The organism is Variovorax atrisoli 110B, from assembly GCF_000382045.1.
GTDB classification, from domain to species: domain Bacteria; phylum Pseudomonadota; class Gammaproteobacteria; order Burkholderiales; family Burkholderiaceae_C; genus Variovorax; species Variovorax atrisoli.
Map to the genome: position 1 here is coordinate 278,056 of NZ_KB907456.1, position 57,671 is coordinate 335,726.

General features: G+C 66.7%; 41 protein-coding genes (2 of these 41 only partly in view). 31 read left to right on the top strand and 10 right to left on the bottom strand.

Annotated elements, in window-relative coordinates; genetic code table 11:
* Positions 1-525 carry the 3' portion of a 2-hydroxyacid dehydrogenase gene (locus tag G369_RS0121025; protein ID WP_019656009.1) on the top strand. Its footprint begins 465 nt before the window's first position, so the window shows 525 of its 990 coding nt (coding positions 466-990); the start codon falls outside the window, past its left edge; the stop codon is at positions 523-525.
* A gap of 124 nt (positions 526-649) precedes the next feature.
* On the top strand, positions 650-1,702 hold the full coding sequence (locus tag G369_RS0121030) for a LacI family DNA-binding transcriptional regulator (RefSeq protein WP_019656010.1): 1,053 nt from the start codon (positions 650-652) through the stop codon (positions 1,700-1,702).
* 279 nt (positions 1,703-1,981) lie between these two features.
* On the opposite strand, the gene G369_RS36090 is transcribed toward G369_RS0121030, so the two are convergent.
* Entirely contained in the window at positions 1,982-3,721 is a 1,740-nt protein-coding gene (locus tag G369_RS36090) for a methyl-accepting chemotaxis protein (RefSeq protein WP_080647874.1), read from the bottom strand.
* A gap of 216 nt (positions 3,722-3,937) precedes the next feature.
* Here G369_RS36090 and G369_RS0121040 point away from each other — a divergent pair, with 216 nt between their 5' ends.
* The 10 genes from G369_RS0121040 to G369_RS0121085 all read left to right on the top strand — a co-directional run bounded on the left by G369_RS0121040 (position 3,938) and on the right by G369_RS0121085 (position 15,079).
* The gene (locus G369_RS0121040) at positions 3,938-4,642 is read left to right on the top strand and encodes a response regulator transcription factor (RefSeq protein ID WP_026346528.1); all 705 of its coding nucleotides are present in this window, start codon (positions 3,938-3,940) and stop codon (positions 4,640-4,642) included.
* Entirely contained in the window at positions 4,639-7,194 is a 2,556-nt protein-coding gene (locus G369_RS0121045) for a hybrid sensor histidine kinase/response regulator (protein ID WP_020723195.1), read from the top strand. The genes G369_RS0121040 and G369_RS0121045 overlap by 4 nt, the downstream gene beginning before the upstream one ends.
* Before the next feature lie 440 nt (positions 7,195-7,634).
* Positions 7,635-8,666, top strand: coding sequence for an ABC transporter substrate-binding protein (locus G369_RS0121050; protein ID WP_019656014.1), 1,032 nt, complete (start codon positions 7,635-7,637; stop codon positions 8,664-8,666).
* Positions 8,667-8,672: 6 nt separating this feature from the next.
* A complete protein-coding gene (locus tag G369_RS0121055; RefSeq protein ID WP_019656015.1) occupies positions 8,673-9,455 on the top strand; it encodes an ABC transporter ATP-binding protein in 783 nt (260 codons plus the stop codon).
* Positions 9,456-9,465: 10 nt separating this feature from the next.
* Positions 9,466-10,335: an ABC transporter permease gene (locus G369_RS0121060; protein WP_051127613.1), complete on the top strand. Its 870-nt coding sequence runs from the start codon at positions 9,466-9,468 to the stop codon at positions 10,333-10,335.
* A 90-nt stretch (positions 10,336-10,425) separates the two neighbouring features.
* Entirely contained in the window at positions 10,426-11,808 is a 1,383-nt protein-coding gene (locus G369_RS0121065) for an FAD-dependent oxidoreductase (RefSeq protein WP_026346529.1), read from the top strand.
* A complete protein-coding gene (locus G369_RS0121070; RefSeq protein ID WP_019656018.1) occupies positions 11,805-12,974 on the top strand; it encodes a CaiB/BaiF CoA transferase family protein in 1,170 nt (389 codons plus the stop codon). The genes G369_RS0121065 and G369_RS0121070 overlap by 4 nt, the downstream gene beginning before the upstream one ends.
* Positions 12,971-13,747 carry an enoyl-CoA hydratase-related protein gene (locus G369_RS0121075; protein WP_019656019.1) on the top strand — a complete coding sequence of 259 codons (777 nt, stop codon included), beginning with the start codon at positions 12,971-12,973 and terminating at the stop codon, positions 13,745-13,747. The genes G369_RS0121070 and G369_RS0121075 overlap by 4 nt, the downstream gene beginning before the upstream one ends.
* Positions 13,748-13,774: 27 nt before the next feature.
* Positions 13,775-14,110 (top strand): ferredoxin, encoded by a 336-nt coding sequence (gene fdxA / locus G369_RS0121080; protein ID WP_019656020.1) that lies wholly within the window; start codon positions 13,775-13,777, stop codon positions 14,108-14,110.
* Positions 14,111-14,164: 54 nt separating this feature from the next.
* The gene (locus G369_RS0121085; RefSeq protein WP_019656021.1) at positions 14,165-15,079 is read left to right on the top strand and encodes a LysR family transcriptional regulator; all 915 of its coding nucleotides are present in this window, start codon (positions 14,165-14,167) and stop codon (positions 15,077-15,079) included.
* 165 nt (positions 15,080-15,244) lie between these two features.
* Here the strand turns inward: G369_RS0121085 and G369_RS37705 are convergent, their stop codons facing one another.
* The 6 genes from G369_RS37705 to G369_RS0121120 all read right to left on the bottom strand — a co-directional run bounded on the left by G369_RS37705 (position 15,245) and on the right by G369_RS0121120 (position 25,175).
* Positions 15,245-16,255, bottom strand: coding sequence for a CbrC family protein (locus tag G369_RS37705; RefSeq protein ID WP_019656023.1), 1,011 nt, complete (start codon positions 16,253-16,255; stop codon positions 15,245-15,247).
* 118 nt (positions 16,256-16,373) lie between these two features.
* Positions 16,374-16,832: a RidA family protein gene (locus G369_RS0121100; protein WP_019656024.1), complete on the bottom strand. Its 459-nt coding sequence runs from the start codon at positions 16,830-16,832 to the stop codon at positions 16,374-16,376.
* Positions 16,829-17,797: a transglutaminase family protein gene (locus G369_RS0121105; protein ID WP_019656025.1), complete on the bottom strand. Its 969-nt coding sequence runs from the start codon at positions 17,795-17,797 to the stop codon at positions 16,829-16,831. The genes G369_RS0121100 and G369_RS0121105 overlap by 4 nt, the downstream gene beginning before the upstream one ends.
* 37 nt (positions 17,798-17,834) lie before the next feature.
* Positions 17,835-18,656 carry a basic amino acid ABC transporter substrate-binding protein gene (locus G369_RS0121110; RefSeq protein WP_019656026.1) on the bottom strand — a complete coding sequence of 274 codons (822 nt, stop codon included), beginning with the start codon at positions 18,654-18,656 and terminating at the stop codon, positions 17,835-17,837.
* Positions 18,657-18,783: 127 nt separating this feature from the next.
* On the bottom strand, positions 18,784-21,585 hold the full coding sequence (locus G369_RS0121115) for a circularly permuted type 2 ATP-grasp protein (protein ID WP_026346531.1): 2,802 nt from the start codon (positions 21,583-21,585) through the stop codon (positions 18,784-18,786).
* A 62-nt stretch (positions 21,586-21,647) separates the two neighbouring features.
* Positions 21,648-25,175, bottom strand: coding sequence for a transglutaminase family protein (locus G369_RS0121120; RefSeq protein WP_019656028.1), 3,528 nt, complete (start codon positions 25,173-25,175; stop codon positions 21,648-21,650).
* 141 nt (positions 25,176-25,316) lie between these two features.
* Here G369_RS0121120 and G369_RS0121125 point away from each other — a divergent pair, with 141 nt between their 5' ends.
* The 9 genes from G369_RS0121125 to G369_RS0121160 all read left to right on the top strand — a co-directional run bounded on the left by G369_RS0121125 (position 25,317) and on the right by G369_RS0121160 (position 43,456).
* The gene (locus G369_RS0121125) at positions 25,317-27,764 is read left to right on the top strand and encodes a DNA internalization-related competence protein ComEC/Rec2 (RefSeq protein ID WP_026346532.1); all 2,448 of its coding nucleotides are present in this window, start codon (positions 25,317-25,319) and stop codon (positions 27,762-27,764) included.
* 160 nt (positions 27,765-27,924) lie between these two features.
* On the top strand, positions 27,925-28,785 hold the full coding sequence (locus tag G369_RS0121130; RefSeq protein WP_019656030.1) for an oxepin-CoA hydrolase, alternative type: 861 nt from the start codon (positions 27,925-27,927) through the stop codon (positions 28,783-28,785).
* A gap of 98 nt (positions 28,786-28,883) precedes the next feature.
* Entirely contained in the window at positions 28,884-30,380 is a 1,497-nt protein-coding gene (locus tag G369_RS0121135; RefSeq protein WP_019656031.1) for a circularly permuted type 2 ATP-grasp protein, read from the top strand.
* 11 nt (positions 30,381-30,391) lie between these two features.
* The gene (locus G369_RS0121140; RefSeq protein WP_019656032.1) at positions 30,392-31,348 is read left to right on the top strand and encodes an alpha-E domain-containing protein; all 957 of its coding nucleotides are present in this window, start codon (positions 30,392-30,394) and stop codon (positions 31,346-31,348) included.
* 264 nt (positions 31,349-31,612) lie between these two features.
* The gene (locus G369_RS37160) at positions 31,613-39,895 is read left to right on the top strand and encodes a two-partner secretion domain-containing protein (protein ID WP_080647876.1); all 8,283 of its coding nucleotides are present in this window, start codon (positions 31,613-31,615) and stop codon (positions 39,893-39,895) included.
* A complete protein-coding gene (locus G369_RS38650; protein ID WP_157773746.1) occupies positions 39,892-40,332 on the top strand; it encodes a hypothetical protein in 441 nt (146 codons plus the stop codon). The genes G369_RS37160 and G369_RS38650 overlap by 4 nt, the downstream gene beginning before the upstream one ends.
* 126 nt (positions 40,333-40,458) lie before the next feature.
* The gene (locus G369_RS38655) at positions 40,459-40,890 is read left to right on the top strand and encodes a hypothetical protein (protein ID WP_157773747.1); all 432 of its coding nucleotides are present in this window, start codon (positions 40,459-40,461) and stop codon (positions 40,888-40,890) included.
* 120 nt (positions 40,891-41,010) lie between these two features.
* Positions 41,011-42,738 carry a ShlB/FhaC/HecB family hemolysin secretion/activation protein gene (locus G369_RS0121155; RefSeq protein WP_019656035.1) on the top strand — a complete coding sequence of 576 codons (1,728 nt, stop codon included), beginning with the start codon at positions 41,011-41,013 and terminating at the stop codon, positions 42,736-42,738.
* 46 nt (positions 42,739-42,784) lie between these two features.
* The gene (locus tag G369_RS0121160) at positions 42,785-43,456 is read left to right on the top strand and encodes a CC0125/CC1285 family lipoprotein (RefSeq protein WP_132751522.1); all 672 of its coding nucleotides are present in this window, start codon (positions 42,785-42,787) and stop codon (positions 43,454-43,456) included.
* Positions 43,457-43,506: 50 nt separating this feature from the next.
* Here G369_RS0121160 and G369_RS0121165 read toward each other — a convergent pair whose 3' ends face one another.
* Positions 43,507-45,144 (bottom strand): phosphoethanolamine transferase, encoded by a 1,638-nt coding sequence (locus G369_RS0121165; protein WP_019656037.1) that lies wholly within the window; start codon positions 45,142-45,144, stop codon positions 43,507-43,509.
* Positions 45,145-45,448: 304 nt separating this feature from the next.
* Here G369_RS0121165 and G369_RS0121170 point away from each other — a divergent pair, with 304 nt between their 5' ends.
* Complete coding sequence (locus G369_RS0121170; protein ID WP_279615608.1) at positions 45,449-45,820, top strand: SH3 domain-containing protein; 372 nt, start codon at positions 45,449-45,451, stop codon at positions 45,818-45,820.
* 24 nt (positions 45,821-45,844) lie between these two features.
* Here G369_RS0121170 and glpK read toward each other — a convergent pair whose 3' ends face one another.
* A complete protein-coding gene (gene glpK / locus G369_RS0121175) occupies positions 45,845-47,344 on the bottom strand; it encodes a glycerol kinase GlpK (RefSeq protein ID WP_019656039.1) in 1,500 nt (499 codons plus the stop codon).
* Positions 47,345-47,369: 25 nt separating this feature from the next.
* Positions 47,370-48,140 carry a DeoR/GlpR family DNA-binding transcription regulator gene (locus G369_RS0121180; RefSeq protein WP_019656040.1) on the bottom strand — a complete coding sequence of 257 codons (771 nt, stop codon included), beginning with the start codon at positions 48,138-48,140 and terminating at the stop codon, positions 47,370-47,372.
* Between the two features lie 122 nt (positions 48,141-48,262).
* On the opposite strand from G369_RS0121180, the gene glpD reads away from it, so the two are divergent.
* From glpD to G369_RS0121225, 9 genes are all read left to right on the top strand, one after another.
* Complete coding sequence (gene glpD / locus G369_RS0121185; protein ID WP_019656041.1) at positions 48,263-49,906, top strand: glycerol-3-phosphate dehydrogenase; 1,644 nt, start codon at positions 48,263-48,265, stop codon at positions 49,904-49,906.
* Positions 49,907-49,969: 63 nt separating this feature from the next.
* Entirely contained in the window at positions 49,970-51,043 is a 1,074-nt protein-coding gene (locus G369_RS0121190; protein ID WP_019656042.1) for an ABC transporter ATP-binding protein, read from the top strand.
* Positions 51,044-51,045: 2 nt separating this feature from the next.
* The gene (locus G369_RS0121195) at positions 51,046-52,116 is read left to right on the top strand and encodes an ABC transporter ATP-binding protein (RefSeq protein ID WP_019656043.1); all 1,071 of its coding nucleotides are present in this window, start codon (positions 51,046-51,048) and stop codon (positions 52,114-52,116) included.
* A 61-nt stretch (positions 52,117-52,177) separates the two neighbouring features.
* Complete coding sequence (locus tag G369_RS0121200; RefSeq protein ID WP_019656044.1) at positions 52,178-53,068, top strand: carbohydrate ABC transporter permease; 891 nt, start codon at positions 52,178-52,180, stop codon at positions 53,066-53,068.
* Positions 53,065-53,877 carry a carbohydrate ABC transporter permease gene (locus tag G369_RS0121205; RefSeq protein WP_019656045.1) on the top strand — a complete coding sequence of 271 codons (813 nt, stop codon included), beginning with the start codon at positions 53,065-53,067 and terminating at the stop codon, positions 53,875-53,877. Before G369_RS0121200 ends, G369_RS0121205 begins: the two co-directional genes overlap by 4 nt.
* Before the next feature lie 12 nt (positions 53,878-53,889).
* The gene (locus G369_RS0121210) at positions 53,890-54,198 is read left to right on the top strand and encodes a DUF2160 domain-containing protein (RefSeq protein ID WP_019656046.1); all 309 of its coding nucleotides are present in this window, start codon (positions 53,890-53,892) and stop codon (positions 54,196-54,198) included.
* A 110-nt stretch (positions 54,199-54,308) separates the two neighbouring features.
* Positions 54,309-56,042 carry an ABC transporter substrate-binding protein gene (locus tag G369_RS0121215; RefSeq protein WP_019656047.1) on the top strand — a complete coding sequence of 578 codons (1,734 nt, stop codon included), beginning with the start codon at positions 54,309-54,311 and terminating at the stop codon, positions 56,040-56,042.
* A 225-nt stretch (positions 56,043-56,267) separates the two neighbouring features.
* Positions 56,268-57,257 (top strand): dialkylrecorsinol condensing enzyme, encoded by a 990-nt coding sequence (locus tag G369_RS0121220; RefSeq protein ID WP_240650070.1) that lies wholly within the window; start codon positions 56,268-56,270, stop codon positions 57,255-57,257.
* Positions 57,247-57,671: the beginning of a beta-ketoacyl-ACP synthase III gene (locus G369_RS0121225; RefSeq protein WP_019656049.1), read on the top strand. The gene runs 712 nt beyond the window's last position; 425 of the gene's 1,137 nt are visible here — the first part of the coding sequence; the start codon lies at positions 57,247-57,249; its stop codon lies beyond the right edge, outside the window. Before G369_RS0121220 ends, G369_RS0121225 begins: the two co-directional genes overlap by 11 nt.

Consider the following 57,671-nt stretch of genomic DNA (forward strand, 5'->3'; position numbering starts at 1 on the left):
GGCCGCATCGGCCAGGCCGTGGCGCGCCGTGCGGCGCTGGGCTTCGGCATGCCGGTGCTGTACCACTCGCGCCGGCCGGTCGACCTGGCAACGCAGGCGCCCGAGCTGCAGGGCCGCGCCACGCACACGCCGCTGGACGACCTGCTCGCGCGTTCCGACATCGTGCTCGCGATGCTGCCGCTGACCGACGCCACGCGCGGCATGATCGACGCCGCCTTCTTCGCGCGCATGAAGCCCGGCGCCGCCTTCATCAACGGCGGCCGCGGCGCCACGGTGAACGAAGGGGCGCTGTTGAATGCGCTGGACCACGGCACGCTGCGCGCCGCCGGCCTCGACGTGTTCGCGAAGGAGCCGCTGCCTTTCGATTCGCCGCTGCGCACGCACCCGCGCGTGACGCCGCTGCCGCACATCGGCTCGGCCACGCACGAGACTCGGCATGCGATGGCCGAGCTGGCGACAACCAATCTGCTGCAGGTGCTGGCCGGCGAGAAGCCCACGGCGCCGTACGGCACGGCAAGCGCATGACCGGTGCCAGGCTTTTCTCCCTCCCCCGCTGGGGGAGGGCAGGGGTGGGGGCAAGCGGCGCATCCTCCGAGCGCTCTGCCTGCCCCCATCCCGACCTTCCCCCAGAGGGGGAAGGAGAAAGACCATGAAGCCCACCGGCCGCGCCACCATCGCCGACGTCGCCGAAGCGGCCGGTGTCTCCAAGGCCACCGTCTCGCGCTTCTTCAACCATCGCGAGCGCCTGCTGAGCCCCGACATCGCCGCGCGCGTCGAGGTCGCGATCGCCAAGCTGGGGTACTCGCCCAGCCCGATGGCGCAGGCGCTGAGCCACGGCCGCTCGCGGCTGGTCGGCCTGATCGTTGCCGACATCACCAATCCCTATTCCGTCGCGGTGCTGCGCGGTGCCGAGAAGGCCTGCCAGGACGCCGGCTACCTCGTGATGCTGTTCAACCTCGGCAACGAGAGCGAACGCGAGCGCGAGGCCATCGACGCGCTGGCGGGCTACCAGGTCGACGGCTTCATCCTCAACACGCTGGGGCGCGGCAGCAACGTGGTCGACGCGGTCACGCTGCACGGCAAGCCGGCGGTGCTGGTGGACCGTCGCCATGCGGGCATGCACACCGACTTCGTCTCGCTCGACAACGATGCCGCGATGGCCGCCACCTGCGGCCACCTGGTCGAAGGCGGCTATCGCGAGCTGCTCTACGTCACCGAGCCGCAGAAGGGTGTGAGCTCGCGGCGCGAACGCACGGCTGCCTTCGGTACCTGCGTAGCCGCACACGAGCCCCGCGTGGCGGGCGAGGTGTTCGAGAGCGTGGAAGGCGAGACCGACGCGCTCGACGAGGCCCTGCGAGCGTTGCGCCGGCGCGCCAGGCGCGGCCGCCGCGCGGCGGTGGTCGCGGGCAACGCGGTCGTCACACTGCGCATTGCGCAGGCGATGGCGCGGCTGGGCTGGCAGTTCGGTGCCGACCTCGGCTTCGTGGGTTTCGACGATCCCGAATGGGCCTCGCTCATCGGCCCCGGCCTGAGCACCGTGGCGCAGCCCACCGATGCCATCGGCCGTGCGGCCGCCACATGCCTGATCGAACGGCTGCGGGGGCTGGATGCGCCTGCGCGCCAGCTGCTGCTGCCTGGAGAACTGGTGGTGCGAGGATCTTCGCGGGTCGTCTCGCGTCGAGCTCCGCACGAAGGAAGGTGAGCGGGGCGCTCTCCTGGCATCCGCCCATTGGCTGCAGTTGCGCAGCCTGTGTCTGTGTTGGTCGAATGACGACAGAAGCGCTCGATTCAAGAGTCTTCTGAAGCAGCCAGTGGATCGACAGCCCACGATTGCGCGTCGTGCATGCACCGATGACGCTACCGAGCGGGCAAGAGCCACCGCTCGACACGCGCGGTGTCACGCCGCGCAGGCGTACCTGACAAGGACGTCGGCCTGTGGGAAGGGGGGGCAGTCTTAGTCGAGTTCGCATCGGCTCCTCTACTAGGTGTTGAGCTCGGGCATCGCATGCATGGCCGATACGCCGTCGATACGCGACGCCCGGGCGGGCGCTGGCGTTCTCAGTTCGCCGATGAGGGATATCTGGTTGTCGGCGTGATGTGCTCGCGAGGACGCATTCCCCAGTTGAAAGAACTCGACAAGCGAAAAGAGCCGGTCCGCCTGGCCCTTGAGGCTTGCTGCAGCGGCCGCCGATTCCTCGACGAGCGCTGAGTTTTCCTGGGTCATCCGCTCCAGCTGTGCCACCACCGAATTGATCTGGTCGATTCCGGCCGCCTGTTCGATCGCGCCTGCGCTGATCTCTCCGACCGTGCTGGAGACGCGTTGAACGCTCTCGACGATCTTGCTCATCGTGGCGCCTGCGTCGTTGACCAGCTGGGAGCCCGATCCCACCTTGTCGACCGATGCTTCGATGAGGATCTTGATCTCCTTGGCCGCGACCGCGCTGCGTTGCGCGAGATTGCGAACCTCGCTTGCCACCACCGCGAACCCGCGGCCCTGTTCACCCGCCCTGGCCGCCTCCACGGCGGCGTTCAGCGCCAAAATGTTGGTCTGGAATGCGATGCCGTCGATCGTGCCGATGATGGCTGCAATCTTCTGCGAGCTGCCGTGGATGTCGCGCATGGTCTCGACCACTTCGGAGATGACCTCGCCGCCGCGTACAGCGATCTTCGATGCGGACAACGCCAGCTGGTTCGCGTGCGAGGCGGCCTCGGATGCCGTCTTGACGGTGGAAGTGAGTTCCTCCATCGAGGCGGCGGTCTGCTGCAGGCTGCCTGCCGTCTGTTCCGTGCGGCTGGAAAGGTCGGAGTTGCCCGAGGCGATCTGGGCGCTCGCCGACGCAACGGAGTCACTGCTCTCCCGCATGCCGGTCAGCGTCTTGACGAGGTTGCCGCGCATCGCTGCGAGTGCCCTGAGCAAGTCGCCAACCTCGTCCTTGCTGTCGGAATTCAGGCGCTGGGTGAGGTCTCCGGCCGCCACGGCCTCCGCCAGGCGAACCGCGTCTTTCAGCGGCACCACGATTCCCCGGGCGACGCCCCACGAGAGCAGCACGGCCAGCAGGAAGGCAAGGCCGGTGCCCGAGGCGATCAGCATGGACCCGGTGGTGAACGTCGCGTTGCTCTCTTCTGCCTCGATCTGGGCGCGGTCCTCATTGTGTTTGACCAGCTGGGCCAGCGGCTCCTTCAGTGCCAGGAAGGTCTCGCGGGCTTCGCCGTTCAACAGGTTCACGGCGTCGGTACGGCGGTCTTCCTCGACCAGCTTCAGGATCTTGGCATGCGCCGCAGTCCATGCCGGATGCCGCGCCTTCACCCGGTCGTAGATGGATTGCTCGGTCGGATCGCCGATCGAAGCGGGATAAGCCTTGTCGACGGCGTCGTATGCCTTCAGGGTGTCTGCAATGGCACGCTGGGTTTCTGCGGCTTCGCTTGCCGGACTGGTGGCCATGCGGAACTCGAGCATGCGCACCCGGTTGACGGACTCGCTCATCTGGCCCGCATCGCGAACGCTCGCCATGCGCGCGGTCACCATGAAATTGGTCTGGTCATTCAGGCGATTCAAGCGATGGACCGAGAAGACGGCCATCGCGATCATCAGCAGCACGATGCTGAGAAAGGCGATCGCCAGCTTGGTGGAGATTCTGAGATTTCTGAAAGATGGCATGACGATTGAGTCCAGGTTTCGAAGGGAGGTCGGCACGGCATCTGGCGACGCGCCCGTGTCCATTGCTTCTCATCTATCGGCGGCGGAACTCCGCAGCGCACCTGACATATGTCATGGCCGGTGAGGGATTCGAGTGGAATGCCCTGATAACTGTCATCCGACCCCCGGTGCCCTGCTAGAGTCTTCGCGGTTCGCGCGTTCGCCGCGACAGAGGTGCCCCGCGTGGCCAGGCGGGGGTAATCGGTGGCTCAGGTGGCGACGGCGATGGCGCCGAGGAAGATGGAAAACGGAAACTTCGACCGGCAGACGATGGCCGACGTGCTGATCGTCGAGGACCAGGCGCTCGTGAGTGCCGGTATGCGGGCCCTTCTGCAGAAGGCGGCACCGCATTACCGGGTCCATGAGGAATCCTCCAGCCAAGGGGCGATTGCACGGCTGGCGGCAGGTTCGTTCCAGTTCGTCTTCATCGACATCCACCTTGGATCGGGCGCTTCCGGTCTGGACGTCTTGCGCTTCGTGCGGGAACGCGAAATGCCTTGCCACGTCATCATGCTGTCGGGTGACGATGACCTTGCGACGGTGCGTGCCTGCATCTCTCAGGGCGCGTCGGGCTACATCACGAAGGCGGCGGGGGATGGGAGCGTCTTCTCTGCCGCCATCGAGACCGTTCTCGACAACCGGGTCTATCTTCCAGCGTCGATCCTCGAACGCGCTCCCCGCAACGACGCCGCCGCAGGCGCCTACGGCCGTAGCGCCGCCTCCCTGGGGCTGACGCCAAGGCAGTGCGAGGTTCTCTACTACCTGTGCCAGGGCCTGCCCAACAAGGCCATCGCCAACCGCATGGGCATCAGCGAGGGCACCGTCAGAAAAGGCTATGTGTCCGAACTGCTGCGATTCTTCGGCGTGGCCCGGCGCACGGAACTGCTGATCGAGGTGTCTCGCCGAGGGATACGGATTGCCGCAGCGGGCTCGGAGGGGCCGTGACCGCAGCGATCGCGAGACTCCTGCTTCTGCATTGTTTCGGTGCGGGTCTTCTTCGGGCTCTGTGCTGCGCCGTGCTGGCGCTTTTCTGCGGCGCCGCATCGGCGCAGGGCGATCGGGGCACCCTGCCGCTGGCGCCGGGAGTGGGCATCGAGGGGCACAGATTGCTGCAGGGGGACTACCTGGTCGAAGACGGCGTTCCGCTGTCGTTGTCCGACGTCACCGCGCTCCCCGGGAGTGCCTGGAAGCGCAGGCCCGTGTCTTCCGCCAGCTACGGCTTCGCGACGGCTCCCCACTGGTTCAGAAGCGATCCCTTCACCGCGAGTCCCGACGGATCTGGAACCCTGCTGATCGAGGTGGGCGACCCCTTGCTCGATCACCTCGATCTGTATGTCCGGATCAACGCGGCCGCCTCCTGGACCCGGTGGAAGCTCGGAGACAAGCAGGTCTTCGAGCGACGCCCCTACGCCGCACGTAGCTTCGTGGTCCCCGTTGCCGTGCAGCCCGGCGACAAGGTCGAGATTCTCGCGAGGGTTCGGACCGGAGGCGCGATGCGCTTTCCCTTGAGTATGTGGGAGCCGCAGCAATTCGAGAAGGCCGAACGCCAGTCGCTGCTGGCCGACGGTATCTGCATCGGGCTGATGGGTGGCATCTTCCTCTATCACCTCATCGTCTTGCTGCTCGTTCGCGAGCGCATCTATCTGTACTACATCGGCTGGGTCCTGGCGACTTTGGGATTCTTCCTGAGCTACAGCGGCATCGCATTCCAATACGTCTGGCCTCGGGCGACGGCATGGAACGACTGGTCCCAGATCGCTTTTCTCTTTCTCGCGGCCGGGCTGTTCACGTCCTTCGCCATCCAGTTCAATCCCGCGCCCGCCCCGAGGCGATGGCACGCAGCGCCCGTGCTGCTGGCGGTCGCCTTGGCCGTGGGATCGAGCTGGCTGACCTTTCCGCAAGCCTTGTGCTTGGCGCTTCTGTTCCAGTTCGCGGGCGCCCTGGTCGGTTTCGGTCTCGCCATCGGTTCCGTCCGGGTCGGCCATCCCTTTGCCCGCATTCTTCTCCTGGCGTTCTCCGGCGTCCTGGTCGGCGTTGCCCTGCAGGCGCTGGACATGCTGGGAGTCACGGCGTACTTCGGGGCTTCGATCGATTTCGGGGCGGCAGCCCAGGCGGGCTTGGCCGTCTCGGTCCTGCTGCTCTCGCCGGCGCTCGCTCGCGGCGTCCTCGATGCGCGCCGCCAACGCGCCATTGCGACGGAACTCGCGCAGGCCAACGTCGAACTGGCGGCCTCCACGCGCCTGGCGCAGGAGCGAGCCGAGTTCCAGCTGAAGATCAACGAACGTTTGCGCACGGATGCCGAGCGCCGGGACCGGGACAAGTCCCGATTCCTGGCCAATGCCGTCCACGACTTGCGCCAGCCGGTGCAAGTGATCGGGAATGCACTCGATCTCACCGGCGAAGCGATTCAGGCAGGTCGCACCGACAACGCCCTGGGCCTGGTGCGGATGGCGACCCGTGCAATCGGCAACATGCGGTCCCAGCTGACTGCCATCCTGGATCTATCGAGGCTGGAGTCGGGCTTCGTGCGGGCGCAACTGACCGACTTCGACCTGATACCGCTGATCAGGGATGCGGTCGAGCAGACCAGAGGCATCGCCCACGCAAGCGGCACCTCCGTCGAATTCGAACCGCTCCTCGACAAGCCGGTCTTCGTGAGAAGCGACCGTCACTTCCTTCAGCGCATTCTTCTGAATCTGATCAGCAACGGCGTGAAGTATCGGTCTGCGCAAGGAGGGCGCCGCAGCCACGTGCGGCTTCTGCTGACGGGGCATGGCAGTCTCACGCGCCTGGCCGTCGAGGACAACGGCCTTGGAATCTCCGAGGAAGCTCTGCGCAGCGCCACCATCTTCAAGCCCTTCTTCCAGTTGAACAGTCGGCATGCGGAGGCGGACGCGGGAATGGAGACGGAGAAGGGCGTGGGTCTGGGGCTGTCCATCGTCTCGGCGATGCTCGGCCTGCTCGACGGCCACAAGCTTTCCATCCAGTCCAAGGTGGGCGTGGGAAGCACCTTCACGCTGGAGATCCCGGCATCCGTCGTCGCGCCGGTCTTCGAAGCCATTCCGGCCGTTGACTTCAAGGCAGCCGGCATCGAGGCGGTACGCGGAAAGTACGTCGTGTTGCTCGAGGACGACGAGCTGGTGAGGGCGACGCTCGCCGCGGTCTTCGACGTGCACGGCGTCCTGTACGAAGCGTGGGGATCGATCGAGGAGATGCGGCAACAGTTGCCTTTCACCGAGAGGGCGCCCGACGTCCTGCTGAGCGACTATCGCTTGCCGGATGGAAAGACCGCGCTGGATGCGATCGAGCTGATGCGTGCGCACTGGAGCGACGTGCCCACGCTCATCCTGACCGGGGAGTCGCTGAATTCGTATGCCGTCGCGTCATTGCGAGGCGCTGCGATCTGCTACAAGCCCGTCGCCCCACTCGACCTGCTCCAGCGCATTGCCGCGAGTGCGATGAGAACGGCTGCGCCGTCGAGCTTCGGGGTGTTTTAGCACCGCGCACTCGGCGTTCGTTCACCAACGCGAGACGCATGAGGCCGCTTCCGCGCGGCATCGGCCCCCTTGCTGGTGCATCGTTCTTCGAGGCCGTCGGGTGCGCGGCGCATGACGATGGCCGCGCCGCTGCTGCTCCAGCTGCATGAGGCCGCATCGCTCGCTGCAGGACGCCTGAGCGTCACTTTGCGTTCCTGTTCCTTCTTATCGTTTTCCCGAAGATGGTGCGCGCCGCAATGGCGCATGCACCGCGATGTCACGGGAACGCGCGTGGAGGACTATTTTTTAGTTCGCCCGTTGCGAAAAACGGTGCTTGGTGCGCTCGCACCCCGCTTCTAGCATTCGCTCGCCAGCCTCATCGATGCCCGCTGCATCGCAGGCCGGCACACAAGCACAGCCGAATGCCTTCACCTCATCGCATCGAAGAAAAGGAATCCGCCATGGCCCATCTCCGCGATCCCGGTCGCCGAAGCCTGCTCAAGACATCTCTCATCGCCGGCGGGCTCTCCGCCGGTGGCCTGCTCTCGGTCGAGGCCTTCGCGCAGGGCAAGGCGCGCATCAACATGCAGCTGGGATGGATCGTCGGCGGCAACCAGATCGGGGAGGTGGTCGCCAAGCGCATGGGCTTCTACGAGCAGGAAGGCATCGACTTCGCGATCCAGCCGGGCGGGCCGAACATCGACGGCGTGGCCATCATCGCCTCGGGCCGCTACGAGATCGGGCAGGTGTCGTCGAGCCCTTCGATCATGCTGGCCGTGTCGCAGGGCCTGCCGATCAAGTGCTTCGCGGTCGGCGCTCAGAAGCATCCGTACACCTACTTCTCGCTCGCGAAGAACCCGGTGCGCAAGCCGGCCGACCTGGTGGGCAAGCGCGTGGGCATTCCGTCGACGGCGGCCATCCTGCTGCGCGCGCTGCTCGCGAAGAACAAGATCGCCGAGAAGGACGTGAAGGTGGTCACCATCGGCGCCGACATGTCGCCGCTGCTCACGGGGCAGGTTGACGTGGTGACGGGCTGGCTCACCAACACCACCGCCATCAAGGTGCTGGGCCCCGACATCGCCACGCTCACGCAGTGGGACGCGGGCGTACGCCTCTATGCGCTGCCTTACTACGCATCGACGAAGACGCTGGAGACGCAGCCCAAGGTGATCGAGGCCTTCCTGCGCGCCACCGCCAAGGGCTGGCACCACGTGCGCGCCAACCGCGACCAGGCGGTGGACATGCTGGTCAAGGAGTACCCGAACCTCAAGCGCGACGACGAGCGCGTGGCGCTCGATGCGATGCTCGAATACGCCTTCGGCGGCGCGGCGCAGACCCAGGGATGGGGCGCGATGGACACGGCCGTGTGGCAGGAGCAGATCAACACCTATGCGGAGCTGGGCCAGTTCACCGCGCGCACGCCGAAGGTGGAGGACTTGATCTCGCTCGACGCGCTGAAGGCCACCGCCGCAGTGCGGGCCATGAAGGGCTGACGCGCGATGTCCGCCGTTCTCTCCGCTGCGCCGGCCATCGCCTGCCGCGACATCGGCGTGCGCTTCTTCACCGAGCGCCGCGACGTCACCGCCATCAAGAGCCTCGACCTCGAAGTGGCGCAGGGCGAGTTCCTCACCTTGCTCGGGCCCTCGGGCTGCGGCAAGTCGACCTTCCTGCGCGTGGTGGCCGACCTGCTGCCGCCCAGCCGCGGCAGCATCGAGGTGCTTTCCTCGACGCCGCAGGCCGCGCGCAAGAACCGCGACATCGGCTTCGTGTTCCAGGACGCGGCGCTCCTGCCCTGGCGCACCGCGCTGCAGAACGTCGAACTGCCGCTGCAGGTGGGCGGCGGAGCGGGGCGCAAGGGCCGCCGCTCGCCGCAGGAGCTGCTGGAGCTCGTGGGGCTGAAGGACCGCATCAACGCCTTTCCGCACGAGATGTCGGGCGGGCAGCGCCAGCGCGTGTCGATCGCACGCGCACTGGCGAGCGACCCGAAGATCCTGCTGATGGACGAGCCCTTCGGCGCGCTCGACGAGATCACGCGCGACCGGCTCAACGAGGAGATCCTGCGCGTGTGGCGCGAGACGGGCGTGACCATCCTCTTCGTCACCCACAGCATCCACGAGGCGGCCTTCCTCGGCCAGCGCGTGCTGATGCTCGCGGCCAACCCGGGGCGCGTTCGCGAGATCGTGCCGGTGGATCTGCCCGCGCAGCGCACGCTCGACGTGCGCGAGACACCCGAGTTCGTCCGGCTCACGAGCCATCTGCGGCGCGTGCTGGAAACCTGCTGAGGCCGAGGTCATGAATACACGTTCCATCGATACGGCAGTGCCCGGCACAACGGGCGCGCTCGGTGCGCTGGCCGCATCGGCCGATCCCGAGTACGTCGCCTGGGCCGCCGCGCGGCAGAAGCGCATCTGGCGCAGGCGCGTCCTTCCGGCGCTGGGCATCGTCGGCCTCATCGCGCTCTGGTGGCTGGTGATCGTCGCCTTCGGGGTCAAGCCCTTCATCGCGCCCACGCCATGGGCGGTGCTGGAGACGCTCTACGCCAAGCGCGACGTGCTGCTCGACAACCTGCTGCCCACGGCCTTCGAGGCGGCCGGCGGCTTCGTGCTGGGCAACCTCGCGGCCATCGTCGTCGCGACCATCTTCGTGCACAACAAGACGCTGCAGGACATCTTCTTCCCCGTGGTGCTGATGTTCAATGCCGTGCCGCTGGTGGCGAAGGCGCCCGTGCTGGTGCTCATCATGGGCAACGGCGTGGAGCCCAAGATCACCATCGCCGCCCTGGTGTGCTTCTTCCCCACGCTGGTGAACATGGTGCGCGGGCTGGAGTCGGTGAACCCGCAGGCGATGGAGCTGATGCGGGTGCTCTCGGCCAGCAGGACGGAGATCTTCTTCCGCCTGCGGCTGCTCAACGCGCTGCCCTACCTGTTCTCGGCACTGCGCATCGCGGCGTCGATGTGCGTGATCGGCGCGGTGGTGGGCGAGTGGGTGGGCGCCACGGTCGGCATCGGCGCAATGATCCTGCAGGCCACCTTCAACTTCGACTCGCCGCTGCTCTACGCCGCGATCGTGATGAGCGCGACGCTCTCCGGCCTGTTCTTCCTGCTGGTGACGCTGGCGGAGCGCTGGGTCATCCGCTGGCAGCCGGAAGAGGGCGCGCACTGAGTTCGCAGTGAACACGACAGGCGACCGGCGGGCGACGGACCCGGCCGGCGCATTCCAGACACATCCAAACATTTCAAACAGGAGATTTCTATGAGCCGTATTGGCGACTGGATGCAGGAGCCCGCGCACGACGTGCGCGTGGCAGCCGAATCGGACGTGGTGGTGGTCGGCGGCGGCCCCGCCGGGCAGGCGGCGGCGCTGGCCGCGGCGCGCAACGGCGCGAGCGTGACGCTGCTGGAGCGCTACAACCACCTGGGCGGCCTGGCCTCCGGCGGCATGGTGCTGGTGCTGGACGACATGTGGGACAGCCACCAGCAGGAAATCTCGGTGCGCGGCATCTGCCTGGAGATGATCGAGCGCATGTCGGCGCTGGGCCTGGCCGAGTACCCGCGACAGCACGAATGGGGCACGCTGCCCGAGTCGGTGCGGCGCTGGAAGCGCTGGGGCACCTACGACTTCCACAGCAAGACGAAGCCGCACCCCATCTGCTTCGCCGCCGCCTTCGACCCCGACGCATGGAAGCGCACCTCGCTCGAGATGGTGCTGCAGGCCGACATCGAGCTGCGGCTGCACTCCTGGTTCTCGCGCACGCTGGTGGAGGACGGCAAGGTCAAGGGCGTGGTCTGCGAGACCAAGGGCGGGCGCGAGGCCATCCTGGGCAAGGTGGTGATCGACACGACCGGCGACCTCGACGTGGCCGCCTCGGCCGGAGCGCCGCACATCAGCGGCAGCTACATCGTGACCACCGTGTTCCGCCTCGGCGGCGTCGACACCGAGGAGGCCGAGCGCTTCGAGCGCGAGGAGCCCGAGGCCTGGCAGGCACTCGACCGCGAGATCAAGCACATGCTCGGCGGTGCCTGGGAAGCCTGGTGGCTCAAGACGCCGCTGCCGGGCGTGGTGTGGTGCAACTGCCCGCACATGCCGGGCCTCGACGGCCTGAAGGTGAGCGACCTCACGCGCGCCGAGGTGCAGGGCCGCGCCACCATCCAGAAGGTGATCGACTTCGTGCGCGCGAAGCTGCCGGGCTTCTCGAAGTGCACGCTGATCGACATGGCGCCGCAGACCGGCATCCGCCAGACCCGCCTGCTCGAAGGCGCCTACGTGATGACCAAGGAGGACGTGGCCCAGCGCACCCGCTTCGAAGACAGCGTGGCGCGAGGGCGCGACTACTACTACCCCTACCGCACGCTGCTGCCGCGCAGCGTCGAGAACCTGCTGGTGGCCGGCCGCCACTACTCGGCCACCTCCGCGGCACAGAAGATCTCGCGCGAGATCCCGCCGTGCATGGCGATGGGCGAGGCCACGGGCACCGCCGCCGCGCTGGCGCTGGATGCCGGCGTGACGGTGCGCGAGGTCGACATCGCGAAGCTGCAGAAGACACTGCGTGCGCAGGGCGCCGACCCCGGCGACCAGAAGGGGCCGAACGCCGACGTGCCGACCATCGCCCGTTCTTTCACGAAGGAGGCCGCATGAGCACCGGCACCGACGCACTGCCGCTGGACGGCATCCGCATCATCGACTTCACGCAGGTGATGATGGGTCCGGTCTGCACGCAGATGCTGGCCGACCATGGCGCCGACGTCGTCAAGATCGAGCGCAAGGGCGCGGGCGACCTCAGCCGATCGACCTTCGCGCCGGTGGCCGGCGAGGACAACCCGATCTTCTGCAGCCTCAACCGCAACAAGCGCAGCGTGGAGATCGACCTGCGCGACGCCGCGCAGATGGACTTGGTGAAGGCGCTCATCGCCGGTGCCGACGTGGTCACCAACAACTTCCGCGCCGGCGTGATGGAGCGGCTGGGCCTGGGCTACGAAGACTGCAGGCGGCTGAACCCGCGCATCATCTACGCCGTGGGCACCGGCTACGGCGAGACCGGCCCCTACGCCCACAAGGGCGGGCAGGACGTGCTGGCGCAGGCGCTCACCGGCGTGATGGCGCGGCGCGCCGATGCATCTGTTCCGGTGTCGATCTACCCGACTGCGCTGGCCGACTACACCGCCGGCATGCACATGGTGCAGGGCATCCTGCTGGCGCTGCTGCAGCGCGAGCGCACGGGCGAGGGGCAGAAGATCTCGGTGTCGCTCTACAACTCCATGCTGGCCATGCAGATGCAGGAGGCGGCCATGGTGATGATGGAGGACTCCGAGGTGAACTGGGCCGCCATGCCGCTGTCTGGCGTGTTCGACACGCGGACCGGGCCGCTGGTGCTGGTGGGCGCCTTCAAGGCGAACCCGCTGCGCGACATCTGCACCGCGCTGGGCATCGACGACCTCTCGCTCGACGCGCGCTACGCCACGCTCTCGGCGCAGTTCGAGAACAAGGCCGCGCTGCACGCCATCTTCCGCGAGCGCTTCGCAAGCGATACCCGCGAGCACTGGCTTGCGAAGCTGGAAGAGCAGGACCTGCTGTCGGCCCCGGTGCGCGACATGCGCGAGGCGCTGGTCGATCCGCAGACGCTGCACAACGCAATGATCCTGGAAGGCGGCACGCCCTCGGGCCGTGCGCTGAAGTTCATTGGCAGCCCCATCCACATGTCGGGCGCCAGGGCCGGCCTGCGCCGGGCACCGCCCCGGCTCGGGCAGCACACGGCCGAGGTTCTCGCCGAGGCGCGCGCGCTGATCGAGGAGGCCGGCGCATGAGCGTTTTCCTCGAAGTCACGGGCCATGTCGCGACGGTCACCATCGACCGGCCCGAGGTGCTCAATGCCGTCGACCTGCCCACCGAGGCCGGGCTGCAGCGCATCTGGAGCGAGATCGAGTCGCGCGACGACATCCGCGCCGTGGTGCTCACCGGCGCCGGCGAGCGCGCCTTCTGCGCCGGCGCCGACCTGAAGAACACCTCCAGCCTCAAGGGCGTGGAGTACTGGGCGGCGGCGCGTCCCGGCGGTTTCGGCGGCATCGCGCTGCGCGAGACGCTGGACGTGCCGGTGATCGCGCGCGTCAACGGCCTTGCCCTGGGTGGCGGCTTCGAGATGGTGCTGGGCTGCGACATCGTGGTGGCCTGCGAGGAGGCCAGCTTCGGCCTGCCCGAACCGCTGGTGGGGCGGCTGCCGCTAGACGGCGGCATGCTGCTGCTGCAGCGGCAGATTCCCTACCGCCAGGCCATGGGCATGATGCTCACCGGCCAGCGCGTGAAGGCGCAGCGCGCGCTGGAGATGGGCCTGGTCAACGAGGTGGTGCCCCGTGCGGAGCTCGATGCGGCCGTCGACCGCTGGGTGCAGCAGATGCTGGCATGCGCGCCGCTGTCGCTCAAGGCCATCAAGCAGGTGGTGCGGCGCACCGGCACCCTGGCGCCGGCCGAGGCGCATCGCATGCGGCTGCCGGCGCTGGTGGCGGCGCTGCAGTCGCAGGACGCCGACGAGGGTGTGCTGGCCTTCCAGCAGAAGCGCAAGCCGCAGTGGCTGGGCCGCTAGACCGGCCCGCCAGCGAAGGTGCATGCCATGCCCCACGTCATCACCGGTGCCTGCATCGACGTCAAGGACGGCGCCTGCGTCAAGTGCTGTCCTGTCGATTGCATCTACGAAGGCGCGCGCACTCTGTACATTCACCCGGATGAATGCATCGACTGCGGCATTTGCGTGTCGGCCTGCCCCACGCAGGCGATCTACGAAGACCTTCGGCTGCCGCCCGAAATGGCACATTTCGCGGTCATCAACCGCGACTTCTTCGCCGCCGAGGTCAGCGGGCTGGGCTCGCCCGGCGGCGCGGCGGACGCCGGCCCCGTGGCCTGCGACCACCCCGCCATCGCAAAGGAGGGCGCGCGGCTGGCCGGATGAGCCCCGGGCCACGCGCATGTGCATGCGTATGTGCATGCGCGGGAGGACCGGCTGATGCACGCCAGCATCCTCAAGTACTTCATCGAGGTGGCGAGCTGCGGTTCGGTGCGCAAGGCTTCGGAACGGCTCTACGTGGCCGCCAGCGCGGTCAACCGGCAGATCCACAAGCTGGAGGACGAGCTCGGCGTCGAGCTGTTCGACCGCATGCCCAACGGCCTGCGGCTGAATGCGGCCGGCGAGCGCCTGCTCAAGCACGCGCAGGAGACGCTGCACCAGTACCAGGTGATGCGCACCGAGCTCGATGCGCTCAAGGGCGAGCGCACCGGCCACGTGAAGGTGGCGGCGATGGATTCGTTCTTCGAGGAGCTGCTGCCCTCGGCGGTGGAAGACTTCCTGCAGGTGTTCCCCGCCGTCACATACACCATCACCGCGGTGCAGCCCATGGACGTGCCGCAGATGGTGATGTCGGGCCAGGTGGACGTGGGCATGACCTTCGTGAGCCGGCTGCCGGGCGGCGTGGCGGCGGTGGCGCTGGCGAAGCTGCCCATCGGGCTGGTGATGGCACCGGGCCACCCGCTGGCCAAACACGCAAGCGTTTCGCTCAAGGAATGCGCGCGCTATCCGTTCCTGCGCTCCAGTTCGCACCCGGTGATCAGCGCCGCGCTGTCGCCCGAGTTCGCATCGTTCTGGGACGACATGGAGCCGGCCGCCACCTGCAACTCGACGCCGATGCTCAAGCGGCTCATCATGGCCGGCAAGGGCATCTCGTGCTTCTCGAAGATCGCCTTCATCGAGGACCTGAAGCGCGGCGACCTGATCTGGCGGCCCTTCGAGCTGCCGGCGCTCGACCAGCTGCAGGTCGGCATCGTGGTGCCGTCGCAGCGCGTGCTGCCGCATGTGACGCAGAACTTCGTCGGCCGCATGGCGCGGCGGCTCGCCCAGCTCGAGGTCGCAGCCGCCGCCGTGTGAGCGCGGCTGGAACGACCTGAAGGACGAGGCGGTGCCGGGCGCGGGCATCGGCGCGGTGGTGGGCGACGCGCATGCCGGCGGCCTGCGTCCCGCCGTCGAGACGCATCGCCGTGGCGAGACAGGCGCTGCGTTCTTGCGCTGACAGAGCTGGCAGCGCTGGCTGCGTCAGCTGTGGTCGACGTAGCCGCCGAGCTTGCCGCAGTGCAGGCAGCCGAAGACGAACACCGCGAAGCTGCGCTCGCCCGAGGGCGTGTCCAGCAGCGACTGCCAGTCTTCGCCGGGTTCCAGGCGAACCGCCTCGCAGGTCTCGCGCACGAAGTCGGCGGCGCTTTCCGATGCGAGCAGCGTCCGGTCGACATGCTCGATCTCGCCGAGGAAGCGGGCCGCGTCGTTGCAGTGCGCCCACCATTGCTCCTGCTGCCAGCTGAAGAAGCTGGGCGTGCGCTGCGACACCTCCTCGATGATGGGCGAGGGCAGCTCGACCTCGCCCATGCCCACGCCGGCTGCGTCGTTGAATTCGCCGTCGAACTTCGCCGCCGCCGAGCCGTCGGCGATGCACCATGGGCAGAAGTGCGATTCGCTGCCGACGGCGTAGAAGCTGCCGCCGTAGATGTAGCCGGTGGCCTTGCCGCAGCACTCGCAGGTTTCGCTCGAAACGCGCATCACGCCCGATTCGAACGGGTCGGCGTAGTAGCGGAACACGGGCAGCGCTCGTGCGGGGTCGGGCTGCACGGCTTCGGGAATGCGGTCCTGGTCGATGGCCGCCTGCAGGTCGGCGGCGTAGGGCGCACACCACTGGCCGGTGAAGGCGTCGAACAGGAAGACCTGGTCGGAGATGGCACCGCTTGCCTCGTCGCGCAGCACCAGCAGCTGGCGCGCCAGCGTGTAGTCGTGCGCGATGCTGATGCCGTGGCGCGGAAAGCGCTCGTCCTTCAGCGCCAGCTTCGTGTAGTGGACGACGTCCTCGCCGGTGCGCTTCATCTGCTTGCGGTCGGTGGCGTCGAACACGGGGTGGAGCTGCCATTCGCAGTCGCGATTGCGCGGATCGCCGAACCTGCCGCCGTTGCTCGTCGCAAAGCAGGCCCTGAGAACCGGCGGCAAGGCAGCGCCGAGCTTGGCTTCGAGCGCGCGCAGGGCGCTCTCTGGGGCGGGCGGTGGCGGAACGTGTCTGGACATGCGTGTGGGCCCGGAAGAGAAAAGGCCCGACGGCCATCGCCGTCAGGCCTCTTGCATGGGGTGCCGCGGATGCGGGTGTGCGCGCGGACGTGCGCGGACGTGCGCGGATGTGCGAGCTTCAGCCGATCTCGGCGATCAGCTCGATCTCCACGCAGGCGCCCAGCGGAATCTGTGCCACGCCGAAGGCGCTGCGCGCATGCGCGCCCTTCTCGGGGCCGAAGACTTCGGCGAAGAACTCGCTCGCGCCGTTGGTCACGAGGTGCTGCTCGGTGAAGGTGCCGACCGAGTTGACCAGGCTCATCACCTTGACGATGCGCTTGACCTTGTTCAGGTCACCCACGGCCGCGTGCAGCGTGCCCAGCAGGTCGATGGCGATGGCGCGAGCGGCCTGCTTGCCTTCCTCGGTGCTGATGTTGGCGCCGAGCTGGCCGGTCCAGACCTTGCCGTCCTTCTTGGCGATGTGGCCCGAGAGGAACACGAGGTTGCCGGTCTGCACGAAGGGCACGTATGCGGCGGCGGGTGCGGCGACGGGCGGAAGGGTGATGCCGAGGCTGGAAAGTTTGTCGTAGACGCTCATTGGGACTCCTTGTCTTGGGAAGGCGATTGTGTCTGTGTTTGCGGCAGGCCCTCGACCACTTCCCCCACCGGCTGCACGGTCACGCCGACACTCAGCGTGTGCCTTGCGCCGCCATGCAGTACGCCGCGCATCGGCGAGACGTCGGAGTAGTCGCGGCCGATGGCCAGCGTGACGTAGTCCTCGCCGGGCTGTCGGCCGTTGGTGGGGTCGAAGTCGACCCAGTCGCCGGGGCTGCCGCCGGTGCCGTCGTCCTCGCCGGGCAGGTACACCGACACCCAGGCATGCGAGGCGTCGGCGCCCACCAGTCGGGGCTGGCCGGGCGGCGGCTGCGTCAGCAGGTAGCCGCTGACGTAGCGCGCGGGCAGGCCCATGGTGCGGAAGCACGCGATCATGATGTGGGCGAAGTCCTGGCACACGCCCTTGCGCTGCGCGAGGGCCTCGACGGCGGGAGTATTGATCTCGGTGCTGTCGGCGTCGTAGGTGAAGTCTTCGTAGATGCGCGTGGTGAGATCCATCGCCACGTCGAAGGCGGCGCGCCCGGGCACGAAGCTGGCGCGGGCATAGGCGGCGAAGTCGTCGTGGCGCGGCACGTAGGGCGAGGGAAAGACGAACTCCGACGCCGCGTCGAAGGTGGCGTCCTTGCGGAAGCGGAAGCGCTCTCGCACGGCCTCCCAGGGCAGGTCGCGCGCCACGGCGGGCGAGAGCACGGGCTGCGAGGTCTCGACCACGCTCTCGGCCGTGACCACCAGCCGGTCGTGCGTGGCCTCGAGCGCGAAGAAGGCACGCGCGTTGCCGTACAGGTCGGCCTGCTCGCTGCGCTGTGCCGGCGCGGGCTCGATGGAGAGCTTGTGGCTCACGAGCTTCTGCGAGCCGGTGACCAGCGGCTTCAGGTGCGCGAGATGCTGCGCCGTCTCGACCGGCGGCGAGTATTCGTAGCGTGTTTCGTGGGTGACGTGCAGCAGCATGGCGAAGCCAGTCGGGTGAGTGCGTCGCTCTGGCCGCCTACTTCGACTCTGCGCCGAAGTACGAGGCGTAGATCTTCGCGTAGGTGCCGTCGGCGCGGATCGCCTCCAGGCCCTGGTTGATCTTGGCGAGCAACTCGGCGTTGCCCTTCTTCACGGCGATGCCGTACTTCTCCACCGGGAAGCTGGTGTCGCTCACCGTCTTGAAGCCGCCGGCGGTGTTGTTGGCGAGGTAGTGCACCACCACGCCGTTGTCGGCCACCACGGCCTGCACGCCGCCGGCTTCCAGTTCCTTGAGCGCCAGCGGCGTCGACTCGAAGCGCTTGATGGCGGTGCTCGACTTGCCCAGCAGCTTGCCCACCACCTCGTCGCCGGTGGTGCCGTTCTGCACGCCGACCTTCAGGGGCTTGAGGTCCTCGAAGCTGTTGATGGGCGCGTCGTTGCGCACGGCGATGAGCTGGCGCGCGTCGAAGTAGGGCTGCGAGAAGTCCATCGTCTGGCGGCGCTCGTCGGTGATGGTGATGGCCGACACCAGCAGGTCGCGGTCGCCCTGGGCGAGCGAGTTGAAGATGCCTTCCCACGGCGTGTTGACGAACTTCACCTCGAAGCCGGCCTTCTGCGCGACCGCCTTCACCACCTCGATGTCGAAGCCCACGATCTCTCCCCGGTCGTTCTGCGACTCGAAGGGCGTGTAGGCGGCGTCGGTGCCCACCACCAGCACGCGTGCTGCTGCCGGCGGGGCCGCGGCAGCGGCCGGCGCCGATGCGGGCTCCTGCTTGCCGCAGCCGGCGATGGCCAGGGCCGCGAAGACGCTCGCGGTGGCGAGTGCGAAGCGGCGGCTGATGGTGATATGGCGAGGCATGGCGGTGGTTCTCCTTGAACTTATTGTGGAACGCCGCGGAACCGGCTTTGCCGGGCCGCAGGCGTCGCCCCCGGCGAGGGGGTGTGCGTAGCGACACGAAGTGCGCGAAGCATGGGGGAGTACCTGTTCAGGCGCCGACCGAGCGCAGCGACTCGGAGGTCAGCGTGAAGTAGCGCGTGCCGATGGCGTCGGACACGTGGTAGGCCGCCGTCTCGCAGCCGGCGAGCAGCTTCACGAGCTCCGGGTAGTCGGCGTCGGGCCCGGCGGCGCAGAGGTGCTCGAGCGTCCAGCCGGACGGATCGGGCAGCTCGTACGAAAGGGCCGTCAGCTTGCCCGGCGCGCTGCCGGCCAGCCGCGCGATGCGCCCGCGCAGGGTCTGCGTGACCCAGGCCAGCGAGCGCGGGTTCTCGGCGTCGAGCACCAGCAGGTCGACCATGGTGGCGACGTCGCGGCGCTGCTGGTAGCGGGCATGGAAGGTGATGGTGCTGTCGAAGAGGGCCACCATGGCCTCGAAGCCGCTCACCTCGTGCACCGCGCCGTTGTCGAAGCCGGCCTCCAGCGCATTCGCGAGGAAGCCCAGCCGCTCGATGTGGCGGCCGATGGACAGGAGCCGCCAGGCGTCGTCGCGCGTCATGCGGTCGGTCTGCGCGCCGGTCATGGCGGCGAGGGCGTTGCTGGCGGATTCGAGGGCGCGCAGCGCAGCGCTGGCGGCGAAGCTGCCTTCGTCGGCCTGCTCGGCGCAGCGGCGCAGGAAGTCGGCCTCGGTGCGCACGATCTGGTTCCAGGTGTCCTGCGAGAGCCGCTCGCGCACCGCGGCCGCGGCCTGCCGGATGCAGCGCAGGCTGAAGCCCACGCTGCCGCCGCGCGCCACGTCGCCCAATTCGGCGATGAGCGCGCGCTCGAACACGCGTCGCGACTGCGGCGCGCTCGGCACGCCGGCGGGCACCAGCGCATTGCGCAGCGCCATGCGGTGCAGCCATTCGAGCAGCGGGCGTGAGGACTGGTCTTCGCTGCCCAGCAGGCTCAGCGTGAGGCGGGCCAGGCGCACCGCGTTCTCGGCACGCTCGGTGTAGCGGCCCAGCCAGAACATGTTCTCGGCCGCGCGGCTGGTGACCGGCGCGCGATGCCGCGCGAGCGATGCCGGCGTGCTGTGCGGCTGCAGCAGCGTGGTTCGGTCGACCTCGCCGTGCGTCTGCACCCACACATCGGCACTGCTGCCGCCGCGCTGCATCGAGGCGAACTGCGCGTCGGGCTCGGTGAGCCGCGCCAGGCCGCCGGGCAGCACGCGCCACGACTGCGCGCCGTCGCTCACCGCGAACACGCGCAGCATCACCGCGCGCGGCGCGATGTGGCCCGGGCCGAGGTCGTTGGCCCAGGTGGGCATCTGCGACAGCGGCATGTAGCCCTGCACGGTGTGGACGTCGCCCTCGCGCACGATGCGGCCGGCCCATTCGTCGAGCTCGCGCCGGCCGAGGTGGCTGCCGAGCACGGCGTCGAAGCTCGCGCGGCCGTCGAAGCCGGGGTAGGTGGGCTTGATGGCGCAGTCGCCCAGCTGCGGCAGCACCGATTCGAGCGCGGCGCGCTCGCCGCACCACCAGGTGGGCAGGGCGGGGAGCATGAGCTTCTCGCCGATCAGCCGGCGCGCCAGCCCGGGCAGGAAGCCCAGCAGCGCGGGCGATTCGAGGAAGGCCGAGCCCGGCATGTTGGCCACCAGCACGTTGCCGGCGCGGATGGCCTGCAGCAGGCCGGGCACGCCGAGCGTGGAGTCGGGGCGCAGCTCCAGCGGGTCGAGGAACTGGTCGTCCAGCCGCTTGATGAGGCCGTGCACCGGGCGCAGGCCCTGCAGCGTCTTCAGGTAGAGCCGCTGGTCGCGCACCGTGAGGTCGCTGCCCTCGACCAGCGTGACGCCGAGGTAGCGCGCGAGGTAGGCGTGCTCGAAGTAGGTCTCGTTGTAGGGGCCCGGCGTGAGCAGCGCGATGTGCGGCGGCACGCCGGCCGGGCACATGCGCTGCAGGCCTTCCATCATGGCGCTGTAGGTGGCGGCCAGCCGCTGCACGTGCAGCGCCTCGAAGGCCTGCGGAAACTGCCGCGTGATGGCAAGGCGGTTCTCCAGCAGGTAGCCCAGGCCCGAGGGCGCCTGCGTGCGCTGGGAGACGACCCACCAGTTGCCGTCGGGGCCGCGCGCCAGGTCGAATGCGGCGATGTGCAGCCAGGTGTCGCCCGGCGGCTTCACGCCGTGCAGCGCGCGCAGGTAGCCGGGGTGGCCGCGTACCAGCGCGGGGGGAATGAGGCCCTCGGCCAGCAGCTGCTGGGGGCCGTAGGCGTCGGCCATCACGCGGTCGAGCACGCGCACGCGCTGCAGCACGCCGGCCTCGATCCGGCTCCAGCTCTCCGGCGAGACGATCAGCGGGAACAGGTCGAGCGACCAGGGCCGCTGCGGGCCGTTGGCGTCTGCGTACACGTTGTAGGTGACGCCGTTGTCGCGGATCTGCCGCTCCAGGCTGGCCGCGCGACGGGGCAGGTCGTTGAAGCCGCCCGGGCCCAGCTGCTCGAAGAAGGCGTTCCAGGCCGGGGTGAGCGGCGGTGGCTCGCCGGAGGCCTGTGTCTGCGCCTGGGATTGCGACTGGATGGTCGGCTGGGAGGGCGACTGCGTGGGTGACTGCGAATTGGGCTGGGGATTGGGCTGCGCCTGGGATTGGGACTGCGACTGGCCCGCCGCGGCATCGTAGAGCTGCGGGGCGGCAGGGGCTGGGGCCGTTGTCGAAGGCCCGGGCGCCGGCCGGAGCGGCGCCGCCGGCGCCGCCGGCGTGGCCAGCCCGCGCATTTCGTCGAAATGGCCGGGCAGGGCGGGCGGGGCGAGCGCCGACGCCAGGGCCGCCGGAAACTCCAGTGCCTGGGCGTCGAACAGGGATTCGTTCAAAGGTTCCACAGGGGGGTAATTGTCACACTGCCGTCACGGGGGGCCGTTCGGGCAGTGTGACGGATGTCCCCTCAGCGCCGCAGATCGAGCGTGAACGGGAATTCGCGGCTGCCCGGCAGCTCGATGGTGGCCGGCGGCGTGCGCAGCAGGCCGGGGGTGTGGCCGGTGCGGGTGAAGCGCGAATGGCGGCGGCTTTCGGCCTCGTAGGCGTTGACCGGGAAGGTCTCGTAGTTGCGCCCGCCCGGGTGGGCCACGAAGTACTGGCAGCCGCCCAGCGAGCGCTTCATCCAGGTGTCGACCAGGTCGAAGGTCAGTGGCGCATGGGCCTTGATGCTCGGGTGCAGCGACGAAGGCGGGTTCCAGGCCTTGTAGCGCACGCCGGCCACGAATTCGCCGGTCACGCCCGTGGGCTGCAGCGGCAGCACCTTGCCGTTGACGGTGACGACGTGGCGGCTCTCGTTGAGGCCGGTCACGCGCACTTCGATGCGCTCCAGCGACGAATCCACATAGCGCACCGTGCCGCCGACCGCGCCTTCCTCGCCCATCACGTGCCAGGGCTCGAGCGCATTGCGCAGCGACAGCTCCACGCCCATCGCCTGAACCTGGCCCACCAGCGGGAAGCGGAACTCGAAGTGCGGCGCGAACCAGTCGGGATCGAAGGCGAAGCCGGCCTGGCGCATCTCGCTGATGACGTCGTCGAAGTCCATCTTCACGAAGGTCGGCAGCAGGAAGCGGTCGTGCAGCTCGGTGCCCCAGCGGGTGACGGGCGCCTTGTAGGGCTCGTCCCAGAAGCGGGCCACCAGCGCGCGGATCAGCAACTGCTGCGCGATGCTCATGCGCGCGTGCGGCGGCATCTCGAAGGCGCGCAGTTCCAGAAGGCCGAGGCGGCCGGTGCTGGAGTCGGGCGAGTAGAGCTTGTCGATGCAGAACTCGCTGCGGTGCGTGTTGCCCGTGACGTCGATCAGGATGTTGCGCAGCGTGCGGTCGACCAGCCAGGCCGGCATGTTCTGGCCGTAGATCTCGCGGTTCTTCGCGATCTCCTTCAGCGCGATCTCCAGCTCGTAGACCTGGTCGTTGCGCGCCTCGTCCACGCGCGGCGCCTGGCTCGTCGGGCCGATGAACATGCCCGAGAACAGGTAGCTCAGCGACGGATGGTTGTGCCAGTACAGCAGCAGGCTGGCCAGCAGCTCGGGCCGGCGCAGGAAGGGGCTGTCGGCCGGCGTCGCGCCGCCCAGCACGAAGTGGTTGCCGCCGCCGGTGCCGGTGTGGCGGCCGTCGGTCATGAACTTCTCGGCCGACAGGCGGGTTTCGAAGGCGGCGTTGTAGAGGAACTCGGTGTGGTCGACCAGTTCCTTCCAGTTGTGGGCCGGATGGATGTTGACCTCGATCACGCCCGGGTCGGGCGTGACCTGCAGCAGCTTCAGGCGCGGATCGCGCGGCGGCGGATAGCCTTCCATCACGATGCGCACGCCCAGGTCGCGCGCAGTGGCTTCCACGGCAGCGACGAGGTCGAGGTAGTCCTCCAGGCGCGCAAGCGGGGGCATGAAGACGTAGAGCACGCCCGAGGCGCTGCCCTTCTTCTCGGCGGCGGGGCCGTTCGCGCGGCGCGGGTCGCGCACTTCGACGCACAGCGCGGTGCGGGTGATCCAGTGGGCGGATTCGCCGCGCCGTGGCTGGCGGTTGACCGTCGGATCGACGGAGTTGGCGGTGTCGTTGTCGTCCACGCCATGGCCTTCGCCGTCGCTCGCGGCGCCCGGCGTCTGCATGCGCAGCGAAGAGGGCACGGCGGGCGGAGCGCCGAAGGTATAGGGAACGGCACCCAGCCCCGTCGCGGCGCCGCCGGCATCGCCCGCGGCCATGGCGTAGCGCGCCTGGTAGTCGGCCCCGCTCGGCAGCGCGCCGCGCTGCGCGTTCGGGTCGCGCTCGATCATGTAGGGGTAGTCGCCCTTGCTGGCCCACGGTTGCGAGTCGAGCGGCAGGCGGTAGCCCATGGGCGAGTCGCCCGGAATGAGGCAGAGCCGGTCGTCGCGCAGGAACCACGGGCCGGTCTTCCAGGCCGGGCCTTCGAGCGCGGGGGCGTCGCGGTTCGCGTTGCCGGGTTCCAGCGGCAGCATGTAGCCGATCACCGCGTCGAGCTTCTGCGTGAACACGCGGCGCAGGCGCATGCGCTCCAGCTCGTCGTCGAGCTTGGAGTCGAAGGGGTCGACGTTCACCGGCAGGCGGCGTTCGCGCCAGAGGTAGTAGTAGATGTCCTCGTAGCCCGGCTGGATGTAGCGCTCGGTCAGGCCGAGCTTCTGCGCCAGCAGGTTGGTGAAGCGGCGCGCGTCCTCGCTCGTGTAGTGCGTGGGAAAGCGCTCGTCGGCGAACAGGTCGGGGTCATGCCAAAGCGGCTGGCCGTCGGCGCGCCAGAAGATCGACAGTGCCCAGCGCGGCAGCTGTTCGCCCGGGTACCACTTGCCCTGGCCGAAGTGCAGGAAGCCGCCCTTGCCGTATTCGGCGCGCAGCTTGTGCACGAGCTCGGTGGCGTAGCCGCGCTTGGTGGGGCCGAGCGCGTCGGTGTTCCATTCGGGCGCGTCGCGGTCGGTGGTGGCCACGTAGGTGGGCTCGCCGCCCATGGTCAGGCGCACGTCGCCGGCCTTCAGGCGGGCATCCACTGCCTCGCCCAGCGCAAGCACGTCGGCCCACTGGTCTTCGGTGTAGGGCTTGGTGACGCGCGGCGATTCGTAGATGCGCGTGACCTTCATGTCATGGCTGAACTCGACCTCGGATTCGTCGACGCCGCCCTCGATGGGCGCCGCGCTCGAGGGCGTGGGCGTGCAGGCCAGGGGGATGTGGCCCTCGCCGGCCAGCAGGCCCGAGGTGGCGTCGAGGCCGATCCATCCCGCGCCGGGCAGGAACACCTCGCACCAGGCGTGCAGGTCGGTGAAGTCGACCGTGGTGCCGCTCGGGCCGTCGAGCGCCTTCACGTCGGGCGTGAGCTGGATCAGGTAGCCCGAGACGAAGCGTGCGGCCAGCCCGCAGTGGCGCAGCAGCTGCACCAGCAGCCAGCCCGAGTCGCGGCAGGAGCCGCTGCCGTTGGTGAGCGTTTCTTCCGGCGTCTGCACGCCGGGCTCCATGCGGATGAGGTAGTTGACGTCCTTCTGGACCTGCTGGTTCAAACCGACCAGGAAGTCGATGGTGCGCTGCTCCTTGCGGTCGATCTTGTCGAGGTAGGCCTGCAGCAGCGGCGTGACCGGGTCGGCCACGAGGTAGGGAGCCAGTTCCTCGGCCTGCGAGGGCGTGTACTTGAAGGGGAAGTTTTCGGCCTGCGGCTCGAGGAAGAAGTCGAAGGGGTTGTAGACCGCCATCTCGACCACGAGGTCGACGGTGACCTTGAACTCGCGCGTCTTCTCGGGAAACACGAGCCGCGCCTGGTAGTTGGCGAACGGGTCCTGCATCCAGTTGACGAAGTGCTCGGCCGGCTCGACCCGCAGCGAATACGAGATGACGTTGCTGCGGCAATGCGGCGCGGGCCGCAAGCGCACGACCTGCGGGCCCAGCTGCACCAGGCGGTCGTACTTGTAGTGGGTGACGTGGTGTAGAGCGGCGTGAATGGACATGCGTTTTTTTGTGCTGTGCTGGCAGATTGCATCGAGAAGATGTCTCTGGTGAGACGCATACTAGCCGAGATGCTTAGCAATTAACGCGCCATTGAGCGCGGGTTCGGGGAGGGTTTGCATCATGGGTTCGGGAGTTGTCCGATGACGCGGAATCGCGCGTCACGCCGGGCTGTGGGCGCTGCCGGCGCATTCGCGGCGCTGGGCGGTTCGCTGTTGGGAGCGGCCTTGCAACTGCAGCAACCGGTGCTGTGGCCGGCATGGGTCTATGCCGGTTTGCTATGGGCCGCAACGGCCGGAATGTGTTGGCGGCTGCTGCCGGGAAGGGCGCTCCTGCTCATCGCCCTGGCCTGCGGGGCGATGGCCGGCGCGGGGCTCGCGGGGTGGCGTGCCGTGGCCTATGCCGCAGGCGCACTGGCCCCTGCGCTCGAAGGGCAGGACCTGCGCGTCACGGGGGTCGTGTCCGAGATGCCCCAGCGCAACGAGGCCGGCACGCGCTTCACGCTGGATGTCGAATCCGCCCGTTGGGCCGATGCCGGCACGCGGGGCCTGCCCGTCGTCCCCGATCGCATCGCGCTCGGCTGGTATGCCGAGGGTTCCAGCCTCTGGAGCCGCGCACCCCGGGCCGTCGCCGACGTCGCCGTGCTCCACGCGGGCGAGCGCTGGAGCCTGACGGTGCGCCTGAAGGCGCCGCACGGCAACCGCAACCCGCATGGCTTCGACGGCGAACTCTGGATGTGGGAGCAGGGCCTGCATGCCAGCGGCCATGTGCGCAGCGGCACGCGCGACGTGGCGCCGGTGCTGGTCGACTCCACCTGGCGCCACCCCATCGAGCGGGCCCGCGAGGCCGTGCGCGATGCGATCTTCGAGCGCGTGCCCGACCGCGCCCGCGCAGGCGTGATCGCGGCCCTCGTCACCGGCGACCAGAACGCCATCGACCGCGCCGGCTGGGACGTGTTCCGTGCCACGGGCGTGGCGCACCTGATGTCGATCTCGGGCCTGCACGTCACGATGTTCGCCTGGCTCGCTGCGCACGTGGTCGGCCTGCTCTGGCGCCGCAGCGCAAGGCTGATGCTGAGGCTGCCCGCCCAGCAGGCCGCGCTGGTCGGCGGCGTGCTGCTGGCCGCGCTCTATGCGCTCTTCAGCGGCTGGGGTGTGCCGTCGCAGCGCACGGTCTGGATGCTCGCGACGGTCGCGCTGCTGCGTCTCACTGGTCGGCGCTGGCCATGGCCTAACGTTTGGCTGCTGACCGCCGCCGTGGTGGTCGCGCTCGATCCGTGGGCCCTGATGCAGGCTGGCTTCTGGCTGAGCTTCGTCGCGGTGGGCGTGCTCTTCGCGACGGACGCCGGAATGCCGGGCGAGCAGCAGGCCGGCGGGGCCGCTCGGCTGCTGCGCTTCTTCCGCGAGCAATGGACCATCACGCTGGCCATCACGCCGCTGAGCCTGCTGCTGTTCCAGCAGGTGTCGCTGATCGGGCTGGTGGCCAATGCGGTGGCGATTCCCTGGGTCACGCTCGTGATCACGCCGCTGGCGATGCTCGGCGTGGCGGTGCCGCCCCTGTGGGACGCTGCTGCCTGGGCCGTGCATGCGCTCGCGCTCCTGCTGCAAGGGCTGGCCGGCCTGCCGCATGCCACGCTGTCGATGGCGGCGCCTCCGCTGTGGATGGCCGCCTGCGGCGTGGGCGGCGGCGTGTTGCTGGCGATGCGGCTGCCGTGGTCGCTGCGCAGCCTTGGCGTTCCTCTGCTCCTGCCGGTGCTGCTGTGGCAGGCGCCCCGGCCTGCGGTGGGCGAGTTCGAGCTGCTCGCCGCAGACATCGGCCAGGGCAACGCGGTGCTCGTGCGCACCGCCACACACAGCCTGCTCTACGACGCCGGCCCGCGCTACGGCCTCGAAAGTGACGCGGGGCACCGCGTGCTGGTGCCGCTGCTGCGGGCCTACGGCGAGCGGCTCGACACGCTGGTGGTGAGTCATCGCGATGCCGACCACATCGGCGGCGCGCCCGCGGTGCTCGCGATGCAGCCGGAGGCCGAGCTGCTGAGCTCCATCGAGGCCACGCACCCGCTGCAGGCGATGCGTGCGTCGAGGCGCTGCGAGGCAGGGCAGTCGTGGAGCTGGGACGGCGTGCGCTTCGAGGTGCTGCATCCCTTCGAAAGCGACTACCGCAGCTTCGGCAAGCCCAATGCGGTTTCGTGCGTGCTGCGCGTCGACAACGGACGCGCGGCGGCACTGCTGGCCGGCGATATCGAGCGGCTGCAGGAAGCGGCGCTGGTCGTGCGCACGCCCCAGCTGCTGCATGCCGACGTGCTGCTGGCGCCGCATCACGGGAGCAAGACTTCTTCGGGGGAGGCTTTCCTCGACCAGGTTAGGCCGCGCATCGTGCTCGTGCAGGCGGGGTACCGCAACCGCTTCGGCCATCCGGCCCGGGAGGTGGTCGCGCGCTACCTCGACCGGGGCGTGCGGCTGATCGAGAACACCCGCTGCGGCGCCGCGCATTGGAGCAGCCTGCATCCTGCCGATGTCGCCTGCGAACGGGAGCGGCGTGCCCGGTACTGGCAGCACCGCCTGCCCCCTTCGGAGCTCCCGGGCTCTTGAAACTGTGAATTAATTGTCAAAAGTAGCTTAAAGGTATTCATTTTCACGAATCCAAGCCGAAGAATCCTGCGTTTTACTGGGTAGCTACAACTCGGCGACAAGGGGGCAACATGTACAAACGTCCACGCTCGCAGCGGGGCGTGACCGCAGGGCGGGTTTCATGACGACAGCGGTTCCGGCCATCACCAGCGCGAGCGCCGCGCCCGCGTCGGGCGCCAGGCTCGACATGCACCGCGAAGGCCCGGTGCTCATCCTGACGCTCAGCAACCCGGAGGCGCGCAACGCCATCAATCCCTCGGTCTACCGTGCGGCGGCCAAGGCGATACGCGCCACCGCGGGCTTCCGCACGGTGCGCGCCATCGTGCTGCGCGGCGAGGGCGATCACTTCAGCGGAGGCGGCGACCTGCGGCGGCTGGCCCGCCAGCGAAAGCTGCCGGCCGCCGAGCAGCGCGGCCACATCGACGCGCTGCACGAATGGCTCATGGCGATCGAGGAGGCGCCGCAGCCCGTGATCGCCGCGGTCGAGGGGGCGGCGATGGGCGGCGGCTTCTCGCTGAGCCTGGCCTGCGATCTCATCGTGGCCGCCGAGGACGCGAAGTTCGCGATGTCGTACATCAACGTCGGCCTCTCGCCCGACGGCGGCGGCACCGATTCGCTGGCCCGCGCTCTGCCGCCGCAGGCCGCGCTGGAAATGCTGCTCGACGGCACGCCGTGCACTGCCAGGCGGTTGCATGAGCTGGGCGTGGTCAACAAGGTGGTGCCGCACGGGGAAGCCGGTGCCGCCGCGCTCGCCTGGGCGCAACAGCTTGCGCGCGGGCCGTTCGAGGTGCAGGCGCGCATCAAGCAGCTCGTGTATGCGGCGCGCGGACGCAGCCGGCGCGAGCAGTTGGAGGCCGAACGGGAGTCCTTCCTGACGAGCCTCTACAGCGACGAGAGCGGGGAGCGCATCAAGGGATTCCTGTCGCCCCGCAAGAAGCAGGAAGCGAGCGAGGCGGGGAGCGAGGAGGGCTCCGCCGGCTGAGCGAGGAAAGATCATCCGGCCCGTCTCCGGCCTTGGCATCAGGGGTTCTACTGGCCCTGAACTTGCTAAGCTACGAGCTCAAGGAGATTGGTCGTTCCATGCACAAATTTGACGAGATGTACGAGCAGCTTCCCTACGCTGGAGCTGCGATTCGACAGCATTACAAGCGCTACGACCAATGGCTCGCGAAGCAACCCGGTGAGGTGATGCGTTCGCGACGCGAAGAGGCGGAAATGATCTTCCGCCGGGTCGGCATCACCTTCGCGGTGTACGGCGCCAAGGACGAGGACGGCTCCGGCACCGAGCGGCTCATACCGTTCGACCTGCTGCCTCGCATCATTCCCGCCCACGAGTGGGACAGCATGGAAAAAGGGCTGGTGCAGCGCGTGACGGCGCTCAACCGCTTTCTTCACGATGTCTACCATGACCAGGAAATCATCAAGGCCGGCATCATCCCGGCCGAGCAGATCCTGAACAACGCCCAGTTCCGCCCCGAGATGATGGGCGTGAACGTGCCGCACAACGTCTACTCGAACATCTCGGGCATCGACATCGTGCGGGCGCCCGACGCCTCGGGCAACGGCGAGTACTACGTACTCGAAGACAACCTGCGCGTGCCCAGCGGCGTGAGCTACATGCTCGAGAACCGCAAGATGATGATGCGGCTCTTCCCCGAGCTCTTCAACCAGAACCGCATCGCGCCGGTCGCGCACTACCCCGACCTGCTGCTCGAAACGCTTCGCGCCAGCGCGCCGCCGGCCACGGCCGAGCCCACGGTGGTGGTGCTCACGCCGGGCATGTACAACAGCGCCTACTTCGAGCACGCCTTCCTCGCGCAGCAGATGGGCGTGGAGCTGGTCGAGGGGCAGGACCTGTTCGTGAAGGACAACTTCGTCTACATGCGCACCACGCGCGGGCCGAAGCGCGTCGACGTCATCTACCGCCGCGTGGACGACGACTTCCTCGACCCCGAGGTGTTCCGCCCGACTTCGACCCTGGGCTGCGCGGGCCTGATGCGCGCCTACCGCGAAGGCAACGTCGTCATCTGCAATGCGGTGGGCACCGGCGTGGCCGACGACAAGTCGATCTACCCCTACGTGCCGAAGATGGTGGAGTTCTACCTCGGCGAGAAGCCGATCTTGAAGAACGTGCCCACCTACATGTGCCGAAACAAGGACGAGCTGCAGTACACGCTCGACAACATGAAGGACCTGGTCGTCAAGGAAGTGCACGGCGCCGGCGGCTACGGCATGCTGATTGGCCCCGCCGCGACGCAGGCGGAGATCGAGGACTTCAAGAAGGCCGTGATCGCCAAGCCCGACGGCTACATCGCCCAGCCCACGCTGAGCCTGTCGACCTCGCCCACCTTCGTCGACGCCGGCATCGCGCCGCGCCACATCGACCTGCGCCCCTTCGTCCTCTCGGGCAGCGAAGTGCAGATGGTGCCCGGCGGCCTCACGCGCGTGGCGCTCAAGGAAGGCTCGCTGGTGGTGAATTCGTCGCAGGGCGGCGGCACCAAGGACACCTGGATTCTCGAAGCCGACCGTGTGCCCAAGTCCAAGGCTCCCGCACAGTCGCAAAGCCAATCGCAGTAGGAGCACGAACGATGCTGTCCCGCACCGCAGACCACCTCTATTGGATGTCCCGCTACACCGAGCGCGCCGAGAACACGGCGCGCATGCTGGACGTCAACTACCAGACCTCGCTCCTGCCGCAGTCCGCCGAAGTCGCCAAGTATGGCTGGCAGGGCGTGCTCTCCATCAGCGAACTGCTGCCCTGGTACAACCAGAAGTACGACCAGATCGCGCCCAAGGAGGTGATGGAGTTCATGGTCAAGGACGAGAGCAACGCCTCGTCCATCGTCTCCTGCCTCAAGGCCGCTCGCGAGAACGCACGTGCCGTGCGCGGCGCGCTCACCACCGAAGCCTGGGAAACGCAGAACACCACCTGGCTCGAAGTCAACCGCATGCTGCGCTCGGGCGACTTCGAGCGCGACCCCGGCCAGTTCTTCGAGTGGGTCAAGTTCCGCTCGCACCTGTCGCGCGGTGTCACGCTGGGCACCATGCTGCAGGACGAGGCCTTCTACTTCTCGCGCCTGGGCACATTCCTGGAACGTGCGGACAACACAGCGCGCCTGGTCGATGTGAAGTTCCACGCGCTCAACAGCGAGTTCTTCGGCGCCGCCACCGAGGAAGACCAGGAGTACGACTTCTATCACTGGAGCGCGATCCTGCGCAGCGTCTCGGCCTTCGAGGTCTACCGCAAGGTGTACCGCGACGTGATCAAGCCGGAGCGCGTGGCCGAACTGCTCATTCTTCGCGCCGACATGCCGCGCTCGCTGCATGCGAGCCTGGTCGAGGTGGTCAACAACCTTGCGAAGGTTCAGAACGAGCAGAGCGCTGAAACTCAGCGCCGCGCCGGGAAGCTCCTGGCCGATCTGCAATATGCGCGTGTCGACGAAATCCTGGCGACGGGGCTGCATGCGTATCTCACGCAATTCCTCGATCGGGTGAATGAGCTGGGGGTTCGGATCAGCCAGGATTTTCTGGTTCCGGCGCATTGATTGGGAATGGAAGGCTTCATCCTTTTCCGGGGGGAAGCCTGCCTAGCTTGATGCGAATTTTTGACAATTGTTGACGGGTTGATCCCGGTTAGTAGGATTTTAATAAATAAGGATTAATTCGACGGAGTTGGGCAAATTCTGTCGTTGAAAAGCATGTATTAATTCCTTGAAAGCAAGCGCCGCTCTTTCATAATCGCGCTCCGCAGTTTTCATTTGGTCACAGATGTGGCTGCAGATTGACAACTATGAGGGAGCGTAAAAGCGATGAATCGGCACTTGCACCGCGTGGTCTTCAACGCGGCGAGAGGACTGCGCATGGCGGTCCAGGAAACGGCCGCGAGCACTGGCAAGGGAGCGAGTAGAGCTACTACCGTCGCAGGTGCTGCAGCCGTCGCAGGGGCACTTATCGCAGGGGCGGCACATGCCCAGATCGTCGGCGCTCCCAACGTTCCCGGTAATCTCCGCCCGACCGTGCTGACAGCGCCCAATGGCGTGCCGCTGGTCAATATCCAGACGCCTTCCGCTGCAGGCGTCTCGCGCAACGTCTACAACCAGTTCAGCGTCGGTTCGAACGGCGCCATCCTGAACAACAGTCGGGTGAACGTGCAGACCCAGCTTGGTGGGTTCGTTCAAGGCAACCCGTTCCTCGCATCGGGGCCGGCACGCATCATCCTCAATGAGGTCAACGGCGGAACGCCCAGCCAGCTTCGCGGCTACGTCGAAGTGGGTGGCCAGCGCGCTGAAGTGATCATTGCGAACCCGGCGGGCATCAGTGTGGATGGCGGCGGCTTCATCAATGCCAGCCGTGCCACGCTCACCACCGGTACGCCGCAGTTCAACGCCGTCGGCGGTCTCGACAGTTTCCTTGTTCGTGGCGGCACCGTCACTATCGACGGCGCGGGCCTCGATGCCAGCAAGACCGACTACGCCGCCGTCCTCGCTCGTGCCGTGCAGCTCAACGCGGCGATCTACGCCACGGATCTCAAGGTGGTGACCGGTGCGAACCAGATCAGCGCCGACCACGTGCAGATCACGCCCACGACGGGCACCGGCGCAGCACCGACCTTCGCGTTGGACGTGGCTGCGCTCGGCGGCATGTACGCCGGAAAGATCGTGCTCCTGGGAACCGAGCAGGGCCTGGGCGTGCGCAACGCCGGGAACATCGGCGCGAGCGCCGGCAGCCTCGTCGTCACGGCTTCTGGCCGCCTGGAGAACACCGGCACACTCGAAGGCCAGAGCGTGCAGCTTGCCAGCATGGGCGGCGACATCGTGAACCAGGGCACGATCCGCCAGACCAGCATGGCGTCGCTGTCGCTGTCGGCACCGACGATCAGCAATACCCAGGGCGGATGGATCGGCAGCGAGCCTCCGCCTCCGCCCACTTCGACGCCGACAACGGGTGGCAGTGACGGCGGCAACCCTGGCACAGGCACCACCGGAGGCACGGGCTCGAGCGGCTCGACCGGCACCACGACATCGACAGGTGGAACTACCACCGGAGGTACCTCGGCACCCGCCGCAACGCCGATCGAACCGGGCAGCATCAATGGCGCGGGAGCATTCCGCAACGATAGCGGCAAGGTCTACGCAGGTGGCCCGATCACGCTGCAGACGTCGAACCTGCTGAACAACGGCGGAACCCTGAGCGTGGCGAGTCTGGCACTCAGCCAGCCCACCTTTTCCAACCAGGGCGGGACCATCAATGTGTCCGGGGCCTTCACTGCCAATCTGGGCAGTTTCGACAACTCATCCGGCACCCTGCGCACCGGCAGCCTGGACATCACTACCTCCGGCGACCTGAACAACCAGGACGGCGTGCTGACCAGTGACAGCAATGCAAACCTCACCGTCGGCGGTTCGGCCAACAACCTGCGCGGCAACGTCTCTGCTGCAGGGGCACTTGCAGCCAGCGTCACCGGAACTACCGTCAACACCTCCGGCACCCTGGCTTCCAATCAGGACCTGACGCTCAATACCGGTTCGCTGGAAAACACAAAGGGCAACATCCAATCGGCCCAGGCCGGCGTGCGGGTCACGTCGACAGGCCAACTTGTCAGCGGCGGAGGCGGTTCGATCAAAGCGACCACCGACCTGGGAGTCCAGGCAGGAATGCTCACGAATGCCGGCACGCTGCGCGGCGAGAACGACGTCAGCGTGGCCGTCGCCGGCACTCTCGTCAACGACGGCAACATCACATCCGGTCGGAACGCAACGATTACGGCCGCGAGCGTGCAGAGCAGCAAGGCGAGCGTACTCGGTGCCGGCATCAAGAGCGACGGCATGCTGGGCAGCGCCGGCGATCTACGCGTTGCCTCCACCGGTACGCTAGTTGATAACGGCACCCATCTGGCCGCAGGTAACGCAACGCTCCAAGGTGCAAGTGTCGATCTCTCGGCCAGTAAGACCAACGGTGGCAACGTAGTCATCACAGCCACGCAGGGCGACGTCAACACCAATAGTGCGACGGTCACAACCCCCGGCACGTTGAGCATCACGGCAGCCAGTGCGTTGTCGAACATCGGAGGCACGCTGGGCTCCAACAGTGGCACCCTTGTCAATGCCGCGAGCCTGAGCAACGCATCCGGAACGATTGCCGCGGTGGCAGGAGACCTTCACGTCGAGACCACCGGCGCGACTGACAACACCTCAGGTAGTCTGCTGGCTTCGGGCGCTGTCGTCCTCGCGAACGGTGGTCTGACCAACACGGGCGGCAAAGCCAGCGGTAGCAGTCTTGCCATCGACACGCACGGCGGTGCGCTTGTCAATACGCGAGGAACTCTGAGCGCAAGCGGCAACGTCGACGTGAATTCCGGCGCGATCTTGAACGACGCGGGCCTGATCCACTCAGGCGGCGCGATGGTCATCGACACGCATGGCGGCGCATTGGTCAATACGAATGCCGCAGGCTACGCGAACGGCCTGGGTGGCATCGTCAGCGGCGACACGCTCAAGCTGAAGAGTGGTAACACCGACAACAGAGCCGGCTTCATCGGCTCGAAGAATGCGCTGAGCGCCAACACCGGAGAATTCGTCAACGGCAAGTTCGTCAGCAGCGATGCAGGGGTGGTGTTGAGTCAATCGACCCTGTCCATCAACACCCAAGGCGCCGCCTACGACAACAAGGATGGCCAAACGTTGGCGGCGGGCGACTTGCTGATCGATGCCGGAGCCGGTGCTGCGAAGAACACGGGCGGACTGATCCGTTCGGGCGCCAAGACCACGGTGCGCGCTGCAAGCTTCGACAACACAGCCACCTCCGGCGCCGACCAGGGCATCGAGGGCCAGAACGTCTCCATCACGGCTGCGACCGTCAAGAATACGTCTGGAGCCATACGTGCCGACGTGAACACCACTCTGACGAGTGCGGCTCTCGTCGAGAACGGTACCGGTGGCCTGATCTCCGCAGGCGATACCGTCAGCGTCGTCGATCCCAATGCCGCAAATCCGGCCACGAAGACTCTGAACGTATCCAACTCTGGCGGCACCATGCTTGCCGGCAAGTCGCTCACGGTGGATGCGGCTTCGCTTACCAGCAGCGGCAAGCTGCTCTCCCAGGGCGACCTGCACGTTGCGGCTACGCAGAACATCGTGCTGGACTCAGGCAGCGAGACTATCGCCAATCACGATCTGGGCATCGCTACCAGCGGCAACCTCTCCAACAGCGGCCGGATCGCTGCCGGCAACGCTCTGGCGCTGTCAGCCTCCAACATCGACAACGCAGCATCGGGTGACATCCAGGGCTCCACCACTCATCTGAGCGCCAGCGGCACCATCACCAATCGCGGCGTCATCGATGGCACCGTGACCCGCATCGATGCAGACACGCTGACCAACATCGGCACCGGTCGCATCTACGGCGATCAGGTCTCCATTGCGGTCGACACGCTCAACAATCAGGCCGAGACCGCCAACGGCAGTACCAGCGCCGCCACCATCGCCGCGCGAGCGCGCCTGGACATCGGTGCTGGCACCCTCAACAACGAGGACGGCGCCCTCATCTTCAGCGACGGCAAGCTCTCCATCGGTCGCAGCCTCGATGCGCTCGGCCATGCCACTGGCACGGCAACAAGCATCAACAACCGTGCCGCAACCATCGAGGCCACCGGCGACATCGACATCAAGACCACCACGCTCAACAACACCAACGGCGGCGTCACCTGGACTCTGCAGTCAGGCGAGAGCAAGCAGGTCGTCGAATACACGCTTCCAGGCAGCACCACCCGCTACAAGGCCGAAGAAGTGCTCATCAGCTTCGGTGGGCTTCAGCAGTTCCCCGACACCGGCTGGAACAGTTGGAATGCCGCAAGCGCAGCCAATCCTCTGACGGCGGGCAGTGACCCCTACGCCAGATTGCTGGTGCCCTCGCCGGACTACCCGCTGGCCCAGTTCCGCGCCTACTACATGCAAAGCCCGGCCAGCAGCCAAGACCGGAGCTACCAGACGTGCGGCGGCGGCGAAGGTACCGCGTGCGACACCACCAACGTTGCTGGCGCCTGGTACTCGCGCACCGACCCGATCTGGGCGACTTTCGGCGTCACGCCGCCTGGCGTGGACTTGCCCATGGATTTCATTGGCCGCAAGTACCCGGACATGACCGTGGGCCAGGCCGGTGTCATGGTCCTCGACGAAACCAACCACGACCAGTGGATCCCCTTCGACCACCCGGTCACCCAGGCCGAGTACGACCAGTGGCAGGACTATCGCCAGGCCCACGCCGCGCTGGACAAGGCCACGCTGAAGTTCATCCACACCATCGCTGGATATACGTCGCTCACGGGCACCGAGTACGAGCCCGGACGCATGGCGTCGACTTACGACGCCTACGTCTACAGCGTCACCCCGTCCATGCCAGTCCTGCAAAGCTCCGCGCCGGGCAAGATCATCGCCGGCGGCGCGATGAACATCGCGGTGGGCAGCGGCGTCAACGACATGAGCCAAATCCTGGCTGGTGGCGCGCTGACGGTCACGGGCGGCACCATCGTCAACAAGGGGCTGACTGTCGACGCCCCCACTGTGCAGACCGGCACGGTTTCGCACAGCTATGTCGAAGCGCACTCCGGCGACGATGTGCGCGTCTACCAGATCGCGCCATACAACCTGACGACCAACTCCACGGTCACGCTAGCCGCAGCGCGCCAGGAGGGCAATGTCGCGGTTGCTGTGGGCAACCCGGGTACGGGGGCCTTGTCGGTGGGGCAGACCGGCACTGGCCCCAAAGCGGCTGGCGGTGTGGCCGGCAGCGCAATCGTGAACCCCATCGTCCAGGTGCCATCGAACAGCGGCCCCGGCAACACGGCAGGCACCTCCGGCGCCACGGTCGTGCGCACCAGCGTACCGAACGTCTCGATTCCCAGCGCGAGCCTGTTCAGGACGCTGGCCGATCCGTCAAGCCGCTACCTCATCGAAACCGATCCACGGTTCGCCAACTACCGCAACTGGCTGTCCAGTGACTACCTGCTGAACAACCTCGGACTCGATCCGAACAACACCCTCAAGCGGTTGGGCGACGGCTTCTACGAGGGGCGCCTGATCCGCGAGCAGGTGGCCCAGTTGACCGGCTACCGCTACCTGGATGGGTTCACCAGCGACGACGCCCAGTACTCGGCTCTCATGAATGCCGGCGCGGCCTTCGCGCAGCAGTACGGACTGCGCGTGGGCGTGGCGCTGACGGCCGCGCAGATGGCACAACTGACCAGCGACATCGTCTGGCTGGTCGAGCAGACGGTGACCTTGCCCGACGGCAGCACGCAGCGCGTGCTGGTGCCACAGGTCTATGTGCGCGTGAAGCCGGGCGACATCGACGGCTCCGGCGCGGTGCTCTCGGGCGGCAGTGTGGACATGCGCTTCTCGGGCGACCTCACGAACGCGGGAGGCACGATTGCCGGGCGCCACGCGGTCTCGCTCTCGGCAGACAACATCAACAACCTCGCGGGGCGTATCACCGGCGAGGATGTCACGGTGTCCGCCAGGACCGATATCAATGTCGTCGGCGCACAGATCGATGCGAGCAAGAGCCTGACAGCCATCGCGGGGCGCGACATCAACGTCGTGACGACCACCCGCGATTCGAAGAGCGACACGGGGCCGCTGGCGCGTTCGAGCGCCGACAGCGGTGTGAACCTCAGCGCCACGACGCTGGACCGGGTGGCGGGGCTGTACGTCACGAACCCGGGGGGAAGTCTCAACGTTGTAGCGGTGCGCGACGCCAATCTGATCGGCGCCGAGATCAAGAGCGCGGGAGATGCAACGATCGTTGCGGGGCGTGACGTGAATCTGGGTCCCGTGACGACCAGTCGCACGGATGACATTCGCTGGAGTTCCGACAACACGCGCAAGGATGAGACAAGCAAGGTAATCGGAACCACGATCAGCGGCGCGGGCAATGTGGGTATCGGCGCCGGACGCAATCTCACGGGCGTCGCTGTGACGGTGAACGCAGGGGAGACGCTCAAGCTCAGCGCGGGCGACAAGCTCACCTTGGCCGCAGGAGAGAACTCGGCCTCAGCTTCCACGACGGATGCGCAGAAGGATGGCCTGAGTCATTCCAGCTCGAATGCCGACAGCCAAGAAACCTCGCTGGCGCGCACCACGCTCACGGGCAAGGACATCCAGCTCAAGAGCGGTGGCGACATGACGCTCAGCGCCATCGAGGCCAATGCAGAAAACCTGAGCATCGACGCGGGTGGCAAGCTCAACTTGCTCACGCAAAAGACCACCAGCGCCTTCAGCGGTTCGGAAACCGATGGCGATGGCGCCTGGGTGTCAGCAAAGAGCGCGGGCCATACGGACGAGACCAGCCAGTACAACCTCTTCAATGCACTGAACACGAGCATCAAGGCCAGTGGCGGGGTGACGGCGCAACTGGGGCAGAACGCCAGTCTTTCCGAGCTGGCCAAGCAGCCCGGCATGGCATGGGTCAATCAGCTGACTTCCGATCCGGCTCTCGCCAACAGCGTCGAGTGGCAGCGGGTGCAGGAGGAGCACAAGAAGTGGGCGCAGAGCCAGACCACCATGGGGCCGGTAGCGGCAGCCATAGTGAGCGTGGTGGTGGGGGTGGCGACCGCGGGAGCCGGCTCGGCTGCGGCGGGAACAGCTGGCACCGCTACGTCAACGGGGACCGGCATCGCCGGTGCAATGGGGCTGTCCGCGACGACGACCACTATCGCTTCGGCAGCGATGCAGGCTGGTATCACCGCGATTGCAAGCCAGGCGACAGTCTCCTTCGTCAACAACGATGGGGACCTCGGGAAGGTCTTCAAAGAGTTGGGCAGCAGCCAGAGCGTCAAGAACATCCTCACCGCAATGGTCACGGCGGGTGCCATCGAAGGATTGAGCGTCGAAGGGGTACTGCCTGACAACCTCCGGACGGCAACGAATGGCAAGGCGCTGTTCACAGACCAGTTGGAGCGCCAGTTAATCAATGGCACAGCAAGCGCGGTGGTGCGCAGTGCAATCAACGGCACGAGCTTGGAGAACGAACTAGGTACGGCCATCGCGACTGCGCTCCTGAACACCGTTGCGGCGCAGGGGGCGAACGCGATTGCGGGCTTGACGAACAGGAACACACTGAACGTGTATAGCCAGCAGGTTGCACACGCCATCCTTGGTTGTGTTGTGGGCGCGGGTCGAGCTTCAGCGGAAGCCGGCGGCGGCAGCGGTGCCGGATGTGCGGCTGGCGCCGTTGGGGCAGTGGTGGGGGAATTGACCGCCAAGGCGGTAAACCCCACGGCCGACCCAGCGCTAACTGAGCAGACACTCGAGGCCGCCAACCTCATGAGCGGAGTCGTCGGTGCGCTGGTAGGAGGGAGCGCGAGCGCGAGCTATATCTCCGCCGCAGCGGGGGCGAACGCGGCAGAAAACAACTGGCTAAGCAAACCAGAACGAGGGCTCCTGGACAGTCTGGTTGAAAAGTGCCGGCTGAACTGTTCAGACGCAGAGAAAGAAAAAATGAATGCACTCGCGTTCAAAGACAAACGCTCTGACGATTTGCTTGCACAGTGCGTGGAAAATATGACTTCATTTTGTCAAGGGGTTTGGAAAAATTACCTTAACGGCATGACCACCTATGATGCAACTACGCATTTCTCAAGCGACCTGAATGGATATCAATCTGGAAACTCGTTGCTTCCCGGATTTCATGACTACACAGTAAAGTCCGTAGCCTGCACTGTCGGGCAGGCAGGATGTACGATGGATGGTGTCTTTGAAGCTCTGCGCCTTTATCCTGCACCTCCGCGTTTTTTGACTCCAGATCGGCAAGCGGGGATCAGCACGGGCGATCAATCTTTTGCCTTGGGTGTGGGTGAAGTGGTTCATTGGGTTGGAAACTACACGATCACAAATACGACTATCACGGGAATGCATCTTTTGGACCCTGGCGTTGTTATCAGGAGCGTCGAGCAGCAAGGGGATGCTATCGTTATCGTTACGCGTGGATATGGCGAGGGTCTTCTGCCCCAAATTAATAGCGGCGCCGCCGCACAGTGGATTTGGGGGAAATATACAGACGGAAAAATCAGAGACTACCTCGCAAGAAAGAACCAATGAAACTGATTCGCTTTGCACCAGTTCTTTTGCTGCCGATTCACTTTTTAGTGTACCTAGGCAGCTCTAGCTGGGGATGGATGCTATTTAATTTTGATGCAATTCTGTTGTCATTTTATTTCGGAGCACCGTTTTGGTGGCTTGCTGTTTACGCTCTTTTCGTTCTTTCAAAAAAAGGGACGTACTGGAGCATCTATCTATCGATCACCATTTCCGCAATTGCATCCATAGCAGCGTATTTGATTTTCTCGCTCGACATTCCGGCGGGCACTACAGTCATGTCTGGAGAGAAGGTCTATGTTGATGCTGGAACTCCTTCCGCCATTTATCTACAAAGTTTGATTGGCCAAGCAATCTCTTCATTGCTCGGAGTAGTGATTGGAACTCCGATCTTTGTGAATTTTCTGCGAAGCTTCGACGAGAAGCCCCCGACAAATTAGCTTGGAATCCAAGGGCACGAACTCGGGCGATTGATATGCCAAAAAAGAAATACAGAGTGAATGGCGAGGGCACAGTACACGCAGCGTACCGGCGCACCGAAGAATGAAACTGAAGGAGGAAAACCAATGAAGCATCAAAGAATCTTCGCGGTCGCAATGGCATGTATTGCGCTGGCGGCCTGTCGAACCGCGCCTCTATATGAACCGACCCGCCGAGCGTTGGTGGCAGCAGAAGAAGACGAAGAGCGCACTGTCGTCGGCCAACCTGTGCCAGGCACCACGATCGCTCAGCTTCGTACCGGGATGACCTACGCGCAGGCCGTCAAGATCATGGGCAAGCCGGATGCCGAGACGGTGAACAACACTGGTAAGGCCTGGATCCCTACGTACAACGGCACGGACCGGTGGCGCCACTATCTCGCCTACAAGGGACAGGGCGTACTGGTTTTTGCGGGCGCCGCGGGCGGAGAGATCGCCGAGATCTCCCGTACGAAGGCCTACACGCCTGATGTGCTGATCCAGGTCGTGCACAACCCCAAAGACACCGGCCGTTTCTGACATTTCAATCGCAGCGTGCACGACAGATGCTCGGGTCGGAGTAGCAGAGCACGAGCGCCGGCGCTGTGTACAGAAAAAGATCCCGAGGGAGCGAGATTGAGAGTGAGAACTACGCGTGCCATGCTGGCCGGAGCCCTGCTGGGCAATCCCCTGTGGGCTCTGGCCCAAATACCGAGCACACCGCAGCCCTTTATCGAGCAGCAACGCCAGCAAGAGCGTGAGCGTGCCCGGCGTGAGCAGAACGAACGCACCGTCGACCAGCGCCCGCAGGCTGCGCCGGCAGCGCCAGCACAGCGCATTCCTGAGGCGGAGTCCCCGTGTTTTCGCGTTGAGCGCGTGCTGCTGGTGGGCGAGCAGTCCGAACCCTTCCAGTGGGCCGTTGCTGATCTGTCTGGCCCCGAAGGCAATGATTCTCCGGTCGGCCGATGCCTCGGCACGGCCGGCGTCAACGTCGTGCTCGCTCGTGCGCAGCAAGCTGTCATCGCACGCGGCTTCGTCACCACCCGTGTATTAGCCGCGCCGCAAGACTTGTCGACCGGCACGCTGACCCTCTCGCTAGTGCCTGGCCGCATCGCAGCCATTCGGACAACACCTAATTCTTCGTCCACGCTGCTCGGCAACTCTGCCTTGTTGACCGCAGCCATTCCCGCGCGTCCCGGCGATCTCCTGAATCTGCGCGACATTGAACAAGGCTTGGAGAACCTCAAGCGCGCACCTACCGCCGAGGCCGACATCCAGATCGAGCCTTCGACCGCGCCCAACGCCAAACCCGGCGACAGCGACCTCGTCGTCAAGTACGTCCAATCCAAGAAGTGGCGAGTCACCCTGAGCCTGGACGACAGCGGCACCGAAGCCACCGGCCGCTACCAGGCCGGCGCCACGCTGTCCCTGGACAACCCCTTCGGCCTGAACGACCTGTTCTACGTCAGCGCCAACCACAACATCAACAATCACCTCTTCGGCGACCCGGCCAAGGGCACCGAAGGCCAGACCGTTCACTACTCGCTGCCGTACGGCTACTGGCTGCTTGGCCTCACGGCCTCCAACAGCCAGTACCACCAGAGCGTGGCCGGCCTGAACCAGGACTACGTCTACGCCGGCAAGAGCAACAACGCCGAGGTCAAGCTCTCGCGCCTCGTCTACCGCGACCAGAGCCGCAAGACAACGGTGGCGATCAAGGGCTGGCGGCGCGAGTCACGCAACTTCGTCGACGACACCGAGGTCGAGGTGCAGCACCGCGTGGTCGGCGGCTGGGAGCTCAGCCTCAATCACAAGGAGTACATCGGCGAGGCGACATTCGAAGGCACGCTGGCCTACAAGCGCGGCACCGGCGGCTTCGGCTCGCGCACCGCGCCGGAAGAGGAGTTCGGCGAAGGCACGTCGCGGCTGAAGCTCTACACCGCCGACATCAGCCTCAACGCGCCGTTCAAGCTCAATGTCGGTGGCAATGTGCAGAAGCTGCGCTACTCCGGCCTGATCCGCGCCCAATGGAATCGCACGCCGCTGACGCCGCAGGACCGCTTCGCCATCGGCGGCCGCTACACGGTGCGCGGTTTCGACGGCGAGACGAGCCTGATGGGCGAGCGCGGCTGGCTCATCCGCAACGACATCGGATGGGCCGTGGGTCAAAGCGGGGCGGAGTTGTACGTCGGTGCCGACTATGGCCACGTCGGTGGCCGCTCGACGGTCGACCTGCTCGGCCGCAGCCTGGCCGGGGCCGTCATCGGCGTGCGCGGCCAGTGGACCAAGCTGAGCTATGACTTCTTCGTTGGCGCGCCGATCAGCAAGCCAGAGGGCTATCGCACTGCGAAGGTCACGCTTGGCTTCAATCTCAATGCAAGCTTCTGAATCACATCGCAACAGATCAACTGCTCAGTATTCAGGGAGAAAACTCATGTCCACGAAGATGGTTGCAACGCTGGTCGCAGCAGTTGCATTGACTGCCTGTGTCGCTCCAACGCAATACCGGGAGGCTGGTGCGGGCGGAAACAACTTCGGTTATGCAAGCAGCAAGTTGTCCGACCAGCTGTATCGGGTGCGCTTCACGGGTTCGTCACGCACGCCCTTGCGATGGGCCGATGCGTTCGTGCTCTATCGCACCGCGCAGATCGCGAAAGAGGCTGGCGCGCCAGCGTTCAAGATCGTCGAAGGCTCGGTCGACACCACGGTTCTTGCAGGCGACGATGTCTTTGGGCAGATGAGCCCGTTGGCTGATGTTGAAGTCAGTCGGGTGGCGCTGCATCCGCAGCGCGAAGGCGACCAAATCGTTGCAGCCCATGACCCCCACACGCAGCGAACCGCAGGTGCGGTGCCCGTGTTCCGGGCGCCGCCGGCGCCGACGATGGTGAAGAGCCAGGCACCCTTGTTCATCTACATCCCGTCCAGTGGCCCGGGGCCCGCGCAGCCGGTGCGCTCGATACTCGTCGAGTTGCGATCCGATCCCAAGAACATGGATGCGCAGACATTCGTCGCCGAAGAAGTACTGAGTCGCCTGGGGCCTCGGATCAAGCATGCGGAGATGCCGGTGAAGATGACCCGCGCGTGGCAATCTTCCTCGGCCTCTTGAACCCTTGATCGCAAGATGAGTTCGTTCCGCAGTCGTTCGACCGTCAAGAACTAGCGGAAGAACGACTCGACCTTCACCGGAATCCCCGGCGCCTGCCACCGATAGGACTCCGCCAGCACATCCCGCTCAGGCTGCTGCCCATTCCACCGAATGTTGAGCAGATCCATCAAGGTCCACCCCGTCCAGTCCGCGCGAAACGGCTGCAGCGCCGCATCCTGCGGCAGCGGCTGCCCGTTGCGCCACACCACTGCCGGAATGCGGTAGCCCGAGGCCGTCGACGGGCTATGCCCCGCGCGGTCGCTCACATGACCGACCTCCTGCCCGTGGTCCGACAGATACATCCACGCCCGGTACTCGCCCGGCTTGCCCGGCGCACGCGTCTGCTGCAGCAGCTCCGACACCACGAAGTCGTGATACAGCAGCGCTGCGTCGTACTCCTGCCGAAAGCGCCGCACCCAGGCCGAGCGACCGTCCTTCACCAGGCCGTTCTCCACCGCATCGACGTTGTCGTCGAAGGGATTGGCGTTTGCGGGAAAGCGCAGGCTGTAGTGCGGGTGCGCTCCCATCAGGTGGACGACGATGAGCTTGCGCTCGGTGCTGGTGTCGGCCAGTGCTTCCTGCACGCAATCGAGGATCTCGCCGTCGAGTGACGCACTCGCGCGGCCGGGGGTGCGGTTGACCATGTCGACGACGTCGGCGAGGCGTGCGTGCTGCTGTTCGATGGCGAGGTCGTCGTGGTTGCTGATCCACCAGACCTTGTAGCCGGCGGCGCGTGCGAGTGCCAGCACGTGGGGCGGGTTCTCGGCCTCGGGCAGGCCGAAGTGGAACATGTTGCGCAGCGCGGGCAGGGTGCTGGCGTCCACCGACCATGCGTTCTTCAGCACCGCCATCTGGCCGCCGGTCTGCGCCTTGTGCGCGAGCAGGCGTGGCGTGGTCGGGCGGCCGTAGCCGTAGAGGGCCATGTTGTCGCGGTTGATGCTGTCGGTGATGACCAGCACCACGGTGGAGGGGCCGGACTGCGTGATGACGGGCGCGATGGCCTTGGCCTGCGCCATCAGGCGGTCGCGCTGCTTCTGCTGGTCGGCCCAGGCGGAGCGCAGCGTGTGGAGGGAATCGAACCACTGGGTCCAGAAGATCGCCGGATGCAGCCTGCGCCAGGGCTTGCTGGCGTAGGCCACGCAAGAGAGCAGGAGCAGCAGCGCGATCAGCGCCACCATCCATCGCGAAGGCCGGGCCGACGGGGCCGCGCCTGCCGCAGCACCGCGCCGCGCGAACATGCCCACGAGCACGCCCGTCACCACCAGCACCGCGCCCCACACGGCGGCCGAGCGCCAGTGCATCCACAGGTATTCGGCGCCTTCGCGCGCGTTGGTGTTGGCCGCTGCGCCGAGGACCATCGCGCCGTCGGGCGCGGCCTGGTAGGTGTCGAGCAGGTAGGCGCGCACCGCGCCGTCGATCGCGAAGCCCATCGCCCAGAGCCACACGAGCATCGTGCGCACGCGACGCATGCGGGCGCTGCGCAATGGCCACGCGAGCCACAGCACCATCGGCAGCGCGAGCACCGCGAGCTGCGCGATGCGACGGCCGTCATGGCCCAGCGCGATGAGCGCCAGCAGCGTCGCGCCGACCACGCCGCAGGCGAGCAGCGCGTTGCGCGACGGAGAAGCTTGTGGGGTCAGAGTGGTCAAGCAGGCGGCGCAGCGAGGCGAATCGGGGGAACGGGGGGAGGGGAGGGCGCGCGCATTCTGCCCCGGGCCCTGCGCTGAGGCCTCCAGTGCCCCGATGGCTGCGAGGCCCTTTGGCCGGCCGGTGCGCTCAGGGATATCCCCGCGGAACTTATCGGGCCTCTGGTGCCCAGACGGGCTTTTCCATCAATCCACAGAAGGGAATTTCCGCTCCATGCTCAGATTCAGCCGGCTGCCCGCGCTTTTGCTCGCTTTCGTTCTTTCCTGGGTGGCTTTGCTGCCGTCCGCGACTGCCGCCCAGACACAGATGGTCAGCGCGGCGGTCAAGACACTGAACATGCGAACTGGTCCCGGCCAGCGCTACGAGACGCACTGGACGGTCAGCAGGGGCTATCCGTTTCGCGTGATCGGCAGGAAGGGCGCCTGGCTGCACGTCAGCGACTTCGAGGGGGACAAGGCCTGGGTCTTCCGTTCGATGACCGACAAGACGCCGCACTACGTGGTGAAGGCGCAATCGGCCAACCTTCGCCGCGCGCCCGGCGCGCGCAGCCCGGTGGTGAAGCGGGCGGGCTATGGCGACGTGCTGCGCACCATCGAACGGCGCGGCAACTGGGTCAAGGTGCGGCACGAAGGCGGCGCCACCGGGTGGGTGCAACGCAGCCTCGTCTGGGGCTGGTAGGGCGAGGGCGCCCCTGCGAGCGGTTCAGGTCGCCGTGGCCTGGCGCACGGCGCGCTCCCAGCGCGCCATCGATTCCTCGGCCTGCGCGCGGCCCATGGTCGGCATGAAGCGCCGCTCGATCTTCCACAGCTTCGACAGCTGTCGTGCGTCGGTGTAGACGCCGGTCGAAAGGCCGGCGAGGTACGCGGCGCCGAGTGCGGTGGTCTCGATGACTTCGGGCCGCACTACCGGAATGCCCAGCAGGTCAGCCTGGAACTGCATCAGCAGGTCGTTCACGCTGGCGCCGCCGTCCACGCGCAGCTCGGCCACGGGCTTGCCGCCGGCGGCCACCGCGTCGCGGCTCATGGCCTGCAGCAGCGCGGCGCTCTGGTAGGCGATGCTCTCCAGCGCGGCGCGCGCGATGTGCGCCACGGTGGTTCCACGCGTGAGGCCGGTGATCGTGCCGCGAGCTTCGGCGTCCCAGTAGGGCGCGCCGAGGCCGGTGAAGGCCGGCACCATCATCACTCCGCCCGCGTCGGGCACGCTCTCGGCGAGGGACTGCACCTCGGCGCTGCCCTTGATGGCCTTGAGGCCGTCGCGCAGCCACTGCACCACGGCGCCGCCGACGAACACGCTGCCTTCCATGGCGTACTGGGGCTTCGCATCGGTCTGCGCCGCGCTGGTCACGAGCAGGCCGTTGTGCGAGGGCTGGAACTCGCCGCCGGTGTGCATCAGCAGGAAGCAGCCGGTGCCATAAGTGTTCTTGGCCATGCCGGCCTCGAAGCAGGCCTGGCCGAAGAGGGCGCTCTGCTGGTCGCCGGCCACGCCGCCGATGGGCAGCGCGTGGCCCAGCAGCGCTGCGTCGGTATCCGCGAAGTGCGAGCTCGAGGGCTGCACCTTCGGCATCAGCGAGGCGGGAATGTCGAGCGCCCTCAGCAGGTCGGCGTCCCACTCGTTGGTGTGCACGTTGAAGAGCATGGTGCGCGAGGCGTTGCTCACGTCGGTCACATGCACCTTGCCGCCGGTGAGCTGCCACATGAGCCAGCTGTCGACGGTGCCGAAGGCGAGCTCGCCGCGCGCGGCCTGCTCGCGCGCGCCGGGCACGTTGTCGAGCAGCCAGCGCAGCTTGGTGCCGGAGAAGTAGGCGTCGATGACGAGGCCGGTCTTCTCGCGGATGGTGTCGGCCATGCCTTCTTCGCGCAGCTGCGCGCACAGCGGCTCGGCGCGGCGGTCCTGCCAGACGATGGCGTGGTGCACCGGTTGGCCCGTCCTGCGGTTCCACAGCACGGTGGTCTCGCGCTGGTTGGTGATGCCGATGGCGTGGATGTCGGTGGGCTTGAGCTTGGCCTTCACGAGCACTTCGCGCGCGGTGGCGAGCTGGCTGCGCCAGATTTCCATCGGGTCGTGCTCGACCCAGCCCGGCTGCGGATAGATCTGCGTCAGCTCCTTCTGAGCAATGGCGACGATGTGCCCCTCGCGGTCGAAAACGATGCTGCGCGAGCTGGAGGTGCCCTGGTCGAGGGCGAGCAGGTAGGTGGTCGTCATTCGTTCTTGTTCCTTCTGTTCGTCTTCAGTTGTCGCGCGCGATCTCCAGGCGCACCTGGGCGGCGTTCAGCAGGTCGCTGAAGGGCGCGGGCGGCTCGGCGTCGGTGAAGAGCCGGTCGATCTGCGAGAGGGTGCCCAACTGGATCATCGCCGGCCGGTTGAACTTGCTGGCGTCGGCGGCCAGCCACACTTCGCGCGCCTGCGCGATGATGGTCTGCGCCACCTTCACCTCGCGCAGGTCGAAGTCGCGCAGCGAGCCGTCGGCCTCGATGCTCGACACGCCGATGAGGGCGATGTCGACCTTGAACTGGCGGATGAAGTCGATGGTGGCCTCTCCCACCACGGCGCGGTCGCGCGGGCGCACCGAGCCGCCCGCCACGATCACCTCGCACGATGCGTTGCCGCTGAGGATGGTGGCCACGTTCAGGTTGTTGGTGATCACGCGCAGCCCCGTATGGCGCAGCAGCGCCTTGGCGATGGCCTCCGTGGTGGTGCCGATGTTCAGGATCAGCGAGCAGTCGTTGGGCACCAGCTGCGCCACGCGGCGGGCGATGCGCGCCTTGCCTTCGGCGTGCAGCGTCTCGCGCTGCTGATAGCCGATGTTCTCCGTGGTCGAGCTGGGCACGCGCACGCCGCCGTGGAACCGGGTGAGCAGCCCCTCGTCGGCCAGCCGCTGCACGTCGCGCCGCACGGTCTGCAGGGTCACGCCGAGCATGTCGGCCAGTTGCTCGACGGTGACGGAACCGCGCGCGCGCACGGTGTCCAGGAGATTGATCTGTCGGGGGTTGGAGTTCACGGAGGCGTCGTGGAAAGCGGGAAGACTGAGGCCAAGAGTACTCGGCGCGCCACTTTAAAGCGAACAAAAACGAATCGACCTAAGGGAAAACTCGGAGGAAAATCGCGCCAAAAGGAATCCAAATGAAAAAACTCGAAAATACAATGGCCGCCGTCAGTGACGAAAGTCACGCATCAACGGACCCAATTCCTGTGAGCGCTTCTTCTTCCGCTTCGCCCGCGCCTGCCACCGACTGCGACGTTCTGATCGTCGGCGGCGGCATCAACGGCTGCGGCATCGCGCGTGACCTTGCCGGCCGCGGCTGGCGCGTGGTGCTGTGCGAAAAGGACGATCTCGCCTCGCACACCTCGTCTTCCTCCACCAAGCTGATCCACGGCGGCCTGCGCTATCTCGAGTACTACGAGTTCTCTCTGGTGCGCAAGGCGCTGCAGGAGCGCGAGGTGCTGCTCAAGAGCGCGCCGCACATCATGTGGCCGCTGCGCTTCGTGATGCCGCACGACCCGTCGATGCGCCCGGCCTGGATGATCCGCATCGGCCTGTTCATGTACGACCACCTCGCCCGCCGCGAGGTATTGCCGGGTTCGCGCAGCGTCGACCTGCGCGCGCATGCCGCCGGCAAGCCGCTGAAGGCGCAGTACAAGCGCGGCTTCATCTATTCCGACGGCTGGGTCGACGACGCCCGCCTGGTGGTGCTCAACGCCCTCGACGCGAAGGCGCGCGGCGCCGAAGTGCTGACGCGCACCCGCTGCGTGCATGCCCAGCGCGACGCCGACGGCTGGACCGCCACCCTGCTGGGCGCCGACGGCACCAAGCGCACGCTGCGTGCCCGCGCGGTGGTCAATGCCGCAGGGCCGTGGGCCGAATCCTTCCTGCGCGGCGTGGCCCGGTCGGCCAAGGGCGAGGCGCTCGCCACCAAGAGCCTGCGCCTCGTGAAGGGCAGCCACATCGTGGTGCCGCGCCTCTTCGAGCACGACCACGCCTACATCTTCCAGAACCCCGACAAGCGGATCATCTTCGCCATTCCCTACCAGGACGAGTTCACGCTGATCGGCACCACCGACATCGAACTCACCGGCGACGACCCCGGCGCCGCGCGCATCGCCGAGGAGGAGGTCGAGTACCTCTGCACCCAGGCCAGCCGCTATTTCGAGAAGCCCATCGCGCCTTCGGACGTGGTGTGGACCTACTCGGGTGTGCGCCCGCTGCTGGACGACGACTCGGGCGACCCTTCCGCCGTCACGCGCGACTACATGCTGGAGTCGAACACCGCGGCCGCGCCGCTGCTGTCTGTGTGGGGCGGAAAGATCACCACCTTCCGCAAGCTGGCCGAGGACGCCGCCGACGAGGTAGGGCGGATGCTGGGACAGTCTGCGCAACAGCGCCCGGCCTGGACCGACGGCGCGTTCCTCGCAGGCGGAGACCTGTCGTCCTGGATCGGCCCCGCCAGGCGCCCCGACGAGGATTTCGAGCGCTTCGTCGAAGCCGTGCAGGCAAGGTATCCGTGGCTCGGCAGCCAACTCGCGCGCCGCCTCGCGCGGGCCTACGGTGCGCGCATTGCCGATCTGATGGGCGACGCGAAGGCCATGGCAGACCTGGGCCTCGAGGTTGCGCCCGGCCTGCACGAGCGCGAACTGCGCTTCCTGCAGGACAACGAATGGGCCGTGAGCGCCGACGACGTGCTCTGGCGCCGCTCCAAGCTGGGGCTGCACTACACGCCGGAGCAGCGCGAGCAGGTCGCGCGCTGGCTGCAGCAACAGCAACATTGACAACAAGCCCGTGCCGGCGACAGCCGGGCCGGACGCAGGGACGAGAGAAGGGGAAGAGCGCCAATGCAATTGACACTCGAGCGCGTCACCAAGAAGGTGGGTGCGCAGACATGGCTCTACGAGCAGAGCATCGCGCCGAAGAGCGGCGCGGTCACCGTGCTCCTGGGCGCCACGCAGGCCGGCAAGACCAGCCTGATGCGGCTGATGGCGGGGCTCGACACACCCACCACGGGCAAGGTGCTGGTCGACGGCAAGGACGTGACCGGCATGCCGGTGCGCGAACGCAACGTCGCGATGGTCTACCAGCAGTTCATCAACTACCCGTCGCTCAAGGTGGCGGACAACATCGCCTCGCCGCTCAAGCTGCGCGGTGAATCGAACATCGATGCGCGGGTGAAGGCGCTGGCCGACAAGCTGCACATCGGCATGTTCCTCGACCGCTATCCGCAGGAGCTGTCGGGCGGCCAGCAGCAGCGCGTGGCCCTGGCGCGCGCGCTCGCCAAGAACGCGCCGCTGATGCTGCTCGACGAGCCGCTGGTCAACCTCGACTACAAGCTGCGCGAAGGCCTGCGCGAGGAGCTCACGCAGCTCTTCGCCACCGGCGATTCGACCGTGATCTACGCGACCACCGAGCCCGGCGAAGCATTGCTGCTGGGCGGCTACACCGCGGTGATGGATGCCGGCGAACTGCTGCAGTACGGCCCCACGGCCGAGGTCTTCCATGCGCCGCAGTCGCTGCGGGTGGCGCGCGCCTTCAGCGATCCGCCGATGAACCTGCTGGCCGGCACCGCCAGCGCCGGCCGCGTGCAGATGGCTGGCGGGCCCGCGCTCTCACTGGCGTTGCCCGAAAGCGTCTCGGGCTCCGTCACCGTGGGCCTGCGTGCGAGCGCGCTGAACGTCGATGCAGGGGAGGGCGACATCGCCCTGCCCGGCAAGGTGGAGCTGGCCGAGATATCGGGCTCCGACACCTTCGTGCACGTGGAGACGGCCGTAGGCGAGCTGGTGGCGCAGCTCACCGGCGTGCACCGCTTCGAGCTGGGAGCCTCGCTCACGCTGTATTTCAGCGCGTCGCAGGCGTATGTGTTCGATGCCAGTGAAAAGCTGGCGCTGGCGCCCGCGTGGCGCAAGGGAGACTAGCCATGGCACGCATCGACCTCGACCTCGCCCACGCCTACCGCCCGAACCCCACGCAGGACAGCGACTACGCGCTGCTTCCGTTGAAGATGAGCTTCCGCGACGGCGGCGCGTACGCCTTGCTCGGCCCCTCGGGCTGCGGCAAGACGACCATGCTCAACATCATCTCGGGCCTGCTCGTGCCTTCGCAGGGCACCGTGACCTTCGACGGCCGCGACGTGACGCGCGCCACGCCGCAGGAACGCAACATCGCGCAGGTGTTCCAGTTCCCGGTGATCTACGACACCATGACCGTGGCCGAGAACCTCGCGTTCCCTTTGCGCAACCGCAAGATGCCGGCCGACCAGATCAAGAAGCGCGTCGGCGAGATCGCCGAGATGCTCGATATGAGCGGGCAGCTCAACCAGCGTGCGGCTGGCCTCGCTGCCGACGCCAAGCAGAAGATCTCGCTCGGTCGCGGGCTGGTGCGCAGCGACGTGTCGGCGGTGCTCTTCGACGAGCCGCTCACCGTGATCGATCCGCACCTGAAATGGCAGCTGCGCCGCAAGCTCAAGCAGATCCACCGCGAGCTGAAGCTCACGCTGATCTACGTGACGCACGACCAGGTCGAGGCTCTCACCTTCGCCGAAGAGGTGGTGGTGATGACGCGGGGCAAGGCCGTGCAGGTGGGCAGCGCCGACGCGCTCTTCGAGCGGCCGGCCCACACCTTCGTCGGGCATTTCATCGGCTCGCCGGGCATGAACTTCCTGTCGGCGCAAAGCGGCAACGGCACCATCGAAGTGGCGGGCACGCCGCTGGTGCCCACGCGCGAACTGCCGCACGGTCCGCTGAAGATCGGCATCCGCCCCGAGTACCTGCGCCTGTCGAACGCGGGAGCGGCCGGCGCCGTGCCTGCCGTGGTGAAGCAGGTGCAGGACGTGGGCACGCACGTGATGCTGACGGTGGAGGCCGGCGGCAGCCTGCTGAAGGTGCGGCTGCATTCGGACGACCGCCCTCCGGCGTTGGGAGACACGGTGTGGGTGCGGGTGCTCGACACGCACACCTGCTATTACAAGGATGAGGAGCTGGTCGCATGAGCGCAGTGCCGGGCCGCCCCAAACAAGCTCGCACCGGAGTGCAAAGCACGGAGGTATTGCAGTGAACGCTACCAACAAGCCGATCAACCAGAAGGCATGGTGGCTGGTGCTGCCGGTGCTGGTCTGCGTGGCCTTCTCGGCCATCGTGCCGCTCATGACGGTGGTCAACTACTCGGTGCAGGACATCATCTCGCCCGAGCGGCGCGTGTTCGTGGGAACCGAATGGTTCGCCGCGGTGATGCGCGACGACGAGCTGCACCAGGCGCTGTGGCGCCAGCTGGGCTTCTCGCTGTCGGTGCTGCTGGTGGAGATTCCGCTGGGCATCGGCCTGGCGCTGTCGATGCCGGCCAAGGGCTGGAAGTCTTCCGCCGTGCTGGTGGTGGTTGCCCTGTCGCTGCTGATTCCCTGGAACGTGGTCGGCACCATCTGGCAGATCTACGGCCGCGCCGACATCGGCCTGCTGGGCCATGCGCTGCAGAAGCTGGGCATCGACTACAACTACACCGGCAGCGCCGCCGACGCATGGCTCACCGTGCTGGTGATGGACGTGTGGCACTGGACGCCGCTGGTGGCACTGCTGTGCTACGCGGGCCTGCGCTCCATTCCCGACGCCTACTATCAGGCCGCGCGCATCGACGGCGCGAGCAAGTTCGCGGTGTTCCGCTACATCCAGCTGCCCAAGATGCGCGGCGTGCTCATGATCGCGGTGCTGCTGCGCTTCATGGACAGCTTCATGATCTACACCGAACCCTTCGTGCTGACGGGCGGCGGGCCGGGCAACGCCACCACCTTCCTGAGCCAGTACCTCACGCAGAAGGCCGTGGGCCAGTTCGACCTGGGGCCGGCGGCGGCGTTCTCGCTGATCTACTTCCTCATCATCCTGCTGCTTTGCTTCGTGCTCTACAACTGGATGCAGCGGGTCGGCACGCAGGAAGCGGAGGTGGAGAAATGAACGAGAAGAGATTTCACAAGCGCAGCATCTTTCTGGTGCTGTACATCCTGTTCGCGCTGTTGCCCATCTACTGGATGATCAACATGAGCTTCAAGACGAACGAGGAGATCCTGTCGAGCTTCTCGTTCTTCCCGCAGCAGCTCACCTGGGCGAACTACGCGCGCATCTTCACCGACGAGTCGTGGTACTCGGGCTACATCAACAGCCTGATCTACGTGGCGATCAACACGGTGATCTCGCTCACCGTGGCGCTGCCGGCGGCGTACGCCTTCTCGCGCTATTCGTTCCTGGGCGACAAGCACGTCTTCTTCTGGCTGCTGACCAACCGCATGACGCCGCCCGCGGTGTTCCTGCTGCCGTTCTTCCAGCTCTACAGCACGGTCGGGCTGATGGACACGCACCTGGGCGTGGCGCTTGCGCACCTGCTGTTCAACGTGCCGCTGGCGGTGTGGATCCTCGAAGGCTTCATGAGCGGCATTCCGCGCGAGATCGACGAGACGGCCTACATCGACGGCTACTCGTTCCCGCGCTTCTTCCTCACGATCTTCCTGCCGCTCATCAAGGCCGGCGTGGGCGTGGCGGCGTTCTTCTGCTTCATGTTCAGCTGGGTCGAGCTGCTGCTGGCGCGCACGCTCACCAGCGTGAACGCCAAGCCCATCGTGGCGACGATGACGCGCACCGTGAGCGCATCGGGCATGGACTGGGCGACGCTGGCCGCGGCCGGCGTGCTCACCATCGTGCCGGGGGCCATCGTGATCTGGTTCGTGCGTCACTACATCGCGAAGGGTTTCGCGATGGGTCGTGTTTGAGGAGGCACGGATATGTTCGATTGGATGGTCTGGACCACTCCGGTGGCCGTGTTCTTCATCTGCATCGCGCTGATGCTGGTCGGCATGACGATCTGGGAGTTCAAGTCGCCCACCACGCTGCGGCGCGGCTGGCTGCCGATGGCCACCACGCGCGGCGACCGGCTCTTCATCGGGCTGCTGTCGGCGGCCTACGTGAACCTGATCTTCGTCGGCCTGGCGGGCAAGTTCCAGGAGTGGTTCAGCCTCGAGGCCGAGCCCTCGGTGTGGATCAGCTTCGTGCTGTCGATGGGCCTGCTCGCGCTCATCATGCGCAAGGGCTGAGGGGCCCGTTCCGCTTCTTTCCTGATTTCCAAAAGCGTTCCGGCTCTCCGCCTCCCCGGAGCCGTGATCGGACAAAACACCGGGGAAGCAACAACCGAGGAGACAGTTCCATGAAGATGCGCTACACGGCATTGGCACTTGCGGCGGCGATGTTCGCCGCGCATGGTGCGGCAACGGCCGGCGAGGCCGAAGCCAAGAAGTGGATCGACAGCGAGTTCCAGCCATCGACCTTGTCCAAGGACAAGCAGATGGACGAGATGAAGTGGTTCATCGAAGCAGCCAAGAAACTGCAGGCCAAGGGCGTGAAGGAGATCTCCGTCGTCTCCGAGACCCTGACCACCCACGAGTACGAATCGAAGACGCTGGCCAAGGCCTTCGAGGAAATCACCGGCATCAAGGTCAAGCACGACCTGATCCAGGAAGGCGACGTCGTCGAGAAGCTGCAGACCTCGATGCAGTCGGGCAAGTCGATCTATGACGGCTGGGTCTCCGACTCCGACCTGATCGGCACGCACTACCGCTACGGCAAGATCATGTCGCTGACCGAGTACATGGGCGGCGCCGGCAAGGAGTTCACCAACCCCGGCCTCGACCTGAAGGACTTCATCGGCACCAGCTTCACCACCGCGCCCGACGGCCAGCTCTACCAGCTGCCCGACCAGCAGTTCGCCAACCTGTACTGGTTCCGCGCCGACCTGTTCGCGCGCAAGGACCTGCAGGACAAGTTCAAGGCCAAGTACGGCTACGACCTGGGCGTGCCGCTGAACTGGAGCGCGTACGAGGACATCGCCGAGTTCTTCAGCACCGACGTGAAGACCATCGACGGAAAGCCGATCTACGGCCACATGGACTACGGCAAGAAGGACCCGTCGCTGGGCTGGCGCTTCACCGACGCATGGCTGTCGATGGCCGGCGCGGCCGACAAGGGCATCCCCAACGGCATGCCGATCGACGAATGGGGCATCCGCGTGGCGGCCGACAAGTGCACGCCCACCGGCGCCTCGGTGGCCCGCGGCGGCGCGACCAACTCGCCGGCCGCCGTGTATGCGCTGACCAAGTACATCGACTGGATGAAGAAGTACGCGCCCAAGGAAGCCATGGGCATGACCTTCGGCGAATCCGGCCCGGTGCCCGCGCAGGGCCAGATCGCCCAGCAGATCTTCTGGTACACGGCCTTCACCGCCGACATGACCAAGAAGGGCCTGCCCGTGGTGAACGACGATGGCTCGCCCAAGTGGCGCATGGCCCCCGGCCCTAACGGCCCGTACTGGAAGCAGGGCATGCAGAACGGCTACCAGGACGTGGGCTCGTGGACCTTCTTCAAGGGCCACGACGCCAACAAGACGGCCGCCGCATGGCTCTACGCGCAGTTCATCACCGCCAAGACCACCTCGCTGAAGAAGTCGATCACCGGCCTGACCTTCATCCGCGACAGCGACATCCGCTCGGACTACTTCACGCAGAACGCCAACAAGTACGGCGGCCTGATCGAGTTCTACCGCAGCCCCGCGCGCGTGGCCTGGACCCCGACCGGCACCAACGTGCCCGACTACCCCAAGCTGGCCCAGCTGTGGTGGAAGAACGTGGCAGAGGCCGTGACGGGCGAGAAGACGCCCCAGAAGGCCATGGACAACCTGGCTGACGAGATGGACAACGTGATGGCCCGCCTGGAACGCGCCGGCATGGCCAAGTGCGCGCCCAAGCTCAATCCGAAGGGCGATCCGGCCAAGTACCTGAGCGACGACCACGCTCCGTGGAAGAAGCTGGCCAACGAGAAGCCGAAGGGCGAGACCATCGACTACAACAAGCTGCTGACCGCCTGGAAGGAAGGCAAGGTGCGCTGAGCGCCCGGCGACTTGCTCATCCGGCAGCAACAGCCGGCAGCAACCCGGCAGACAGGGCCGTGCCGCGAGGCGCGGCCCTTTTTTGTGCCTGTTTTCCGCATTGCCGGCCTTTCCGGCGCAATTTGGCCGGTTCGAGCGTCTGATTGCCGCGACGCCATGACCATTGGCAGATGCGCTAGCCCTAGGCTTCGCTTACATTCGACGGCCCCCGAAATGCCCGAGCCAGTGAATTCCAGTCTTTCCAGCCCTTCCAGCGTGCCTGCGAGCGTCAAGCGCGTCCTGGTCCTGCGCTATTCGCAGTCCGGCCAGCTCGACGAGGTGGCCGACCGGATCGTCGCGCCGCTGAAGGCGGACCCGGCCATCCAGGTGCACGAGGAGGTGCTGCGGCCCCTGAAGCCGTACCCCTTTCCCTGGCCCTTCCTGACCTTCTTCGACGCCTTTCCCGAGTCGGCTCACATGAAGCCGCAGCCGCTGGCGCCGCTCTCGCTCACGGGCGACGAAGACTTCGACCTCGTCGTGCTGCCCTACCAGGTGTGGTTCCTGGCGCCTTCGCAGCCGGTGGCGGCCTTCCTCAAGCATCCGGTTGCGGCCCGGCTGCTCAAGGGCAAGCCGGTGGTCACCGTCATCGCCTGCCGCAACATGTGGCTGCTGGCGCAGGAAAAGCTCAAGGGCATGCTCGACGACGTGGGCGCGCGGCTGATCGACAACGTGGTGCTCACCGACCCCGGCCCCACGCTCGCCACCTTCTTCACCACCCCCGCCTGGCTGATCTGGGGCCGCAAGCGCGGCTTCTGGGGCATGCCCGACGCCGGGCTCAGTACCGACCAGATCGCGGGTACGGCCCGTTTCGGCCGGGCCCTGCGCGACGCGCTGCACCAGGGCCTGGAGCGCGGCACGCAGCCGCTGCTGGCCGGTCTCGGGGCGGTGCAGGCCGATGCCCGCCTCCTCATCAGCGAGAAGGCCGGCACCCGCAGCTTCTACCTCTGGGGCAAGCTCATCATGGCCGCGGGCGGCCCCGGCGCCTGGCAGCGCAAGCCGCTGCTGCTGCTGTACGTGCTGTTTCTGCTGGTACTGATCATTACGGTGGTGCCCGTGAGCCTGAGCCTGCAGGCGCTTCTGCGACCGCTGTTCAGGGGGTGGCTGACTAGAATGACGGCCAAATTCGAGTGCCCGTCGGGCTCAGCCACGGACCGCACCCCTCTCTATGACGACTGATGTCTTCCTGACCCGTACTGCCGCTTTCCTGCCCTTTTCCCCGGTCAGCAATGAAGACATCGAAGACGTCCTCGGTCGCATCGGCGGCAAGGCGTCCCGTGCGCGGCGGCTGATCCTGCGCAGCAACGGCATCCAGTCGCGCCACTACGCCATCGACCGCGCCACCGGCGAGCTGGCGATGACCAATGCGCAGCTCACGGCCAGCGCCATCCGCGCGCTGGGCGACGTGGGACAGGTCGACTGCCTCGTCACCGGCACCTCGCTGCCCGACCAGCTCATGCCCAACCACGCGGTGATGGTGCATGGCGAGCTCGGCTGGCCGCGGCTCGAAGTGGTGGCCTGCGCGGGCATCTGCCTGGCCGGTGCCGCGGCGCTGAAGCATGCATGGCTGTCGGTGCGCGCGGGCGACGCACG

Bases quoted from the DNA above. Each gene is read 5' to 3' on its own strand.
- G369_RS0121065 (WP_026346529.1), top strand. From the start codon at position 10,426: ATGAGCCGTATTGGCGACTGGATGCAGGAGCCCGCGCACGACGTGCGC.
- G369_RS0121210 (WP_019656046.1), top strand. From the start codon at position 53,890: ATGTTCGATTGGATGGTCTGGACCACTCCGGTGGCCGTGTTCTTCATC.
- G369_RS38655 (WP_157773747.1), top strand. From the start codon at position 40,459: ATGAAGCATCAAAGAATCTTCGCGGTCGCAATGGCATGTATTGCGCTG.
- G369_RS0121105 (WP_019656025.1), bottom strand. From the start codon at position 17,797: ATGCTGCTGCACGTCACCCACGAAACACGCTACGAATACTCGCCGCCG.
- G369_RS0121160 (WP_132751522.1), top strand. From the start codon at position 42,785: ATGTCCACGAAGATGGTTGCAACGCTGGTCGCAGCAGTTGCATTGACT.
- G369_RS0121130 (WP_019656030.1), top strand. From the start codon at position 27,925: ATGACGACAGCGGTTCCGGCCATCACCAGCGCGAGCGCCGCGCCCGCG.
- G369_RS0121070 (WP_019656018.1), top strand. From the start codon at position 11,805: ATGAGCACCGGCACCGACGCACTGCCGCTGGACGGCATCCGCATCATC.
- G369_RS0121135 (WP_019656031.1), top strand. From the start codon at position 28,884: ATGCACAAATTTGACGAGATGTACGAGCAGCTTCCCTACGCTGGAGCT.
- G369_RS0121155 (WP_019656035.1), top strand. From the start codon at position 41,011: ATGCTGGCCGGAGCCCTGCTGGGCAATCCCCTGTGGGCTCTGGCCCAA.
- G369_RS0121075 (WP_019656019.1), top strand. From the start codon at position 12,971: ATGAGCGTTTTCCTCGAAGTCACGGGCCATGTCGCGACGGTCACCATC.
- G369_RS0121125 (WP_026346532.1), top strand. From the start codon at position 25,317: ATGACGCGGAATCGCGCGTCACGCCGGGCTGTGGGCGCTGCCGGCGCA.
- G369_RS0121140 (WP_019656032.1), top strand. From the start codon at position 30,392: ATGCTGTCCCGCACCGCAGACCACCTCTATTGGATGTCCCGCTACACC.
- G369_RS0121110 (WP_019656026.1), bottom strand. From the start codon at position 18,656: ATGCCTCGCCATATCACCATCAGCCGCCGCTTCGCACTCGCCACCGCG.
- G369_RS0121170 (WP_279615608.1), top strand. From the start codon at position 45,449: ATGGTCAGCGCGGCGGTCAAGACACTGAACATGCGAACTGGTCCCGGC.
- G369_RS37705 (WP_019656023.1), bottom strand. From the start codon at position 16,255: ATGTCCAGACACGTTCCGCCACCGCCCGCCCCAGAGAGCGCCCTGCGC.
- G369_RS36090 (WP_080647874.1), bottom strand. From the start codon at position 3,721: ATGGACACGGGCGCGTCGCCAGATGCCGTGCCGACCTCCCTTCGAAAC.
- glpD (WP_019656041.1), top strand. From the start codon at position 48,263: ATGAAAAAACTCGAAAATACAATGGCCGCCGTCAGTGACGAAAGTCAC.
- G369_RS0121190 (WP_019656042.1), top strand. From the start codon at position 49,970: ATGCAATTGACACTCGAGCGCGTCACCAAGAAGGTGGGTGCGCAGACA.
- G369_RS0121120 (WP_019656028.1), bottom strand. From the start codon at position 25,175: ATGTCCATTCACGCCGCTCTACACCACGTCACCCACTACAAGTACGAC.
- G369_RS0121215 (WP_019656047.1), top strand. From the start codon at position 54,309: ATGAAGATGCGCTACACGGCATTGGCACTTGCGGCGGCGATGTTCGCC.
- G369_RS0121205 (WP_019656045.1), top strand. From the start codon at position 53,065: ATGAACGAGAAGAGATTTCACAAGCGCAGCATCTTTCTGGTGCTGTAC.
- G369_RS38650 (WP_157773746.1), top strand. From the start codon at position 39,892: ATGAAACTGATTCGCTTTGCACCAGTTCTTTTGCTGCCGATTCACTTT.
- G369_RS0121100 (WP_019656024.1), bottom strand. From the start codon at position 16,832: ATGAGCGTCTACGACAAACTTTCCAGCCTCGGCATCACCCTTCCGCCC.
- G369_RS0121085 (WP_019656021.1), top strand. From the start codon at position 14,165: ATGCACGCCAGCATCCTCAAGTACTTCATCGAGGTGGCGAGCTGCGGT.
- G369_RS0121050 (WP_019656014.1), top strand. From the start codon at position 7,635: ATGGCCCATCTCCGCGATCCCGGTCGCCGAAGCCTGCTCAAGACATCT.
- G369_RS0121195 (WP_019656043.1), top strand. From the start codon at position 51,046: ATGGCACGCATCGACCTCGACCTCGCCCACGCCTACCGCCCGAACCCC.
- fdxA (WP_019656020.1), top strand. From the start codon at position 13,775: ATGCCCCACGTCATCACCGGTGCCTGCATCGACGTCAAGGACGGCGCC.
- G369_RS0121060 (WP_051127613.1), top strand. From the start codon at position 9,466: ATGAATACACGTTCCATCGATACGGCAGTGCCCGGCACAACGGGCGCG.
- G369_RS0121030 (WP_019656010.1), top strand. From the start codon at position 650: ATGAAGCCCACCGGCCGCGCCACCATCGCCGACGTCGCCGAAGCGGCC.
- G369_RS37160 (WP_080647876.1), top strand. From the start codon at position 31,613: ATGAATCGGCACTTGCACCGCGTGGTCTTCAACGCGGCGAGAGGACTG.
- G369_RS0121055 (WP_019656015.1), top strand. From the start codon at position 8,673: ATGTCCGCCGTTCTCTCCGCTGCGCCGGCCATCGCCTGCCGCGACATC.
- glpK (WP_019656039.1), bottom strand. From the start codon at position 47,344: ATGACGACCACCTACCTGCTCGCCCTCGACCAGGGCACCTCCAGCTCG.
- G369_RS0121040 (WP_026346528.1), top strand. From the start codon at position 3,938: ATGGAAAACGGAAACTTCGACCGGCAGACGATGGCCGACGTGCTGATC.